This is a genomic window from uncultured Acinetobacter sp., assembly GCF_947626835.1.
Classification (GTDB): Bacteria; Pseudomonadota; Gammaproteobacteria; order Pseudomonadales; family Moraxellaceae; genus Acinetobacter.
The window spans coordinates 1-49,739 of sequence record NZ_CANQTS010000016.1; the positions used below are offsets into that span (position 1 = coordinate 1).

Consider the following 49,739-nt stretch of genomic DNA (forward strand, 5'->3'; position numbering starts at 1 on the left):
AGGACAATAGAAATCTCCCACAAGCCTTAGACATTGCATTTAACTTAATGTAGCTTATGTTTTTTATTTAGCTATAACGGTAATAGTTCACATTATTGACATGACCCAAGGCATCCATATCGCCCCAATCGACACCTTGTTCAAATATCATTGGATAATCACTCAGCGAGAGCATTTTTATTTTTCCTTATAACTTAATTACAATATGGTTAGTGTTTTTCTCAAAAATAATATTTAAATGCGTAAGGAGTTCTGGCTGTTCTTTTAATGCATGTTGAACTCTTAAATAGCTCATTAAAACATGTTCAGGATACATGTGTAGTAATTGTTCAGCCTCAGTTTTACGGTTGGTAATTTTATAAACATAATATTTGGCAAAAGTTAATACAGGTACACTTGGATATTGCTCCTCCCAAGAGGCAATATGTTGCTCTACATCCTGATAATCGGGTTGAGTTTGTAACATTTGTTGTTCAAACCATAAATAAAATACATCTTCATGAAATTGTTTTAGCAATAAGTGTTCAGCTAGATTCTTTGCATGTGCTTGCATATCGTCTAAACGTACTAAGAGCTTCAGCCATAATAATTTTACCTCAGAGGTTTTTTGCTCAATTTCGGGCAATAAGTCCATATAACGTTGTTTAAGATGGTTTAAGTCATCTGTATTAGCTTTCTCAAATTGTTGTAATAATTGTTCAAGCCAAACAATTTTACTCGGTGTTGGTAAATGTCCATATTGAGTAGCGCGTAAATAGTCCCAAGGAAATTGCAAGGCAAACTTAGCCCATAAGGCATTCAGACGTTGTTGATAGGCTTGTGCTACATCTTCTAACCATGGCGAGAGCGCATGTTGATGTAAAAATTCTAAATGGGTCAGTGCCTGTTGGGCATCTTTTTCAGCCAAATAGATTTCAATGCGTTGTAATTCAGCCAATTCAAAGGCCATGCTATGGGTTTGATTAAGTGCTAACAGTGCTTTTTTAGGCTGACCTTGCATATTGGCCAGACGTGCATCCATCACCCCTTGTAATAAGGTAGAGTGTTGAAATACCCGCTGAATAAAATCTTGTTGATCGCGTCCTGCATCTAATAACCAAATCACAGCCAATTGTTCATAAGGATGCAGATTTTTAAAATTAAATACATTGTCACGCTGACGCTGTACGCGGCTTAAATAGCGCTTTAATAGATACCAATAAGTTTGTGCCACTAAACTTAACAACGCTAAAGCAATAAATAATAGCCACACATTGGTTTGAAGTTGCCAATCACGCCAATACAGATATACATAGCCCACACCATGCCCATAACTGAGCAGCGTCAACAGTGCAAATATGATCAAGCTCATCAAAGTATAAGCAATTAAAATGTGGCGCATAACTTATCTCAATAAAGCTCGTGTAGTCAGTGCAGGCATTGCTAAATGACGAATAGCCTTGGCCTGTTCAATATGCATGATCAACTGCCTGGCTTTTTGATCAGGTAAAGCTGTTAAAATAGTAACAACAGCATTCATTTCTTGTTGATAGGCAAGATACTGACCTTGTAGCAATAATTGACGTGCCAAAAGTAAATGTAATTGTGCTTCTTTAAGCACAAATTGGCGTTGCATCAAGACTTTAGATGGTTGTTCTACTTGTTCTAGTTTGAACCATTTTTGCCAAAATGCAGCCTGTTTTTCATGCGGTACCGCTAAATTTTGCTGACCAATCTCTGCATTGAGCATCACATCAACCTGCTGCAATACTTGATTAAATTGTTGCTGCTGCGCTTGTTTGGCAGTTACAAAATTTTGAATATCTTGACGATCTTGAATAATCGCAGCAGCTAAAGCAGCTTGTAAGCTCTCAGCAAGGCTCGATTGCTTTAGATCAGCATCTAAATGACTGAGCTTTTCTAAAGCATAAGCATACTGCTGTTGTTTTAAAGCAAATTCAATTAAATCTAAATGTTGCTGTATCAACACCACAGGATGAATCTCTTGCACGTCATTATGAGGCTCAGTTACAGGTGTTTGTTGCACGTTGTCACGTTTGAGTGCCACTAAACGATCATTGAGATTGGCATTTTGCTGCTCGGCTTGATGAAGTTTTTGCTGTAATTGGGCTTGCGCTTGATTAAGTTGAATCAAATCATAACTGAGCTTGGCAAGCCATGCGAAAAGCAAAATTGCAGCTAAGATCAAGATTTTTTTCATGCTTTTCCTTTCTCAAGCCTAAGATGTGCCAAAATCGTGGTGGGATGTAAGGTATCTAATCGTGTAATCTGAAAATCAGCCTGTTGCTGTTGGCGAGCCTGCTGTAGCAACTTTGCAACACGTGTGCCAAGCACCATGTAGTGCGCCTTTTTTATGATCTCAGGTTGATTTTGCCACAATGCTTGCCAATTTAACCAACTTGCTTCACTACTGATTAATACAGTATAAGCCAAATTTTCCTGTATTTTTTTGGCAAGTAAAGGCATTAACGTCTGACACATGGGCGGACATTGGCGTTGATACAAGACAAAATTTAAAATATGCATGCCTTGCGCTTGCAATTGTTGCATCATAAATTGCCGCCCGCCCTCACCGCGCCAAAAAGTAATCCGACTGCCTTGTGGTAGCTTTTGTAAACATGGCAGTTGTAACATCCCTTCTGAAGTTTCTACCTCAGGAATCAACGCTTGAATGCCGTATTTTTCCAAGACTTGTGCAGTTTTAATACCCACAGCAATCCACTGAATATGGCTCAATTCTTCAAGTTGAATGCCTGTTTGTTGCAAATACTGCATACCAACTTCAACTGCAGTTGGACTAACCACCACAATCACTTGCGCACTGGGTAACTGCCGATAGAGCTCGTAGAGTTCTGGACTCAACTTAAGTGCTTGTAACTCAAGTAACGGCAGCTCAAATACAGTGATGTCCTGTTGAGACAATGCCGCAGTTAATGCTGCGGCACGATCTTGAGGGCGAGTATTGACAAATAACATATTATTTTTGATACAACGCTTGGAGTAACTCACCTGCGCCTTGCGCCAAAAGCTGGTTGGCAAGCTCAATACCTAACTCTTCGGCTTGTTGTGGCAGACCTTGCACTTGGGCTTTAAGTAAGGTTCTACCATCTACGCTGCCCACACGACCTTCAAGCCGAATATGTCCATCTGTTAGTGTGGCATAGCCTGCAATTGGGACTTGGCATCCACCTTCTAAATAGGCATTAAAGGCACGCTCTGCACGTACACAAACATTAGTTTCAGCATGCATAAGCGGTAAAATTAAATCTAACACAGCTTGATCGTTGCTGCGGCATTCTAAGCCTAAGGCACCTTGCCCAACAGCCGGTAAGCTGACAATGGCATCTAAACTATGACGAATACGCTCAGGCATCTCTAAACGCTTTAAACCAGCGCTGGCTAAGATAATCGCGTCATAAAGACCTGCATCAAGCTTAGATAAGCGCGTACCTACGTTGCCACGTAAATCTAAAATTTCTAAATCAGGACGGGCTTGTAGAATCTGACATTTACGACGCAAACTTGAGGTGCCCACTTTGGCGCCTTGCGGTAAATCGGCAAAATTGGCATAAGTATTGGATACAAAGGCATCGAGCGGATCTTCACGCTCACAAATTACAGCAAGTTCTAAACCTTCAGGCAATGCCATCGGTACATCTTTCATTGAGTGTACCGCCAAATCGGCACGACCATCTAACAAAGCTGCTTCTAATTCTTTAACAAATAAACCCTTACCGCCAATTTTAGCCAATGGGGTATCTAAAATTTTGTCGCCCTGAGTGACAAAGGTCACCAATTCCACTTTTAAATCTGCATGTAAGATTTCTAAACGTGCACGAATGTGTTCCGCCTGCCAAAGTGCAAGCGGGCTTTGTCGAGTGGCAATTTTCAGGGTTTTCATAGGCTATAACATCATCTTTGCAATATGCTTAAACTTAACCTGATCCCTTAAAAATGCAAGTGCTTTTAAAGTTTTTGAATCCGCTCACGTAAGCTGGGCAAATGCCGACGGCTCACTGCAAGGCGCTCATCTAACTCACGACAGCGTACTTGATACTGTCCCGCGCCCAAAACTTCTAAGCCATCTAAATACGCCACAGCCACCAAAGCATTGCGATGAATACGAATAAACTGCTCAGGAAATTCTTGTTCTAAATCTTTTAAAGTTTCATCAATTAAAACACTGCCATTTTTATGGCGCACCGTGACATATTTTTGATCGGCTAAAAAATAATAAATATTTTCGATGGGAATTAATTCCACACCACGATAGGTTTTCGCAGCAATTTGCTGACGTGTTACTTTAATTTCGTCCATATCTTCTTGTTGTTTTAAAGCGCTCAATTGAGCTTGGTTAATTTTAGTTAGCCGCCCTAAAACCTGTTGCAATTCCTGTTGCATAATCGGTTTTAATAAGTAGCCATCTGCCATACGAAATGCTTCAAGCGCATGTTCGTCATACGCTGTACAAAACACAATTGCAGGCATGGGGTCAAGCTGCTGTAAATATTCTGCACAGGTTAAGCCATCCATTTCAGGCATTTGAATATCAAGTAATACGACATCCGGTTGATGGAATTCAGTCAGTTCAATTGCTTGCTGACCATGACTTGCCACTGCCACCACGTGGTGTCCAAGCTGCTCCACCAATCGTGACAAACGTTGAGCTGCTAAAGCTTCATCGTCACAAATTAGGATGTCCATGCTTCCTCCTTTTATCCAAAAAAATCAAAGTTTTGTGTGGCTATTGTTGTTATTTATAAAGATATTGTACCACTGTAGTAAATATTCCATCGCCTGCATAGCTTTGAAATGTTACCTTTTCCCCAAAATAGGCTTGCAGACGCTGTTTGACATTATCTAGCGCAATTCCATTGCCACGTTTTGTACTTAAATCATCAGCCAAATAAGGATTACTAATAATAATATTGACTTGGTTGTCTAAAATTTCAATCAAAATGGTAATTTGACTCGGTTGAATAATTTTTTCTACCCCATGCGCAATACTATTTTCAAGTAAAGGCTGTAAGGTCAGTAATGGAATTTTAACCTCACGCGCGCGTTCTAAATGTACAAATTTCCATTCTATATTTAAGCGCTCCCCCAAGCGTACTTTTTCAATAGCCAAATAACGTCGACATAATTCAATTTCATCATTTAAGCTGACCAATTTTAATTCTTGTAAACTGGCGCGAAACAAACGCGATAAATCCATCAGCATTTGTTCAGCTTTATCTGGGTCAATACTAATTAAACTTAAAACATTATTTAAACTATTAAATAAAAAATGCGGTTGAATACGGGCTTGTAGGGCTTGAATACGAGCTTTGAGTTCGCTTTGTTGTTGTCTTGACCATTGCTCGCGTAAAAAAACATAACGAAAACAAAATAAACCCAATAATACCCCATAACTTAAATGCAGGCTTAAGCCCTCAAACAATATCTCAATAGAAAAATGTTCTAACTGCCAATAACTGCCCCAATACATTAAAAAATTAATGCTAATAGTGGTGAGTACCACCAAAGCTTGTAATAAAAAAAAGCCTGAAATTAAATTTTGGCTTAAAGAAAAATGCTTAAGCTTAGGCTGTATTTTTTCAAAACACGCCACAAAGCTTAGTAATACCCAATTGATATATAAGGCGTATTCTAATAAACGTAAACCGCTTAAATTGCCCCACCCACGTGCTTCGGCCAAACTTAACAGCATCGCTAAAATATTACTGGCAATAAATAATTCAATTAGATGTTGCCAACGGGTATTTTTAGTAAAAAAATAAGTAAATTGCGTTTTATCCGACGCAGACACGACAGTTTCAGCCGCTTGTGTATGAGCAAGCCTTTTTGAATTTGTTATACTCGTTGTTAAATCACTGCTTTTTTTGTTGAGCCGACATGACCACATCTTCTAATTCCTCAAATTCACAAGCCCAAACTTCAGGCATGTGGGGCGGCCGCTTCGCTGAAGCGACTGACGCATTCGTTGCAGAATTTACCGCATCTGTACAGTTTGACCAACGTTTTTATCAACAAGATATTGCAGGCTCAATCGCACATGCGACCATGCTTGCTAAAGTGGGTGTGCTCACTGAACAAGAACGTCACGACATCGTCAATGGTTTAACCCAAATTAAAGCTGAAATTGAAGCGGGTCAGTTTGAATGGCGCATTGATCTTGAAGATGTGCACATGAATATTGAATCACGTTTAACCCAGCGTATTGGTATTGCAGGTAAAAAATTACATACAGGTCGTAGCCGTAACGACCAAGTAGCAACTGACATTCGTTTATATGTACGTGATGAAATTGACGCGATTTTAGTTTTATTGCAAAAACTACAAAAAGGCATTTTAGGCTTAGCAGCTAAAAATACCACCACCATTATGCCCGGTTTTACTCATTTACAAACTGCTCAACCAGTAACGTTTGGTCACCACCTACTGGCATGGTTTGAAATGCTAGTACGTGACTCAGAGCGTTTAATTGACTGCCGTAAACGTGTCAATCGTATGCCGCTTGGTTCTGCTGCCCTTGCAGGTACGACTTACCCAATTGATCGTGCTTATACCGCTGAACTTTTAGGTTTTGAAGCAGTATGCGAAAACTCTCTTGACGCGGTGTCTGATCGTGACTTTGCTATTGAATTTAATGCCGCAGCGTCGTTAATTATGATGCACTTATCACGTATGTCAGAAGAGTTAATTCTTTGGACATCAGCGCAATTTAAGTTTGTAAACATTCCTGACCGCTTCTGTACCGGTTCTTCAATCATGCCACAGAAGAAAAACCCAGATGTACCTGAATTAGTACGTGGTAAGACGGGTCGTGTCTATGGCGATTTAATGAGCCTATTAACACTCATGAAAGGTCAACCGCTTGCTTACAACAAAGACAACCAAGAAGACAAAGAACCATTGTTTGATGCCATTGATACCGTACGTGGTTCACTGATGGCATTTGCAGACATGATTCCTGCGCTTGTACCAAACATTGCAGAGATGCGTGAAGCCGCACTGCGTGGTTTCTCAACGGCAACCGACCTTGCCGATTACCTAGTGAAAAATGGCGTAGCATTCCGTGATGCGCATGAAATTGTTGGTAAAGCAGTTGCACTTGGTGTTCAAGAATCTAAAGACTTATCTGAATTAAGCCTTGAGCAATTACAACAATTCTCAGACTTAATCCAAGCCGATGTGTTTGAAAAAGCCTTAACCTTAGAAGCTTCTGTGAATGCACGTAACCATATTGGTGGTACAGCGCCTGCACAAGTAGAAGCCGCTATTGCGCGTGCACATGAGCGTTTAGCGCAGTTATACGCTTAAAATTTTCATATTTACTGGAGCTGTACGATGTCTCGCCAAGTATTTTGCCGTAAGTACCAACAAGAAATGGAAGGCTTAGCCTTTGCCCCATTCCCAGGCCCAAAAGGTCAAGAATTGTTTGACACTGTATCTAAACAAGCATGGGGCGAATGGTTAAAGCATCAAACTACACTGATTAACGAAAAACGTTTAAATGTGTTTGAAGCAGATGCCAAAAAATTTCTAGAAGAACAACGTGAAAAGTTCTTTAACAATGATGAAAGTTTGGAAAAAGCGGAAGGTCTAAAGCCTGAGTAAGGATGAGTACAGCAATGCGCTAAGCAAACATAAGGCAAAAACTCTGCTTTAAGTCTGATCTAAGGCTCTTATCTAAGCTCGCTTTAAAAAGAATCTCCATATTTGGGGATTCTTTTTTTATTCAGCTTCAAAACTAGACAAGATAAAAAGCGCTTCAAAGCAATTGCCTTTTTAATCGATCTAGTTGTTTAGCCACATCTACAAACTTAGCCCTTACATAAATTTGCGCTAAGCTTGACTGCTTAACCATCTATTCAATCATCAATATTAGTATAACAATAAACCACAATAGATAGATTTTTTAGACGAACTATACAGTTGAATTAATGCTGATGTTTAGTGAATCGATTGTTTTTAAATTTTAAAGCATTTAAATAAACTGCTTGAAAAGCTCGGCTTCGCTTTTAATTTTCACCCAAATAATTAAATTTTGAATGTGCTAAGCATCACAGATATTCTTTAAAAAGCGTGGTTTATAGATTATTTTTCCAACAAAAGTGCTTGTTTTTTACAAAGTAGATACATATAAGCATAAAACACAACAATCCTATACAATAAGCCACAATACAAGCCCACGGCTTATCTATACACTGATCATCATTAAGGAAATGTTATAGATTTTCTAAATAGTTTTAAATTTGTTCCCAAATCTTCCCCCAAAGATTTGGGATTTTTTTTGTCAAAAAACAGCCCATATGGACTGTTTTTTCACTTAAACAGATTTAGTTTTTTTGTACTTTTTGTTCAATTTCTTCCAAACTGGCATGGCGCACATCTAAGCCTTTCACCATATAAATCACTTGCTCAGAAATATTGCGTGCATGATCACCAATACGCTCTAGCGAACGTAGCACCCACAGTACGTTAATCACACGCGAAATATGACGTGGATCTTCAATCATATAGGTCATTAAAGTACGTGTTGCCGATTGATATTCACGGTCAATATCGGCATCTGCCAATAACACATGCAATGCTTGATCAATGTCTAAACGGGCAAATGCATCTAAAGCTTCATGAATCATGACACGGACTTGGTTACCAATATGTCGGGTTTCCATATAACCGCGTGGCGAGCCACCTTCTTCACACAGATTTTGTGCAATACGGGCAATTTTGGCCGCTTCATCACCAATACGTTCTAAATCGGTATTGGCTTTGCTCATGGCAATCACCATACGCAAATCACTTGCCGCAGGATGACGACGCGCCAAAATCAAAGTCAATGCTTCATCAATTTCGCTTTCTAATTTATTGACTGCATTGTCTTTAAACTGCACTTCAAGCGCCATGTTGACATCGGTATCTAACAAAGCATGAATGGCGTTAGTGACTTGCTGCTCTACCAAACCGCCCATGGTCATAAACTTGGTGTTTACAGCCTGCAAGTCTTCGTTAAATTGCGAAGAAATATGATGGTTTAGGACAGGATTGGTTGGGCTCAAAGTTATCACTCCACGGCACGTTGAAGACAGAAGGTTAGCAGCGTGTTATTAAAGCGTGCTTATGTGACCATTATATGACAAGTTTATTTTTGGATAAGCCATGTATTGAGCTCCATTAAGTCTTGCTCATTGAGCTGTCCGACTGCAGCTTTAAGATTTAACACATTGATTAAATAGTCATATTGGCTATTTAGATAGTCCTGTTTGGCTGCAAATGCGTTGCGCTGCGCCAATAATACGTCCACCATATTTTTCAAGCCTTCACGATATTGGGCCTGTGAAGCGAGCGATACATGTTGTGCAGATTGCATAGCAGCTAGACGTGCTTTTAATTTGGCTTGGTCAGTTTCAACCTGCATATAGGCTTTACGCACCTCAGTATTGGCCTGACGACTAGCTGCATCTACCTCTGCCATGGCTTTTTCAATGCTTAGTTGCGCTTTTTCAATGTTAATTTTGGTGCGCCCACCATTAAATGCATTCCAATTGACCTCTACCCCCACTTGGTCAAATTGACCATCATTGGCAATGGCACTGCTTGGACGTTGTTGGTTATAGCCATAACTTGCCACTGCTTCAACTTGTGGTAAGCGTGCAGCTTGCTCAACCCGTTTGGCGTCTTGTGCATATTGTTGTTGTAAGCGTGCTTGTTGCAAAGATAAATTGTGGCTTTGTGCCAAATCTTGCCATGCTTGAATATTGTCTGGATACGGCTTTTGATAGTCAAAATCAGCGCGCAGTACCGCTAAATTTTCACGGTAGGGACCAATCATCTGTTCAAGTTGTTCTTGTGCCAATAACACTTGTACTTGCCCTGCAATACGATTAGCACGTGCATTTTGATATTGTGCGTCGGCTTCACTCACATCACTGCGTGCCACTAAACCTTGACGCAATTTGGCTTGCATCATATTGAGCTGTTCAAGTAAGGCTTTTTCTTCTTCCACATAGGCTTGAGTTAATGACTGCTGTCTTAACACATTAAAATAGGCTTGAGCGGTATTTAAGATCTGTTGTTGCTGTTGCAAACGTAAATTGATCTCACTCAAAGACAGTGAGGTTTTGACTTGTTTTAAAGCCTGCCATGCATCCCAACGAAATAAAGGTTGTCGTGCTGTCACGGAGGCTTGACGCTGAGTTGAGCTGCTTGGGACTAAATTGCTATTTTCTAAACCGGGAATGTTAATGGCTTGATTTTTGTTGGTGGCTTGATTTTTACGGATGATATTGGCATTCACACTCACCGTAGGCAATAAATTACCTTGCGCCAAACCTAAATTAAGTTGATCGACTTGATATTGTAATTGATTGGCTTGCCATGTCGGATCATTCTTTTGTGCCAACTGATATGCGGTGACTAAATCTAACCCATAACTGCACGGCGCAGCAATCATTAAACCTGCCACAAATAAGAGTTGTTTTTTCATAAAAGTAAGCCTTAAGCGAGTGCCAAAACAGCGATTTCATCAGAAATAATAGGGGAATAACTTTTGTAGTTTCACTATACTTGTAACGTATTTTTTACATAAATTGCCTTTTAAAAACGTATCATTTGCTTAAACTATCTTGAGCTTTAGAGTAAAGCTTCAGCATTAACTAAACGCTATCAGAATACTACATATTGATAGCATTTCTATATGCATAAATCATGCAAAATATCCTTTCTCCCAAGATCGCAGTTGTGTTCTTATGCTTCCAACATTGTCCTTAACTGATATTAAAAAGTTATTTTTGCCAGTGTTGTGCTGCGTCTTTTTTGTTGCCTGTCAGCCCTCAGAACGCCCGATTATTCCAGAAACCACCACAGTCAATGATGATAATAAAGTTGAAGTTGATTTAAATGCGCTGTGTGAGCAATTAAGCCATGAAATGCAACAAGTCGACCATCAACGTACCTTATTTGTCTTACAGCAAATCAATCAAAATTTAAAAGTGTGTCTGCCCTTAATGACTACAGCAGAGCAATTAAAACTGCTAGATCATTCTACACACATGTATGAAAAATTCTTATTTGTAGAGCGTACACCCACTCAACAAGCGGCTTTTGAGCAATATGTCAACGCAGTTGCTGCTCATCCAACTCTACAGCAACAGCATTTTGAACAAATGAACTTACGTGATCAATACTTAGTGAAACACCAAGGTCAAGGCTATGTAGAAGTGGTGACTTTAAATGATGGTGGTGTGGGGTATCGGCGTAGTCCACAATATTTAGCACGTGTCTTTGCACCTTACTTACCCGAAGCCGAGCAAGCTTTTATTCAGGCTTTGGCTGATCAAAACACTCAACCTATATTTGATCATCATACGATTCAGGTCGAGCCTTTGATACTTGCTGAACGTGCCTTGTTTTGGGAAAACTATTTAAAACACTACCCAGATAGTCGTTATGCAAGTGATGCGCGTTATCTGTATCACAGTTATAGCCAATTGCTGTTTATTGGCAATCATAATGATAAAGTTTCAGAAAATTATCATGGTTTACAGAGCATTGATCCTCAACATTTAGCTGCGATTGAACATTTAGCACAACAGACAAAATCTACACTTGGGCAAAAAGCTATACAATTTTTAAAATTAATTCAAAAACATAGCGATTTATCCAGTATAAGTTTAGAGCAAGAATATCAAAACACGGTGCGGTCTATTCAACAGGAATTGAATTTAGTACAGGTCAATTTTAATGATAAAAATTGTTTTGCCGATGCCGTATGCAGTTAGACATTTAGGCTATTAGTGTTGTTTTTTTAGTCCTGTTACACTGAAGCCCGCTTGACGGAGCGCGAGTAATTGACTCGCTGAGATTTGATCAATGTAGTTTTACATTTAATCCAAAGTACCGTTGAACCTGATCAGGTTAGTACCTGCGTAGGAATCAAGCCACTAAAAACTCATGTATTCTTTATGCTTAAATTTAATTTTTAGGCATAATCCTGCCACGTTTTTGGTCGTGCTTGATTCGTTGATATTGCAAAGGATCATGGACATGAACCCATTAACGAATCTTCAAGACAGTCTCATTCAACAACACGAGCAAGATGCTCAAGACCTCACGCGTGTTTTACCCGCGTCTAAAAAAGTGTATGTACAAGGCTCACGCCCTGATCTTCAAGTGCCTATGCGTGAGATTGAACTTACTGCAACGCCAACCGGCTTAGGCGGCGAAGACAATCCCCCGCTTTTGGTCTATGACACTTCAGGCGTCTACACCGACCCTAATGTTGCTATTAATCTTCAACAAGGCTTACCAAAAGTACGCGATGCTTGGATTGCTGAGCGACAAGATACCGACGTTTTAGATGCGTTAAGTTCGCAATTTGGACAAGCACGTTTACGTGATATTGCCACAGCGGATATTCGTTTTCAGCATTTAACAAAGCCACGACGTGCCAAATGTGGTCACAATGTCACGCAAATGTATTATGCCAAACAAGGGATCATTACCCCTGAAATGGAATACATTGCGATTCGTGAAAATCAGCGTCAACATGCCGGTACAGATCTGCGTCAACATGCCGGACAAAACTTCGGTGCGAAAAATATTAAGGAAATTACCCCAGAATTTGTCCGCCAAGAAGTGGCCGCAGGACGTGCCATCATTCCGGCCAACATTAATCATCCTGAATGTGAACCGATGATTATTGGACGTAATTTTCTCGTTAAAATTAACGCAAATATTGGCAACTCAGCTTTAGGCTCTAGTATTGAAGAAGAAGTGGCCAAAATGACGTGGGCCACTCGTTGGGGTGCCGACACCATTATGGATTTATCTACTGGTAAGCATATTCATGAAACCCGTGAATGGATTATTCGCAACTCTCCTGTTCCAATTGGCACAGTCCCAATTTACCAAGCCTTAGAAAAGGTCAATGGTGTTATAGAAGATTTAACTTGGGACATTTTTAAAGACACCCTGATTGAACAAGCCGAGCAAGGTGTGGATTACTTTACCATTCATGCAGGTGTGCTACTGCACTATGTACCTTTAACTGCACATCGTTTAACAGGTATTGTTTCGCGTGGTGGTTCAATCATGGCGCAATGGTGCTTGGCACATCACCAAGAAAACTTTTTATATACCCATTTTGATGACATCTGCGAAATCATGAAAGCCTATGATGTATCCTTTAGTTTAGGTGATGGCTTGCGTCCCGGCTCTATTCAAGATGCCAATGATGCAGCGCAATTTGCTGAACTGCGTACTTTGGGTGAACTAACGCATCGTGCATGGCAACATGATGTTCAAGTGATGATTGAAGGCCCCGGCCATGTACCGATGCATATGATTAAAGAAAATATGGATTTACAACTTGAGGTCTGTGGCGAGGCACCCTTTTATACACTCGGGCCTTTAACCACCGACATTGCACCGGGATATGATCATATTACCTCAGCCATTGGCGCAGCCATGATTGGTTGGTATGGCACCGCCATGCTGTGTTATGTCACCCCCAAAGAACATCTTGGTTTACCCAATAAAAAAGACGTCAAAGATGGCATTATCACCTATAAAATTGCAGCCCATGCAGCCGACCTTGCCAAAGGTCATCCCGGTGCACAAGCCCGTGATAATGCCCTATCTAAAGCTCGTTTTGAGTTCCGTTGGGAGGATCAATTTAATTTAAGTTTAGATCCCGATACAGCACGAAGTATGCATGATGAAACCTTACCTAAAGACGCGCATAAGTCAGCACATTTTTGTTCGATGTGTGGGCCTAAGTTTTGCTCGATGAAAATTAGTCAAAATGTGCGCGATTACGCAGAAAATCAACAAATTGCCGATGGGTTAAAGCAGATGAAAAACAGTTTTATTGAACATGGTCAAAAAATATACCACAAGCAATAAAAAGCCTTTTCTCTGCCGTTTATTCTCAGTTAGGATGAAGTGAAATACTTCAGCCTAACTGTACTTATGACGATTATTAAACAGGCCACTTATTTAAAAGATGCGGTTATTATCGAAAAACGTGAACATGCTTTTCGTGGTTTCATTCAGGTTGAAAAAGTAAGTTTGCGACATCGTTTATTTGGGCAAGATCACTATAGCAAAACTTTGCAACGTGAATTGGTGCATCGCCCTGAAGCCGCAGGGGTACTGATTTATAACGACCAACAACAACAATTCGCTTTAATTGAACAATTTCGTATTGGCGCGCTCGATGACGCAGCTTCACCATGGCAGCTTGAAATTATTGCCGGTGTGTTAGATGCCGATGAAACGCCTGAAACGTGTTTGTATCGTGAAGCACAAGAAGAAGCTGGTTGCAGTTTATTTGATGTACAGCCCTTATTTAGTTTCTACCCTTCGGCTGGCGCATGCTCAGAACTTTTTCATTTATATGTAGCACAAGCTGAGCTACCAGCCAGTGGTTCAATTTTTAGCATGCCCGATGAAGGAGAAAATATTCAACTGCATGTGTTTGATTACAAAGATCTAAATCAATTAATGACCACTGGTCGTCTAAAAAATGCACCTGTCATTATGGCATTGCAATGGTTACAACAACATATTAAAACCCTGAGTGATGTCAAGTAAGAGGCAGATGTGATGAAGCATGCTTTATCCGATGATTTTGTTTTAATTCAAATTTCAGATACACATTTAATGGCTCAGGCTACGAGCGACTTTGTCAATGTGAATCCTGAACAGAGCTTTTTAGCGGTTCTTGAGGATATTCAAGCACGTTATCCGCATGCACATGCCTTATTACATACTGGTGATTTAGCACAAGAAGCGGTCACCTCTACTTATGCGCGTTATTTAAACCAGATTGAGCAACTGGCAATGCCGTCATTTCAAGTGCCCGGCAATCACGATGACATTCGTTTTTTTCCTTTTTACCAACAGCAAAATACCGCGCATGTCATTGACTTTAATTCATGGAGCTTAGTGTTGCTCAATAGTGCCGTACCACATCAAGTCGATGGTTGGGTCAATGAAGATCAACTAGAGCAACTCGATGCCTTGTTAAGCGCACGTCCTGAGCAACACATTGTATTGGGTTGTCATCACCATCCATTTGCCATGCAATCGAATTGGATCGATCAACACAAACTTAAAAATAGCCAAGCCTTAACGGATGTATTGGCACGACACAGCAATGTAAAAGTGGTTTTATTTGGTCATGTGCATCAAGAATCATGGCATCAATGGCAAGGGATTGAGTTTTTTTCTAGCCCTTCAACTTGTGTGCAATTTAAACCAAAAAGTGAGGACTTTGCTTTAGGGAAAGAGGCCCCCGGTTACAGAGTCTTACACTTAAAACATGATGGTAGCTTTAGCACCGAGGTACATCGCCTTACACATCTACAACAGAATATTAATGTTGAAATTTCAGGTTATTAACTTTCCATTTTGATTTTTTTGTTTTAAGTTATGCCTTCCCATGGACCCGTGATAATTCGAATCCAAGCATCAAAGACTATTAAAAAGCATAAAAAGTCTATATGATGACGACCCCCGAACAGCACAACGCGATTTGGGGTGGATAACAACATCGCATATCACCATATTTTTTTGTGGGTACATACGCTACACACATATGATGAGGAATGCCCTATATGGCGAATGACAACCAAAATCAAGTCTTAAACGAACAAACCGACGTTGTAAAACGTGTGCGTAAGACCAAGCCAAAGACAACTGAAGGTGGGTCTACTGCGAGCCTATTTGGTATCGAGCCGTATCAGCCTAAGAAAAACGAAGAATATATGTCCGAAGGACAGCTTGAGCATTTCAGTCAAATTTTATTGGCATGGAAAGAAGAGCTGATGTCTGAAGTCGATCGTACCTTAAACACCATGCAAGACGAAAATACCGCTTTGCCTGATGTGAATGACCGCGCGACACAAGAAGAAGAGTTTGCCATTGAATTACGTACACGTGACCGTGAACGTAAATTAATCCGTAAAATTGAGCAATCAATTCAAGCGATTAAAAATGACGACTACGGTTTTTGTGAAACTTGTGGTATCGAAATTGGTTTACGTCGTTTAGAAGCGCGCCCAACTGCGACTTTATGTATCGACTGCAAAACCTTGGCTGAGATTAAAGAAAAGCAAAATAACGGTTAAGTATGACTGTTATTGGTGAAGCAACCAAAGCAAGCTTAATGCTTGAACAGCAGCGCAACCCAGTTTCGCCTCAGCACTACTCAGGTCGGTTCGCGCCTTCGCCAACCGGCCCTTTGCATTTTGGCTCGCTACTGACTGCGGTGGCGAGTTACTGCGATGCGCGTAGCCAACAGGGTCATTGGTTGGTGCGCATTGAAGATACCGATATCCCACGTATTTATCCCGGTAGCCAAAGCCATATCTTAGCGTGTATTGAAGCTTTTGGTTTTGAGCCTGACGGCGAGATTATCTTTCAAAAAGACCGTTTAGACATTTACGAACAAGTCTTAGAGCAATTAAAAGCCAAAGATTTGGTCTATGCTTGCCAATGCACGCGTAAGATGCTCGGTTCTAATCATATTTATCAAGACACCTGCCGCAATTTACATCTGCCCTTTGCCCATCAAGCCATTCGCTTAAAAGTGGATGAGTTGGAGATTCGTTTTGAAGACCGTTTACAGGGTCGTCATTGTTCGCAATTAAAAACAGAATTGGGTGATTTTGTACTCAAGCGCCGTGATGGCATTATTAACTATCAAGTGGCAGTGGTGGTGGATGATTATTTGCAAGGCATCACTCATGTGGTACGCGGTGCAGACTTACTTGATAATACCGAACGACAAATCTATTTGGGTGCGTTACTTGGCTATCCTGAGCTTGTGTATATGCATTTACCCCTTGCCATGAATGATCAAGGACAAAAGCTCTCAAAACAAAATTTAGCGCAAGCTTTAGACCTGCAACAAGCACCCACATTATTACAACAGGCCATTCATGCACTAGAGCAACCCGCTGTGGATTTGGATGAACCAAAACGTATGTTAGCGCAAGCGATTGCCCAATGGGATGTCAGTTTAATTCCACGACAAATTGAGTTACAAGGTCATTATCTATAAAGCTAATTTTTTAGGTTAAGATCAGCTTAAAAGACAAAGGATCATGAGATGTTTTTTATTTTTGGGATTGGACCGAAAACCAAGGTGGTTGAAAAAAAGCAGTTTGCCTGTCCAGTATGTCGCACCTATAGCAGTTATGAACTCAAACAACAGCGCAATTATTTTTCTTTATTTTTTATTCCGTTAATTCCACTGTCTAAGCCTAAAACAGCCTTTGTGAAGTGTTTAAACTGTGGCACCCAAATGCCGAGCAATGTCTTGCAACATGCTCAGCAAAAAGGGCCATTTGATTAAAAACTGGATTCTTCACGACTTGGGTTAATGGTTTGGGTTTGCCGCTCAACTTTAAGTACCAAGGCAATCATCACCGCACACATAATTAAGGATGAACCACCATAACTAATAAACGGTAAGGTTAAACCTTTGGTTGGCAATAAGCCCATGTTCATACCGGCGTTTACCAAAATTTGCAGCAAGAAAATAATCGCAATGCCATATACCAAGTAACCTGCACGTAAATACTGATTACGTAAGGCACGATGCGCGATTTTGATGGAACAGGCTAACATTAAAAAGCTTAGGATCATTAAAATGGCAAAACCAAAAAAGCCAAATTCTTCGGCATAAATGGCCAACATAAAGTCGGTATGTGCTTCGGGTAAGTACGACATTTTTTGCATACTGTGCCCAAGCCCCACCCCAAAGAACTCTCCTCGTCCAAAGGCCATTAAGGCATTAGACAACTGATAACCCACGCCCAATTGGTCATCCCAAGGATTAGTAAACGACATTAAGCGTTCAAAGCGATAAGGCTCAAAGATAATCAATGCGCTAAAGGCAAGTAAGATGGCCACAAAGGCAATAATAAACTGAATCACTGGTGCACCTGCTAAGAAAAACACACCCAACATCATCAGCGCAATCACCACCGTTGCACCCAAATCTGGCTCTTTAATAATTAAACCAACCGTGAGTAGCATCACCACACCTAAGCGGAATAAGGCTGAAAACTTATTCCTCACCTCTTGCGAGCGTCGCACCACATAGTCGGCGGTAAAGATCGCCATGGCAACCTTCGCTACCTCTGTAGCTTGTAAGGTAAAACCTGCAATACGAATCCAACGGGTTGAACCATTGACCTCTGTACCCACAACCAATACCGCTGCAAGCAACAATATCGTCGCAATCCAAATTGGAAAGGCATTTTTAAACCACATCTCGATGGGCACACGATAGGCCACCAAAGCTGCCACTGCTGCCACAGCAATTGAAATGCCATGCCGAATCACATAATGAAATGGATTTTCATGTAAGCGATCGGCATACGGCATCGAAGCCGAAGCCACCATAATTGAGCCAATACACAGCAATGCCAAGACACAAAAAATCAAGGTATTGCGTACTGTAATTTGCTCAGGCATTTTCGGTGCAATGTACTGATACCATTGCTGTAATTTCAGGATGGTTGTCTGCGCAAAGCCCACCATACATCGTTCCTTTTATTTTTTAGTGCAGTGCATTAACACAAGCTACAAACTGTTGCCCACGTTGGCTATAGCCTTTAAACATATCAAAGCTGGCACATGCAGGCGACAATAACACCACATCATTGGCTTGCGTATGTTGCTGACACAAATGTACTGCCTGTTCTAAGCTCTGAGCATGTAGCAAGGCTATTGTACCTTGAATCGCGTTTTCAATCATGGTGCGGTCTTCGCCAATCAACACCGCAACTTTAGCGTACTGGGTTAAGGCTTCACGCAATGCGGTAAAGTCTTGGCCTTTGCCTTGCCCACCTAAGATAATTGCCACTTTGCCGCCTTTGGCTTGAATTGCAGCACCTAAACCATCAAGCGCAGCTAAAGTTGCGCCAATATTGGTGCCTTTAGAATCATTGTAGTAACGTACAGCATGCAGTTCTTTAACAAATTCACAGCGGTGCTCTAAACCTTTAAAGGTTTTTAATGTCGCTAACATCGATTCACGTGCTAAACCAATCGCTTCACCTAATGCTAAGCAGGCCAAAGCATTGGCAATGTTATGCATGCCTTGAATATATAACTCAGAACTTTGAATTAAACGCTCACGACCACGCGCCAACCACATCGTACCATCGTCTTCACGCAATACGCCGTATTGATTTAAATCTGGTGCATTTAGACCAAAACTTTGCATCGGGGTACTATCTGGCACCAATGGACGAGTGAGTGAATCATCACGGTTATGCACTACTTTTTTCACGCCTTGGAAAATACGGTGCTTGGCCGTGTGATAGCCCATCATATCGCCATGACGGTCAAGATGATCTTCGCTCATATTCAGCACCACAGCTACTTCAGCATTTAAATTTGAGGTGGTTTCTAACTGAAAGCTGGATAATTCTAAAACGTAAAGTTCAGGATCATCTTTGATTAAATCCAATGCCGGACGGCCTAAGTTACCACCGACTGCCACTTTTTTACCGGCATCGGCGGCCATTAAACCAAATAACGTGGTCACGGTACTTTTGGCATTCGAGCCTGTAATGGCCACAATAGGCTTGTCGGTGGCACGGCGTAAAATCTGAATTTCACTCACCACAGGAATGCCTTTAGCGATTGCCGCTTGAATTTCAGGCAATTTTGGATCAAGCCCCGGACTAATAATAATTTCTTCTGCCGCGAGCAATAACTCTTGGTCTAACGCACCAAAACTGCTTTGTACTTCAGTTGAAATCTGGTCATGCCCCGGTGGATTGGCACGAGAATCGGTCACAGCAACGCGGTAGCCCTGTTCATGTAAGAAATTCACCGCCGCAACACCGGAAATCCCAAGCCCTGCAACAACTTTTAATCCACCACGTTGTATTAACATGTGTTCCATCTCTTTTGTTGATATTTAAACTGGCAAAATGTTAGCACTTTGGCTTTTTGTGTTTTAGCTTTTTTTGTGTCTAGGCGTAAAAAAGCCGCTCAGTTGAGCGGCTGCAAGGTCTTTTAGCTTATTTCCATTTTACAGCTTGAGCTTGTGGCTTTTGCTGTTGTGGCTGATCACTTTGGCTACAATCACAACTACCACCGCACCCGGCTGCCATAGCAGGCTTTAACCATTTGGCCAAACGTGGCAAACCGCGTTGCTCAGCTGTTTGGGCTAAGTTTAAAAATAACTTAAAAGATGTCTTTGGAAACACCTTTTTAAATACCACCAACGTACTCCACAGTACCAATACAGCAATAATTAAACCTTCCAACATCTTTTAAGCTCCTACAGTTTAAGCAAAGATTTTTGAAGCAATTTGATAGGTTAAAAACGCCATCAAATACGCCAAACCAAATAGGTAAAAGGTCATAATACCTACAGTTTTCCATGAACCTGTTTCACGTTTAACAGTGGCAAGGGTGGGTAAACAATGCGGTGCATAGATAAACCATACCAATACAGCCAAACCTGTTGCCACAGACCAACCCAACTCGCCACCACTACTAATTAAAGCGGCTAAGCCTTCTGACATAGCGTCGTCATCCACAGCAGATAAGGCGTAAATCGTACCCAATGCAGCAACCACCACTTCACGTGCAGCCATGGCTGGAATTAAGGCAATACAAATTTGCCAATTAAAGCCAAGTGGTGCAAAGATCGGTTGTAACAGATGCCCAAGCATACCGGCTAAGGTATAGTCAATTGCAGGTAAAGTTGCCCCTTCTGGTGGTTGTGGAAAGGTACATAAGAACCATAACAACACCGACAAGGCAAAGATAATGCCACCTACACGTTTTAAGAAAATTTTGGCACGGTCGAGTAAACCAATCCAAATGTTCTTTAAGTCTGGGATGCGATAGCTTGGTAATTCCATCAACAACATGTGTTGAGATTTGTCCTTATGGAAGAACTTAATCACAAATGACACACACAGCGCGCTGACAATCCCTGCCATATATAAACCAAACAGTACTAAACCTTGCAGGTTAAAAATACCAGCCACGGTTTGTTCAGGAATAAACGCTGCAATCAGTAAGGCATACACAGGTAAACGTGCCGAACACGTCATCAAAGGTGCTACAAAAATTGTAGTTAAACGGTCACGCGGATCACTAATGGTACGCGATGCCATAATGCCGGGAATAGCACAGGCAAAACTTGATAATAGCGGAATAAAGGCACGTCCCGACAAACCCGATTTAAACATCAGTTTATCGAGCAAAAAGGCTGCACGCGGTAAATAACCCGATTCTTCTAACACCAAGATAAAGAAGAACAAAATTAAAATTTGCGGTAAGAAAATCACCACGCCACCAGCACCGGCAATAATTCCATCGACCACTAAGCTATTTAAAAGTGGATGTGAGATATTGCTACCCACCACTTCACCCAGCCAACCAAACAGCGCATCAATGCCATCCATAAATGGCGCAGCCCATGCAAACACCGCTTGGAAAATGACAAACATCATCACTGCAAGGGTGACTAAACCAAGCACAGGATGTAGGAAAATTTTATCTAAAAATGCTGAGCGTTGGTCATCTTGTTCAGCAAACACCACCACATCTTTGACGAGTTGCTCAACTTTTTGATGCTGATCACCTTTTAAACCACTGAGTTCGGTGCTTGGTGCATGGTACTTGCCTTGATCAAGGGCATGTTTTAGATTTTCAATCCCCGCTTCACGCACTGCCACGCTTTCTACCACAGGCACACCTAAACGCTCCGAGAGCTTTTGGGTGTTAATTTGCATACCACGGCGACGTGCCTCGTCCATCATATTCAGCACAATCAGCATAGGACGACCCAGCTCAAGCATCTCAAGCACAAGACCTAAATGCAGTTTTAAGTTGGTGGCATCCACCACACACAAAAAGGCATCTTGCTCACGTTCTTCTGCTAAATGACCAAGCACCACATTACGGGTGACTTCTTCATCAGGACTGGTGGCATCTAAGCTATAAGTACCGGGTAAATCCAAGACACGAACCGCTTGACCAGAAGGTAGGGTAAAATGACCCACCTTACGCTCCACAGTTACACCAGCGTAGTTACCTACTTTTTGACGTGTACCGGTTAAATGGTTAAACAGTGAGGTTTTACCGCAGTTTGGGTTACCAACAAGGGCAATACGTAGTGCATCACTCATGCAGCAACTCCTTCAATTTCAATTTTTTGGGCTTCAACTTTACGTAGCGCAAAGCGGGTAAAACCAATTTGAATTAAGATAGGGTCACCACCGAAAATACCTTTGGTAATCACTTGCACTTGAGTGCCTGGCGTAAAGCCCAAGGTTTCTAAACGACTTGCGACAATATCGCTTTGGCTGGTGCCATCCAAAGTACGATGCACTTTGCGAATGACGGCAGTTTGTTTCACTTTCAACTCTGACAAACGCACGATTGAATCCTAAATACTTTTGCTCATTATACAAACAAATGAGAATAATTAACAAATAAGGGCGAGTTACATTTCGACTTGTTCTTATATCACATCGACATGCAGGCAAAATTACTCTAGATTAGATAATATCAATCATTCTCATCGCTTTAAGAGATTAAAAAAACCTATGCTGAATAAGAAACCGCGCATTCCTGCACCTGTACAGATTCCTGAAGATTTAAGCTTTTTACAGGGGTTTGCCAACAATTTAGTCGCGCAAACGGTGAGTCCTCATACACGTAATGCCTATTTATCCGATTTAATTCAAGCAGCTGAGCTGTCACAAACTTACCTGCCTGACTGGAGCAGTGATGACATTAGTGTAGTCTTACTGAGCCTTACGCAAATGGGCAAAAGCCCACGCTCTATTGCCAGAACGTTGTCGGCATTGCGCTCTTTTTTTAAATTCTTGCGTGAACAAAATTTACGCACCGACAATCCGGTTGCCGCCCATAAAACCCCAAAAATTGGGCGCAACTTACCCAAAGACTTGTCCGAACATGATGTGGATGCCTTAATTCAAGCACCTGATGACAAAACCGCCTTAGGTTTACGCGATCGTGCCATGCTTGAAGTGCTGTATGCCTCAGGTTTACGTGTGTCCGAGTTGCTTAATTTACGCCTTGATTTAATTAATCTAAATCAAGGCTATTTGCGTGTATTGGGTAAGGGGAATAAAGAACGTCTGGTACCACTCGGACAACATGCCTGTGCATGGGTAGAGCGCTATTTAAATGAGGCACGTCCTAAACTGTATCGTAGTGCTACAGACTTTGTGTTTTTAACCCAACAAGGCGGCATTATGAGCCGGCAAAATTTTTGGTACGCCATTAAGCGCTATGCATTGCAAGCTGGTGTGCAAGCTGAACTATCACCGCATACCTTACGGCATGCTTTTGCCACACATTTACTCAATCATGGTGCAGACTTACGTGTGGTGCAAATGCTACTTGGACACAGTGATTTATCTACTACACAAATTTATACCCATGTGGCGCAAGTACGCATGCAGCAGTTACACGCGACCCACCATCCACGCGCTTAAATGTAAAATTTTTTAGTTTCAAGATGGTTTTTTGCTATGCTGTGCGCTCTTTATTTGTCATCTATGAAGGGTTACTGATGTCTTTTACCCGCGCCAAATTAGTTTTAGCATGTAGTTTAAGCTTAAGTTTTGCTTTAAGTGCTTGCTCAAATTCAAATAATGAAGATAAGCAAACCACCTTTACAGCAAGTACACCTGCCACTGGTGAAGCATCAAATATTATTGAACGCAATGCCGAACAGCGTTTAGTCAAAACCCTAGAGCAACATTTTAAAACAGCCAATATTCAAGCCAAAGTGAATGAAATTAAGGCCACTGAAGTACCAAACTTGGTGTGGGTATCTTTAGAAGGCATGGGTTCAGTCTATGCCACCCATGACGGGAAATACATTATTCAAGGGGATGTGATTCGTTTAGGCGATAAAACCTTGCATAACTTGAGTGAATCCTTACAAGCTGAAAACAACAAAAAAATCCTAAGCAACTTAAAGCTGCAAGATTTAATTGTCTATCCTGCTCAAGGCAAAACCAAACATATCGTGTATGTGTTTACTGACATTAGCTGCCCATATTGTCATAAATTGCATGAGCAAATGCCTGCCATCAATGCCAAAGGTATTGAAGTGCGTTATATCGCATGGCCACGTGGTGATCAGTTTATGCCTGCCATGCAAAGCGTATGGTGTAGCGACGACCGCAAAGCTGCCTTTAACCGTGCCATCAGTGGTGAGCAATTGGCCGCTGCTAGCTGTAGCAATCCTGTACAGCAACAATATGAAATGGGCTTGGCCATGGGGGTCAATGGTACCCCTGCGATCTATAACAGTGAAGGCATGTACTTAGGCGGTTACTTGAGTGCTGATGAATTAGCTGCGCGTTTAGATAAATAATTCTTATGCTATAAATTACTGTTTTTTATACATGTAGATAAAGTTAACAGGATGCTAGAGTATCCTGTTTTTTTTAGCTATGATCTAGGCTCACTTAAAATTGGTAAATATGGAGTGTGACGTGAAACCAGTTCGTCTGGCAATCCTCGGTCTAGGTACTGTGGGTGGTGGTGCCCTTAAACTATTACAAGAAAATGCTGCTGAGATTAGACGTCGCACCGGTCGTGAAATTCAAATTACCCATGTGGGTACACGTCGTCCACGTCCTGATCTAAATCTACCAGACAGCGTGAAGCAAAGTGCAGATTTACTCGAAATCGTGCGTCAACCTGACGTGGATGTTGTGGTTGAAGTGATGGGTGGTATTCATCCGGCTTACGAAATTATTAAAGAAGCTATTTTACATGGCAAGCAAGTGGTCACTGCCAACAAGGCATTACTTGCTGAACATGGTAATGAATTATTTAAACTTGCCGACGACAACGCCGTGCAAATTGCCTATGAAGCGGCTGTTGCCGGTGGTATTCCAATTATTAAAGTGATGCGCGAAGGCTTAGCGGCCAACCGTATTGATTGGTTAGCCGGTATTATTAATGGTACAGGTAACTTTATTTTAACCGAAATGCGTGAAAAAGGCCGTGCCTTTGAAGACGTATTGGCTGAAGCGCAAGCTTTAGGTTATGCCGAAGCTGACCCAACCTTTGACGTTGAGGGCATTGATGCAGCACATAAATTAACACTGCTTGCCTCAATTGCATTTGGTATTCCATTGCAATTTGATAAAGTGTTTACCGAAGGTATTAGCAAAATTACCGCACAAGATGTGAAATACGCAGAAGACTTAGGTTTCCGTATTAAGCACTTAGGTATTGCTCGCCGTGCCGAAACTGGCATTGAATTACGTGTACACCCAACCTTAATTCCTGAAGAAGAATTAATTGCCAACGTCAATGGCGTTAAAAATGCGGTACTTGTACAAGCCAATGCGGTAGGCCCAACACTGTACTATGGCGCAGGTGCAGGTGCAGGTCCAACAGCATCAGCAGTCGTGGCTGACGTGGTTGATATTGTACGTGATATCTCGTATACCGAAGATGGTGCAGGTACCATTCCTCAATTGGCCTTTGAAAACCTAACCGATCTACATATTCTTCCGCGTGAAGAAATGACCACAGGTTACTACATCCGTATTAATGCTGAAGATCAAATGGGTGTATTGGCCAATGTTACTTCTATTTTAAGCAATGCCGGTATCAGTATTGATGCCATTATGCAACAGCCACGCCTCAAAGACCTCATTCCAATCGTGATCTTAACAGACCCTGTTAAAGAAGCGAAAATGGATGAAGCGTTAAAACAAATTCAAGCTCTTCCTGTCATTCATGGCGAAATTGTACGAATTCGTTTAGAATCGTTGGATAATTAATCGGGTTCAGAGGATACTCTCCTCTGACCAAGCTCTACACACAATTGGAACATCATCATGTCGAATGCCAATCGTTATACTGGTTTAGTTGACCGCTATCGCGACCGTTTACCAGTGTCTGCAACTACCCCTGCTGTATCACTCGGCGAAGGTAATACCCCACTGATTAAGCTTGCGAATATTCCGCGCATTATTGGCAAAAATGTTGAAATTTATGTGAAGTATGAGGGCTTAAACCCGACTGGTTCATTTAAAGACCGTGGTATGACCATGGCGGTAACAAAAGCTGCTGAAGAAGGTTCTAAAGCGATTATCTGTGCATCTACAGGTAATACGTCAGCTGCGGCAGCAGCTTATGCGGCGCGTGCCGGTATGAAAGCCTTCGTTTTAATCCCTGAAGGCAAAATTGCCATGGGTAAAATGGCGCAAGCGATGATGTATGGTGCAATCACGATGCAAATTCGCGGTAACTTTGACGACGGTATGCGTCTTGTGAAAGAAATTGCCGACAAAGCACCAGTGACGATTGTAAACTCAATCAATCCGTACCGTTTACAAGGTCAAAAAACCATTGCTTATGAAATCGTTGATGAGCTTGGTCGTGCACCAGATTACCACTGCTTACCAGTCGGTAACGCAGGTAACATTACAGCACATTGGATGGGTTACACAGAAGCTGTAGCCAACCAACCTGTAGGTGAATTTGAGCAAGTGGTTTACGACCCTGCAACAGATGCCTTCACAGGTCCAAAACCTGCAGGCTTGCCAATTATGGCAGGTTACCAAGCATCTGGCGCTGCGCCATTCTTACGTGGTGCGCCAGTTGAAAACCCTGAAACTGTTGCAACAGCAATTCGTATTGGTAATCCACAAAGCTGGAACCATGCAAAAGCAGTAGTACGTGATTCAAATGGTTGGTTTGATGAATTAACTGATGCTGAAATCTTAGAAGCACAACGTCTGCTTTCTATGTATGAAGGTGTCTTTGTAGAACCTGCTTCTGCGGCATCTGTGGGCGGTGCAATCCGTGACATTAAAGCTGGCAAAATTGCTGAGGGTTCTGTGATCGTATGTACCGTTACCGGTAATGGTCTTAAAGATCCAGATACAGCAATCAAACAATGTTCTGATGCAGTGATGCTGTCTATTGACGCAACTTTAGATCAAGTTCGTGATTCAATTTTAAATAACATGTAATTCATGTTGTAAAAAAAGCCCTGCACATGCAGGGCTTTTTTATGATTAAAACTTAAATTGCTTTAGGTAAATTGCTGGTCCAATTCATTAAGCGAATCGCATCATTATTACGCGCTTCAGTATTACTTGCGCCTAAAATCACCAAAGCCACTGGACGGTTATTTAAAGTGGTGTGCATCACGACACAACGCCCTGCTTCATTAATAAAGCCTGTTTTAGACAAATTAATGTTATAACCACCATTACGTACTAAACCATTGGTGTTATTAGATTTAAGTACACGGTAACCCAAATTAAAGTCATAGGTTGGCGTGGTTGAAAACTGACGAATCAAACCATATTGCGATGCCGTACTCACCAACACACCTAAATCACGTGCCGATGCAACGTTAGCAGGATGTAAACCCGTGGCTTCCATAAAGCGGCTACTGTGCATGCCCAACTCTTTAGCTTTGGCATTCATTGCAGCAACAAAAGCACTCTTACCCCCCGGATAAGTACGTCCTAACGCAGCTGCAGCAGGATTTTCAGATTTCATTAAAGCGAATAACAATGCTTCAGCACGATTCATCTTATCGCCCACACGTAAAGTGGAGCTTGAGTTTTTACCGCCTGCCCCTGCAAAGTCAACAGATTGCAAGGTAATGGTTTCATTCATATCTAAACGTGCGTCAGTAATCACCACAGCAGTCATCAGCTTGGTCACAGATGCAATCGGCAATGCAGCATTGGTATTTTTGCTATATAACACTTCGCCAGTATTGGCATCCATCACCAAAGCGGCACGTGCATTGACCGAAGGTTGATTGCTATAACGGTTGGTATCTAAAATTTGAATGGTTTTTTTTGCTTCACCTTGCGTTACTACACCATCTACGCTACGCACACTGGTGGTAATCTTGGTGGTACTTTCACTTGGCGCAGTTAAAGTCGTGCTGGCTTGAGTGGGCGCACGTAAAGTGGTGGTTGCAGTCACAGAGCCTTGAGGTGAAGCTTCTTCGTTATTTAAAAATTGACTGGCTTGTTCTGATGACCACGCGATGTTGGCCTGTGCTGTGCTCCCTGAAGAAGAATTGACAATGAGTTCTGCAAAACCAGTCGAACTCATACCAAGCAGCACTGATAGGCTCAACACATGCTTTAACGATTTGTTAAATTTTTTCACAATCACTTACTCATCTCAAGGAGGTAAGATACATTTGCGTATTACCTCAAATATGCCTTACATTTACATACAGTGAGCCACAAAATGTACAAATCTCGCAACTGTCACATTCTGCCTATCACTTGGGTTTGGAATACAGATAGGATTGCTAATTTTGTCGTTTCATTGCAAGCTAATTTTGCGTTATGTAACAAAAAAGATGAAAAATCATTCAGAGGGAGAAGCCAGTGATCACAGTTCTTGTAGTAGATGATCATGAGTTAGTTCGCACCGGCATTTGCCGTATGCTCGAAGACCATCTTGATGTACAAGTGATTGGGCAAGCAGAATCTGGTGAAGAGGCGATTAATTTAGTTCGTCAACATCATCCCAACGTGGTGTTATTGGATGTCAATATGCCGGGGATTGGTGGAGTTGAAACCACACGCCGTTTATTACAAAGTGCACCTGATACCAAGGTATTGGCCGTCAGTGGCTTGGCTGAAGAGCCCTATCCGTCTTTATTACTTAAAGCCGGTGCCAAAGGCTATATTACCAAAGGTGCACCTGTGACTGAGATGGTACGTGCCATTAAAAAAGTCATGCAAGGCGGTAAATACTTTAGTGCTGATATTGCAGAACAATTGGCCAGTTCTTATTTATCTGACACACAGCAATCACCTTTTGATGCTTTATCAGAACGTGAGATGCAAGTGGCAATGATGGTAGTCAACTGTATTAGCGCACAAGAAATTGCCGATAAACTATTTGTGAGTGTAAAAACTGTGAATACTTATCGCTATCGTATTTTTGAAAAACTCAATATCGATAGTGATGTCAAACTGACTCACTTAGCCATTCGTTACGGTCTGATTAAACCTTAATATGGCAAATGGCAATCTTCAACTAAATCGCTATTATTTAGGACGCTGGTATGCGTCCTATCGTTTTTTAATTTCTTTTAGCTTATTGCTGATCGCATCGGTTGGGCATTATAGCGATACTTTAGCTGTTTCTTACGCACAATCGCAGCTGTTTATTCTGTTTTTGTACTTTATCTGCAGTACCGTACAGTGGTTAATGCTGCGCTATTCCCATGTTGCGGCAAGTTATCAACTGCTTGCCTTATTTATTGTGGATATTGCCATTTTAACCAGCTTAATTTTTATTGGTGATGGTACTAATTTACAAATTAGCCTGATGTTTGTGATGACCATTTTCACAGCTTCATTGCTGCTAGAAAAACATAAAGCGCTCTCTGTGACCTTGGTTGCAGTGATTTGTGTGGTTTATCAACACTTTATTGGCTCATTTTTTGCCACCTCACACTCTTTAAATAATATTAGTAACAGTGCTTTACTGGCTGTACTGTTTTTTTGTGTGTATGCCTTAGGTCAATTTGCAATTCGGCGTTTTGAAGTACTCGAAAATGTCAATTTAACCCAAGCGCAGCAGCTACGCCGTTTACAAGATATTAGTAGCTATATTTTGGATCAAATTGAAAGTGGCTATTTGGTTTTGGACGAGAATTATCACGTGATTCTGACCACACCGGCAGCTTGTGATTTTTTAGGTATTGCACCGATTCATGCTTACGAAAAACAACCGTTATATAGCGTACAACCAGAGTTATTTGATGTTTTACATTTAGAGCGTTTAATTGAAGGCGAAAAATTTCAATTTGAAGCCAAACAAAGCTTGTATCAATTGCATGTACGGATTCAAAAGCTTCGTATTCCCAATCAAACTTTAACACTATTAGTGTTAGAGGATGCACGCACTATTAATCAACGTGTACAACAACTCAAACTTGCAGCGCTTGGGCAACTCTCCGCCAGTATTGCGCATGAAATTCGTAACCCTTTGGCTGCCATTGTTCAAGCCAATGAGTTAATGCGTGACAGTGATCCTGATCAGCAAATCATGCTGAACGATTTAATTGCCAAACAAGCCAGTCGCATTGATCGTATCGTTAAAGATACCTTAAATATGGTGCGCAACCGCGAAACCAAAAGCAGTGTGATTCGGTTAGAAGAATTTATTCCGCTATGTTTAGAAGAAGATTTTTCTTATGCACGCGATCAGATCAATAGCGTGATTGAAAAAGATGTGGCAATTTATTTTGATGAAGATCAACTGCGTCAGGTATTGGTGAATTTATTGCGTAATGGCTTACACCATAATCAATCTAGTCCGCACAAGATTGAATTACATGTTTATACTCAGCATAATCATGTGCGTATTGAAGTACGTGACTTTGGTGCAGGCGTCGCAAGCGCAGATATTGCCTCGTTATTTCAACCATTTTTTAGTACCGAAATTAACGGTACGGGTTTAGGTTTGTATCTGTCACATAGCTTTTGTGAAGCCAATCAGGCCAAACTGTATTATGTAGAACAACAACAAGGCGCATGCTTTCGTATTGAATGCCTCCGCGTCAATTTTGCTTAAATTAATTGGGGTGTCACAGTGGACGTCAAACCACTCGTATTGTTCGTCGATGACGAAGAAGATTTATGTATGCTGATGCAAATGAGCTTAAGTCGAATGGGAATCGACAGCCATATTGCCAATGGGGTGAAACAAGCCAAGCAATTATTAAAAGAACATCAATATGATGCTTGTTTAACTGATTTAAATATGCCAGATGGCTCAGGGCTACAGTTGGTCAGTTATATTAGCCAATACCATCCGCAATTGCCAGTTGCGGTACTCAGTGCCTATGGCAATATGGATATTGCGATTGCTGCCTTAAAAGCAGGGGCTTTTGATTTTGTCAGTAAACCAGTCAATCAAATTGAGTTACAACATTTACTCAATCAAGCCCTTAATCGTCCGATTCACGCAGCTGATGCCCCCAAACAACAACTGATAGAAGAACAAATGTTGCTTGGACAATCACCAGCCATTCAACATTTACGTCAAACCATTCAAAAAATTGCACGCTCGCAAGCACCAGTATTTATTCACGGTGAATCCGGTACGGGTAAGGAAGTGGTTGCCAATTTGGTACATTCTTTAAGTAACCGCAGTCATGGCCCTTTTATTGCGATTAACTGTGGTGCTATTCCTTCTGAGCTGATGGAAAGTGAGCTGTTTGGGCATAAAAAAGGCAGTTTTACTGGTGCAAACCAAGATAAACAGGGCTTGATTCAAGCGGCGCACGGCGGCAGTTTATTTTTAGATGAATTGGCCGAATTACCGCTGACTATGCAAGTTAAGCTACTACGTGCAGTACAAGAAAAGCGCATCCGTCCTATTGGTAGTGACAGCGAAATTGAGGTAGATTTTCGTATTATTAGTGCCACGCACCAAAATTTAGAGCAATTGGTCCAGCAAGGTAAATTTAGACAAGATTTATTTTTCCGTATTCATGTCATGGACATTCAGTTACCGCCATTACGTGAGCGTGGCGATGATATTTTATTATTGGCACGGCATTTTATTGAAAAAATTAGCCAAGAATGGCAGATCCCACGTAAACATTTAAGTGCCGCGGCAGCCAATTTTTTACTGCAACAGCATTTTCCAGGCAACGTGCGTGAATTGCGTAATTTGATGGAACGTGCGCTGACCTTATGTGACAGCACAGAAATTGAAGTTGAACACTTACAAGCCTCTACTCTACGCAGTACGTCTACTCCTGTAATCGAAGCCAACATAGCCAGCCCAAGCATTGCACAGCAACCTGTACTACAGGCTAAACAGAAACTACCACAAGAAGGTTTGGAACAGCATTTAGAAAATATCGAAAAACAGATTTTACTTGATGCTTTAAATATGACCCATTGGAACCGCACATTGGCGGCTAAAAAGCTCGGTATGTCGTTTCGGTCGCTGCGTTATCGCTTAAAGAAATTTGGTTTAGACACCGAAGATGAATGACTTAGTGCGCCAATAATAACTCAGCCACACGCTCAAGATAATGTTGCTCATTCATACCCAATTGCATCGCATAGCTTTGGTTGGGCTGAATACCCACACCTTCAATCATTTGCCCATTGGGGGTGTAATAATGTGCCACCGTCATTTGTAACGCAGCGCCATTAGATAAAGGAAATAGTTTTTGTACCATACCTTTACCATAGCTTTTCTCCCCCATGACCCAAGCACGTTTATGTGCTTTCATGGCTGCGGTAAACACTTCTGCGGCTGAGGCTGAGCGCTGATTAATGAGCACACCAAGTTTAAGGTTGCTAAATTCATGACTTGGTAAGGCCTGAAATTGCTGCTCGCCTTCTACGCGACTTTTGGTCACGACAATTAAACCTTGATCCAAAAATAAATCCGCAGTTTCTACCGCAGCCGAGAGTAAACCACCGGGATTATTGCGTAAATCAATCAATACCGCTTTAGGGGCATCTGCTGCATATTGCTCGATAATATTTTTAATTTCATTGGCGGTATCTTGTTGAAACACTTGTACTTTAAGTACCAAAACCTGATTGGGCAGCATTTGGCTTTGAATAGCGGTATCAATTTTTTTACTACGTACAATTTTAAGTTGTTGACTATTGCTTGCCAATTGCAGGTTTAAATTTGAGGCAATCGGTCCTGTGAGTAGAGCATTGACTTGATCTTGGTTTAAATTTTTGAGTTCTTGATCATCAATTTTAAAGACTGTTACACCATTACGTAGGCCTTGTTTGGTAGAATCAGCATTGCGATCCAAACCAGCAATCACCCATTGTTGATGTTGTTGGTGATATTCAAGTTCAAAATCAACCGTAGCGATTTCGCCTTCGGTATATTGAATTAGTTGGGTGTAGTCTTGGGCAGATAAATAACGAGAATAATTGTCTAAGCCTGCCACCATACCTTGAATGGCAAGTTGAAATAAGTGTTGATCATTTTGTTCATCGACATAGTTTTCTTTGACTAGGCCATAGATTTGTACAAATTCTTGAATGGATTCAACCGGCACTTCGGTATAAGCCGGTTCAAATTCGGGAGCAAAACCTCCCGAATCGACCGCGGTATGACCCAAACTGCTACACATCGCACAAGCCAATGCTATAGATTTCCATTGGGTCATGACCTTTTCCTTATTTTAATGTAATTAAGTTACGACCTTGCATTTCAGCAGGAACAGGTAACTGCATCAGGCTCAGCAATGTTGGTGCAACATCTGCCAAAACACCGCCTTGTGCGATTTCTGCTTGGGTTGGACCCACGTAAATAAATGGCACAAGCTCTGTGGTGTGTTGCGTATGCACTTGACCGCTTTGGTAATCTTGCATTTGCTCTACATTACCATGATCGGCAGTAATGAGCATATGACCGCCTTTGGCCATCACTGCATCATAAACACGACCTAAGCACGTATCGACTGCTTCAACTGCTTTGACTGCTGCATCAAATACACCCGTATGTCCAACCATATCACCATTGGCATAGTTCACCACAAGAAGGTCAAACTCACCTGAGTGAATCGCAGCGACTAATTCATCGGTCACTTCAATGGCGCTCATTTCAGGTTTTAAATCATAAGTGGCTACGTCTGGCGATGGAATCAAAATACGTTTTTCACCCGGATATTCATCTTCACGGCCACCACTAAAGAAGAAGGTTACATGCGCATATTTTTCTGTTTCGGCAATACGTAATTGGGTTTTACCTAAATTAGATAAATATTCACCAATGGAGTTGACCAAATCTTCAGGCATATATGCCACAGGTGCATTAATGCTGGCTTGGTAACGTGTAAGCATCACAAATTTAGCCAACTGAGGGACTACTTTACGTTCAAAACCAGCAAAGTCAGTTTCTACAAAAGCACGGGTTAACTCACGTGCACGGTCGGCACGGAAGTTCATAAATACAATGCTGTCACCATCTTGAATTGTTGCAGCATCACCAATAAGAGTGGCTTTAACAAATTCATCTGATTCATCGGCTGCATAAGCTTGTGCTAAACCTTCCACAGCAGTGGCTGCTGTACGGGTCGCCTCACCTTCTGTTAATAAGCGATACGCTTGTTCAACACGATCCCAACGATTGTCACGATCCATGGCAAAGTAACGACCAATCATAGTCGCAATACGACCTTGATTTGGGTACTTGGCAAATAACGCATCTAGTTTTTGTAATGATGGTTCAGCACTACGTGGTGGTGTGTCACGACCATCTAAGAAGGCATGTAAATACACTTTAGCACCGCGTTTAAGCGCAAGTTCCGCCATTGCGACAATGTGGTCTTCGTGAGAATGCACACCGCCTTCGGACAACAGACCCAATAAATGTACCGCACCACCTGAGGCTTTGGCTTTTTCTACAGCATCGACAAGTACCTCGTGATTAAAGAAATCACCAGTACGGATGTCTTTGGTAATTCGGGTAAAATCTTGATACAAAACACGACCTGCGCCAAGGTTCATATGGCCCACTTCTGAGTTACCCATTTGACCATCAGGTAAGCCTACATCTTCGCCTGAACCTGAGATTAGACCATGCGGATGTTTTTGCTGCATTGCCGTTAAATTTGGGCGTGCAGCCGCTAAAAACGCATTATCTTCAATTGCTTCGCGGTGACCCACACCATCCATAATTACCAATACGTGTGGGATTTTGCCAGCAGTTGCATCCGTCATAACCAATACTCTTGTGTCTACAAATTAAACTCTATCTTACCCAATTTTAGGATCAGACTCTATGTTTGGCTTTAGGCTTAAAACCGTAAAGCACCATGCTTGGATGTGGGGTTTAGCGTGCACGATGCAGCAAATAACCGCCCACCACAAACATTAAAATAATCGGAATAAATACAAACCATGCCGGTGATGGTGCATACACCAAACTTGCATAGCCCAAGAAATCTTGTAAATAAAAAAAAGTTAAACCTACAAATAAAGCAATCACCAAACGAAAGCCCATGGATTGTTGACGCAAGGGTCCAAAAATAAATGAACAAGCAATCACCACCAAAGCGATCAGCGCAAATGGTGCACCGACTTTTTGCCAAAACGCCAATTGATAGGTTTTTGGTACTTGGCTATATTCATGCATATAACCCATAAAGCTCACCAATTGACTCGGTGATAAATCCTCAGGGTCAATCGTGACCATATATACGTATTTAGGTTGTAAGGCTAAAGATAAATCGCTATTGGCCTGTTTGGTCAAACTTGCATTACCTTGGGCTAAAATATTCATCTCTTGCGTGGTCTGTAAACGCCATTGACCATCTTGCACAAATTGCCCTTGTTCTGCATTCAGCGTGCCACGTAGACGATAGTCATTGTCAAAGTCAGTTACTTGCACATGACGTAACTCACCTTGGGCATTGGCATAATCAATGTAGATAAAGCGTTGCCCTTCACGCGTCCAATAACCTTTGACCTCACCTAGTTCTGCGGCTGCACGGTGGCTTTTGACGCTTTTGGCTTGCTCAGAGCTATACGGAATGACCCATTCACTTAAGGCAAAAGATAAAACCACCAGTAATAAAGCCGAACGCATGACCCAACCGACAATACGCCACAAACTCACCCCTGCGGCACGCATGACAATCAGTTCACTATTGGAAGCCAGTGTGCCTAAACCCAAAACGGCACCAATTAAGGCTGAAATCGGTAAAATTTCATATAAGGCACTCGGTGCACCCCAAAGCACATACAGCAACGCCTGCCATGCGCCATAGCCATCTTTAAGCTCACCTAATTCACCTAAATAGGTAAATAAAATTTGTAAGCCCGATAAAATTGCAGTTGCCCCTAACATCGCTAAAGCTGTAGTTCGGGTCACATGTTTGGCAACAATACGACGTGCAAGCATTTTTATGACCTCACTTAGCTAACTTTTTACGAAGTTTAGGCGCCAAACTTTGTTTGCGCGAAAACAACATACCTGCTGCGGCATAGACAAACAGCACCAATGGATAGGCCCAAATGCCCATTTCTTGTTTACTAATTCGGGTTTTCACCGCCATTAATGCCACAATCAAACTGGCAAAAATCAGTAACGCAGGAAACAGTTTTAAATAACGTCCCTGACGTGGACTTACCTCAGATAAAGCTGTGGCTAAAATTAAAGCAATCACAATCGCAAAAGGTACAAATACACGCCAACCTAACTCGCTTGCCACCACGGGGTCTTGGCGGTTTTTCCAAAGTTCTGTGGTTTTTAACGCTTCAACTTCGGTGCTTTCAAATTTGGCTTCTTTATCCGTTTCTAAACGTAAACGATAATTTTCAAATTCAGCTTGGCTATATTTGGCCGTACCCGGGTAAATTTCATAACGACGCCCTGCGGTTAAATCCACCACACTGGCATTGTCATTGGCAAATTCGACTCGGGTGGCCTCTTGCGCCAAAATCATCACATCAGGTTTACCTTCTTGGCTGGCTCGCTGATAGAAGAAGATATCTTTTAAATTTTTACGATCATCCGATAACGAGCCTGCATAAATGGTGTATTGACCTGATGAAATAAACTCTTTCGGACGCACCAAATCAAAGCCAGTACGTACCGCTTGGGTACTGGTGAGCTGTTCAAATTGACGAATACCCCACGGCGCCATCCACAACATTAACGCCGCTTGTACCGCCAAGAACACCACCGTCATGGGCACCAACAAGCGTGCTAATCGGTTACGACTGATGCCGCTGCCATTGAGCACCGCCATTTCATGGTCAACATATAAACGCCCAAATACCAACATCAAGCCAATAAAAAAGCCCAATGGAAGAATTAAGGTTAAAAATTCAGGTAAACGATAGCCGATAATACTAAATAAAATACTGGCATCTAAACGACCTTGCGCCGCCACACCAAAGTATTTGATCAGTCGACCGCCCATCATAATTAAGGTCAGTAAAGCAATCACCACCAAGGAGGTCGACACGACTTGCTTGACCAGATAACGCCGAATAATCAAATGAATTCTTCCAAAAATGCCCGAATAAACTGCTATTAGTTTACCCGAATGTTGAAAATATAAAACCTGCTTATTGAAACTCTACCCTTTGGCAAGTTTCAGTGGTTTAATGAATCATAAAATTTTAAAAAGGCCTGAATACCGTATATGAAACTTAATATGAATACGTCATTCACTCAGAATACGTTTAGCCAATCTTTGTGGATTTTAGTTGATTCTGAACAAGTACAACAGGCAGCAGCAACTTATTCGATCACTGACTTGGCAAAACTCATTGAAGCAACCCAGTTTAAAGCAAGCTTGAATGAAACTCTGCCTTTAATTGCCCAGATTGATGCAGCGCCAAATAGTGCCTTAGTGGGTGTAGCTAAAGCGAGCGAATTAAATCCAAATAAATTGGCAAAGATTGCGCAAAGCATTATTAAAGCAACACAAAAAAAATTCGCTCACATCAGTATTGATATTTCGGCATTACCAAGCGAGCTGCATTATTTATTTGCATTAAGCCTCACGCAAGCGGCCTATGGCTTTGATGAATTTAAATCGAAAAAAAATGACTTCCTGTTAAATGAAATCAGTTTAATTGCCAAAGACAGCCCGTTAACAACAGAACAACTTAATTTAGTTGAAGCGATTGAATTGGGACAAAACTATGCGCGTGATTTAGGCAACCGTCCGGGTAACATTTGTTTCCCTGAATATTTAGCCGATCAAGCTCAAGCTTTAGCTGCTGAATTCCCTGATTTAATTAAAGTCACTGTGCTTGATGAGCAGCAAATGGCTGATTTGGGTATGGGCGCATTCTTGGCGGTCAGCAAAGGTTCAGATCGTCCGGGACGTATCATTAATATTGAATATCAAGCCGAGCGTTCAGAAGCACCTATCGTCTTGGTGGGTAAAGGCATTACCTTTGATACCGGTGGTATTTCATTAAAACCGGGCGCTGGCATGGACGAGATGAAATACGACATGTGTGGGGCAGCTTCAGTGTTAGGCACGATGCGTGCGCTTTGCCAAGCTAAACTCCCAATTCATGTGGTCGGTACGATTGCTGCGGCTGAAAATATGCCATCAGGCGGTGCAACACGTCCGGGTGATATTGTGACCACCATGAGCGGTCAAACGGTTGAAATTTTAAATACCGATGCCGAAGGGCGTTTGGTGTTATGCGATACTTTAACTTATGTAAAACGCTTTAACCCAGCCATTGTCGTGGATATTGCCACTTTAACCGGTGCATGTGTGGTGGCATTGGGTTCAGTACTCACTGGTATGTTTACCCCAGATGATGAATTGGCACAAGAGCTTGAAAGTGCGGGTAAAACTGCCTTTGACCGTGTATGGCGTATGCCGGTGATTGATGATTATCAAGAACAATTAGACTCACCATTTGCCGATATTGCCAATATTGGTGGGCCAAAAGCAGGGTCAGTCACAGCAGCATGTTTCTTACAACGCTTTACCCGTGATTATCGTTGGGCGCATTTAGACGTTGCAGGCAGTGCGTGGAATTCAGGCGCCAATAAAGGTGCTACAGGCCGTCCTGTACCTTTATTAATGCAACTGATCGCTAATCGTGCCAACAATGGCTAAAGTTAGCTTTTATCTGTTTGAAAACAGCAATGAACGACAGGTGGAAATCACCTGTCGTTTATGCCGAAAAATTCTGAAGCAACCTGCAAAAATTTGGCTGTATGTGCAAGATTTACAGTTGCAACAGCAGCTCGATGAGGCGCTATGGAGTTTTGATGCGGTGAGTTTCTTGCCGCATGGCATTGATCAACCCAACGCCACGATTTGCATTTCGGCACAATTGCCCGATGCACAAGATTGGATTGTGTTTAATTTTAACCCTACTGCACTTGAACAATGTCAGGCCTTTAGCCACATTATTGAAATTGTTGAAAATCATTCGGATGCCAAAACTTTAGGCCGAGAAAAATTTAAACATTATCGTCGTCTTGGAATTGAACCACGTACGTTCAAATTATAAAGCTTAAAGGAGATCCTCGGTGCGCTTAAACGTCAGTCAAGATTTTAAACAGCGTTGGTTGGCTACACCAACGTCGGTACGTCAGGTCTATTTAGACGACCTCGCCCGAATTTGTGATCTCTTACAACCTGAAGTTGATAGCCAGACTTGGCTTGAGCAAGATCAACATCATGCAGTTGAATCCAAACAACGCATTCAACAAGCTTATGTGGACTATCAAGCCGAACTGATTGCAGCCAAACGCTTAAAACAGCGTTTACTACTTGAACAACAACTTGCCACAAAACGTGCTGTACAGGCCAAGCAAGCCGCTGAGCTTGAGCAACAGCAACACACTGCCCAACAACAACAACTGCAAGTTTTACAGGTACTACGCCAACAACAAACTCAAGCGCTTAACACCTATGTGGCACGCTACCAAAAAAATCCTGAGCATATTTACACAGCTTTTAATAAAGCTGTGCATCTGCCAGACACCAGCATGTTGTCTGAACTTGAAAGTGTACGCTTACGTTTAGAACTTGAAGCTGAAGCTGCCATTGAAGCTAAAGTCAATGAGTTACGTCGTTTATTACAAGCGGCTGCCAAAGAAGAAATTAATTTGGTGCTACAAAATAGTGCATTTTCAAGTGAAATTTCGCACCAAGAATCACCATAAACCAAAAACATGCCCTATTATACTTCAGGCCAATACTCAGCAAATTTGTGTGATTTGTCATCAAATTGACATATTTCTGTCACAAAATAGCCAAATGAGTGCAAGGATTCTCGTAATCTGAGCATAGAGGGTACTCAATAACGATAGTATGATAGGGTCACTATGAATATTTTAAATCAAGTTTCAACTAAAATTGCTGCACTAAAAAGTGGCGATCAATGGGTTGTAACTGCTAAAGATCTATGGATTAGCCGTGCTGATTTCCAATCTTTAGCGGTGTACTTGGCACGTCAAGCAAGTGAAGGCGATTTTTCTATTAATGACATGCAGCAACGCTCAGCGTGGTTAGATCAAGCATCTTTAACGGTGCTGAAACACTAAAATATTCAAGCAAAAAGCCCATATCCGATGGGCTTTTTTTATATCAGTAAATCTTTAAAAAAACCGACAATATTGCCTAAACCATAACCAATCGACAGTAATACCCCAATCCATAAGGCACTGCCTAATACGTTGTATAACATAAACTGTGCAGGATTCATGCGTGCTGAACCCGCAGCGAAAGGTGCAAAAGAGCGTACAAAAGGCACAAAGCGCGCAATTAAAATGGTTAAGGCACCATGTTTAACAAAGTAATGATTGGTCTTTTGTATGTATTGCGGCTTAAAAAAGCGTGAATGCTGATTAAAATACTTTAGCCCCAATACTTGACCGGTATAATAATTGATGGTGTAACCCAACGTAGCGGCAATAAACAGTAACATGCCCATATATTGTAAATGTACATCGCTACTGGTTGAACACAATGCACCCACAGCAATCAGTAGGCTATCACCGGGTAAAAAAAACATAAACACTGAGCCGGTTTCTGCCAAAATCACCAAAAACAAAATGGCGTAAATCCATACTCCATATTGCTCAAGTAACATGGGCAACCATTGCTCTAAATGCAGTAAAATCTCCATCATGGCATAATTTCCATAGCGTGCCCTCTCCTGCTATTTTGGTTAAAATCTAATTTTTCACATAAAAAAACAGTCTAATTTTTCAACTAGACTGTCTCTATGTTGCGTTAGTTTTACTTCAAGAAGCCATTTTCTGCAAGAAAATCCATACTGATTTTTGAAGCTTGCGGTTGTTCAGCAGCTTTATCTCCAAGCAACAAGCGCTCGATATAACGGGCTAACACATCCACTTCGAGGTTCACTTTGCTGCCCATTTTCCATGTAGAAATGTTGGTGCGCTGTGCGGTATGGGGGATTAAATTTAGACTTAAAATATTGCCACGTAAGTAATTAATGGTCAGGCTAATGCCATCTACAGTCACCGAGCCTTTTTCGGCTAGGTATTTGGCAATCTCACGCGGTGCTTCAACTTCAAAATATAAAGAGCGTGCATCTTGGCGTGCCACAGTAATTTGGCCCACAGCGTCCACATGCCCTGACACAATATGCCCACCAAAGCGTGTGGTCGGTAGCATGGCTTTTTCAACATTGACCACTTGACCGACTTGCCAGTTGCCTAATGTGCTACGGGTTAAACTCTCACGCGATACATCGGCTTCATACCAATGCTCACCCCATGCAATCACGGTTAAACAGATACCATTGGTGGCGATTGAATCGCCTAAATGCACATCCGACATATCTAAATCGGTTTGAATACGTACCCGTACATCCCCTCCTACGCTTTGTAGGCTTTCTACTTTTCCTAAACTTTCTACAATGCCTGTAAACATAAGCGCTTCTCTATTAGCTAAATGAGGGCTTTACCACAGTGCCAATTGGGTCGCAACGCTTGCGGTATCCACACCACCTAACTCTGCATAATGATGCAATTGCGTCAACAATTGACGTAAAGGTGGACCAGATTTAGCATGTGTGTCGGTAATCACAATAAATTCTAAGACACGTGCCCGTTCTGATTGACGTTGCTTACTGACCCGATAGCGCGGTACATCTTGCGTCAGTAAAGTCACACGACCACGTTTTAAATTGGCTTGCAGTAAATCTACTGCATCAATATTACCATCAGTTGAGTAACTGGTCAGGATGTAACGTGCGTTAATGGTTGCGACTAATTTTTCATAGGCTTCTTTGGCATATCTTGAAGAATTGTACGGACTTGGACGTTCTTTCCGCCATGCACGATCAATACCACTTTTAAAGCCTTTGGTGTCTGGGGTAGGTAAATCCACCTGATCCCAAAGCGTTAACGCATTCAGCACATGATAATTACTGCTATAGGCATGCTGATTATAAGGTGGATCTAAATAGGCGACATCTACTTCAAAGCTGCTCATTTGATTGGCAAGATGCTGCGCATCCACACACCACACTTCTGCCGCAGGTTGCTGAGTGGCACCAACTTCACAAAAACGACTTGGAGTGAGCCACAATAAAGATTCAATACGCTCTAATGCAGTTTGGGTTTTTCCACCCCAACCATGATGGAAACTTTTAAATACACCTGAGGTATTACTGACAAAACTTGCCGAATATAACAAGGGTGCCAGTAAAGCACTCATTTCTACATCATCAATCGCGCCTTGCGCTTGCCATGCTGCAATTTGCTGACGAATGGCATCAATACGCATCCCATTACGACGTTTAAAGAATAAACGGTCACGGCTTGGGTCATAAATTTCATCATTGCGCGGACACAAATTATGTGTGACCCAACCTTTAACTTCAGGCAAACGGTTTAAATGATCAATGGCTTTTTGATAACCACCCAATTCTTTAAATGCAGGTGCTTCAGTACAGGATAAAATTGCACTATTTAACGCATGACTATAAGGTTCCCAGTCATTAGCAATCACGCGATAACCATTTTGGCGCGCCAAACGTGATACCACACCCGAACCTGCAAAAAAGTCAGCAAAAATTGGCGAACGCCCATCATCACGCTTTAAGGTGCCGGTACTTTCTAAGGCTTCTAAAATCAGATGCAATAAACGGCGCTTATTGCCTAAATAAGGTACCAATTGATGGAAAAGGTATTCATCGGTGGTGCGCGCCGCATGGCGACGTTTATGGTAAACCGTAGATGACTCTGAACTCATAGTGTCTCTTGCATTGGAATCAGTCTTAAACGTACATCACTGCCGACTTGGGCAACATCAATGAGTTTAAAACGTTGTTGCTCTGCCATACGGCTAAATTCGGCGTTAAACATCGCGCGTGCAGACTGACCTAGAAAGGTCGGTGCAACATAGCTAATGAGTTCATCGACTAAATTGGCATGTAAAAATGCGGTTGATAAGGTAGATCCTGCTTCAACCAATACATCATAAATTTGCTTATCTTTTAAGGTTTTGAGTAAATCTTGCAGACTTTGCACTTCAAGTTGCTCAATCCCTAAATCAGCCAATTCTTGGCGATAAGGTGTCATCACCATAACCTCATCAGGCTTGGCTAAGATTTTGGCATTGAGTGGTAAACGCCCTTGACGATCTAATACCACACGTTTGGGTTGTACCACATGCGCTACATCTATTTCGCCTAAATCACGCACGTTTAGTTCACAATCATCAGCCAAAACCGTTTCAATTCCAGTAATCACCGCACCTGAAATAGCGCGCCAATGTTGCACATCAAGACGTGCCTCAACACCGGTAATCCACTTAGATTCACCCGATGCCATCGCGGTTCGACCATCTAAACTTGAGGCAATTTTTAAGCGTACATAAGGTTGACCTGTCGCCATGGCTTTTAAAAAGCCTAAATTGAGTTGATGTGCCTGTTGTTGTAACACGCCCACTTCAACTTCAATACCAGCATCTTTTAAAATTTGCACGCCCTTGCCTGCTACTAAAGGATTTGGGTCAGGACACGCCACTACCACTTTGGCCACACCTGCTGCAACTAAACCTTTGGCACATGGCGGTGTACGTCCAAAATGCGCGCATGGTTCTAAAGTCACATAAGCAGTTGCACCTTTGGCTTGCTCACCTGCATCACGTAATGCAAAGACTTCGGCATGGGGTTGACCCGCTTGAGGATGAAAACCCTCACCGACCAATTGACCGTCTTTGACAATCACGCAACCGACATTGGGATTGGGCTTAGTGGAATATTGTCCTTGCTTGGCTAAGGCAATGGCTTGTTGCATCCATTTTTGATCTTGGCTTAATTCACTCATTCACGCTTACTCAACATCTTGGTCACGTTGTTGCATTTGTTCAATCTGACGACGAAATGCTTCAACATCTTGGAAATCTTGATAAACCGATGCAAAACGCACATAGGCCACATGATCCATGGCAAACAAAGCTTGCATCACAATTTCCCCAATGGTGCGTGATTTGACATCACGTTCACCTAAACGACGAATTTTAAGTTGAATGTCGCTGAGTACCGCTTCGATTTGTTCTTGTGTGACAGGACGTTTTTGCAGCGCATGCATAAGTGAGCGACGTAATTTGGCTTCGTCAAAAGGTTCATTTTTACCATCGGATTTGATTACCCGTGGCATCACCACTTCGTAGCTTTCAAAAGTGGTAAAACGCTCACCGCAACTGATACATTCACGGCGACGACGGATTTGACAACCCTCTGCTGCCAAACGTGAATCAATGACTTTACTGTCTGCAGCGTTGCAAAATGGACAATGCATAGCGGTAAAATTGAACCCAAAAACTGAACGCTGAGTGTAGCAAAAAATCTGATCTTTGTAGAGCTTTGCGCTAGATATAGAAAAAAAACAGCCCTTTTGGGCTGTTTAATACTATATATAGTTTTTTAATTAGTCGACGCGTTCGCCATGCTGACTTAAATCAAGACCCATGCGCTCATCATCCGATGCCACACGAATACCAATCGTCATATCTAATACTTTTAAGATAATAAAGGTCAGTACTGCTGAGTAAGCCACTGTGGCCAAGACACCCTCAACCTGCACCCAAAGTTGATGCATTAAGTTGGTCGGTACAGCATCACCCATAATAAATTCACTGGCAAAGAAAGCAGTTAAGATTGCACCAACAATACCGCCTACACCATGCAAACCAAAGGCATCAAGTGAATCATCGGCTTTGAGCATACGTTTTAATGCAGTAATGCCCCAAAAGCACACCACACCACCAATTAAGCCCATAGATAATGCACCACCAACTGTGACAAAACCTGCCGCAGGGGTAATCACCACTAAACCTGCCACTGCACCTGATGCACCACCCAATACCGATGCTTTACCACGTACGATTTTTTCGGTCACCAGCCAAGATAAGGTTGCTGCTGCCGCTGCCACTTGGGTCACCACCAAAGCATAGCCTGCTGAACCATTGGCACCTAAAGCTGAACCACCGTTAAAGCCAAACCAACCCACCCACAGCAAACTTGCACCCAATACAGTTAAGGTTAAGTTATGCGGGGCCATAGATTCGCGCCCTAAGCCCATACGTTTACCTAGCATATAGGCTGCAACCAAGCCTGCTACCCCTGAGTTGATGTGTACGACCGTACCACCTGCAAAATCAAGTGCGCCATCGTTACCTAACCAACCACCACCCCATACCCAATGGGTAATCGGTGCATAGACCACCACTGACCAAATCGCAATAAAGGCCACAAAGGCACCAAACTTCATACGCTCGGCAATTGAACCACTAATAATGGCAACCGTGATAATGGCAAAGGTCATTTGGAAAATGACAAATAAGATTTCTGGAATTGAACCGCTTAAAGTTTCTGTTGTAATGCCTGCGAGCATGACTTTGTCGAGGTTACCAATAAAGGCATTGCCATCACCAAAGGCAAGACTATAGCCGACTGCAATCCAAGTAATACTGACCACTGCTGCAGCAACAAAGCTATGCGCCATGGTGCTTAACACGTTTTTCTTACGCACCATACCAGCGTAAAAAAGTGCAAGACCGGGAATGGTCATAAGTAAAACTAATGCAGTTGAAATTAAGATCCAAGCCGTGTCCCCAGTATCAAGCACAGCTTCTGGTTCAGCTGCTTCTACGCTGCTCATGCTCTCTGTGACAACAGGAATCGGATCTGATGGTGTTGTTTGTGTGGTCACTACAGTGACTGGTGAATTGGGTGCATCTACTGCTGTTGCTTCTTGAGCCCAGGCAGCAGACCCACCTAATAATGCGCTGGATAAACCAAACGCAAGCAGCGCCTTTTTCATTCGTTTCCCCCAACCGTGTTTTTTTAAGTTATGCCCAAAGGAGCAAACTTCATGCCAACCTATTAAACTGCGTCAGCACCTGTTTCACCGGTACGGATACGAATGACTTGCTCTAAATTTGTGACAAAAATTTTGCCATCACCAATTTTACCAGTGCTTGCAACACGGGTAATTGACTCAATTACAGGCTCAACCATTTCATCACTAATTGCGATTTCAATTTTTACTTTTGGTAGAAAATCAACAACATACTCAGCACCACGATATAGCTCAGTATGGCCTTTTTGACGACCAAAGCCTTTCACTTCAGTCACAGTAATACCTTGTACGCCAATTTCAGATAGCGCTTCACGCACGTCATCAAGTTTAAACGGTTTAACAATTGCAGTTACGAGTTTCATCTTTATAGTCCTTCGGTTTCTTGCACCAGTAAGGTTTTATGTTCAAATTCCGTGCCAAAGCCCTAAGGTTGGGGGATGTTAAGGCTTTTCACGTTGCTTATTTATACATTATTTTAAGGGTCGGCATGTAGTCACAATGCTAAAAAAAATACATATTTACTCAGAAAATAACGATTAAAATCATCGAAAGAAAGCGTATTTTTCTATCATGACTAGGGCAAGTGCCTGAGCGGTGCTACACTAAAATGACTTTATTATTCACTGGGCTTACGCATGCTTGAAACTTTGATCCAAGCCATTTTGCAACAGATTGATCAACCTAAAAAAGATCTAGAACATAACCTACGTGCCTTGCTACAAGAGGCGGTGAGTAAAATGGATTTGGTCTCGCAAGATGAAATGGAACGTCAACGCCAAGCGTTGCAACAGGCAAATTTACGCCTTGAGCAACTGATGCAACATATTGACGCACTAGAGCAGCAGCTAAAACAGAAATAAGCACTCATTTTGTGCATTTTTTCAGCAAAATCATCCAGTGAATATGCACTAATAAGGAGCATGTGTGATGTCTTTTGCGAAAATTTATACGCGTGGTGTGTTGGGCCTAGATGCCCCTTTAATTGAAGTTGAAGTGCACATTAGCCAAGGCTTACCTTCTTTAACCATGGTTGGCTTAGCCGAAGCTGCGGTGCGTGAAAGTAAAGATCGTGTACGCTCTGCTATTATTAATAGCGGTTTTAACTTTCCTACTAAACGTCTGACCATTAATTTAGCCCCTGCAGATTTACCTAAAGATGGCGCACGCCTAGATTTAGCCATTGCACTTGGAATTTTAATCGCTTCAGATCAATTGCCCGAACACAGCACAGCAGGTTTAGAATTTATTGGTGAGTTAGCCTTAGATGGACAATTGCGTCCCACCACAGGCACTTTGAGTATTGCTATTGCCTGCCAACAAGCAGGTCATCAATTGATGTTACCTGCTGAAAATGCAGCAGAGGCTGCCAAACTTAGTGACTTTGCTGTGTTTGCGGCGCACAATTTAAAGCAGGTTTGTCAGCATTTAAATCAGAGCGAGCTATTAGCACCTTATATGGTCACTACTGAGCATACTGTTGAAGCAAGTAGCTTAGATTTAGCCGATGTCAAAGGTCAACTAAGACCGCGGCGCGCCTTAGAAATTGCCGCAGCAGGTGGACATTCTTTATTGTTTAAAGGGCCACCAGGGACGGGTAAAACTTTACTTGCCTCGCGCTTAGCTGGCATTTTGCCACCATTAGACTTAAACGAAAATTTAGAAGTGGCGCGCATTTATTCTGTTGCAAATATGCCTCATGCCTTTGGCACACGCCCTTTTCGCGCACCGCATCATACGGCCTCAGCCATCGCTTTAGTGGGGGGCGGTGTAAGTAGTCAGAATAAGTAAAATTATATCTATTTTTTTCACTTTATTTGCAATTATTCATAGAAAATGAAATTATAAAAGTAAGAATTATTAATAATTTCGAATTATGAATATTGCTATTGAAAGTTTCCCAAATGATGACAAGTACTGGAGAATTGATTGGTTTGGCGGAGTCTCTTATGATCCAAACGAACCAAAAATCAGAGTCTTTCTATCTCAAATTAATTCTGACACACCCCAGAACAAAATTTTAAATAAAAATGCCATCAATATAAATGGTTCCTCAAATAGTATTTTTAGAGATATAAAAATTGGCTATATACAAATTCTAAAAATTGGTAGTGTGTGGAAAAATTGTATTAAAGTTTGGGAATATGATTCACCTTTTACAAAACTTTCTTTTGATGCAAACCACCCAAGAGAACTTGTATATTTAACAGCAAAAGGCTATACAACACTACAACCAGAAGGATGGGTACCCATTTTAACTGACAATGAATATTCTCTCACTAACTCTACTGCAAAAAAAGGAAGCCCTGTATTAATATATTTTAATATTGGAATATATGAATATGTAGTTATTCCATGTCCAGTTATCTTTCAATCATGTTATGTCAGTTCACCGAAAGCTGCCAGACATATTATTTTTGGGCAAATGGATCAACTTCTAGATCTTAACTCATCAGGATATATCGAAAATGAGGATAGTATTTTTAGAATACACCTTCATAAAAATTATGCGGATAGTGAAGCCCCTTGTATCTCAAATTTAGTCACAGACCAAGAAGCAAAAAAAAATATCAAATATTTACAACGCACTCTGTCACTTTCAGCAAATAATTTAAATCCTGAAAAACTTAACGCTCTTGCCGTTGGCTTTCCATTTAGTAACGATTTAAAAATTAATGTTAAAGGTAGAGTTCTATTTAAAGAAAATAATAAAAAGGCTTTTTTTGTGACAGAAATATGCTCGGCATATTCAGCACTATCTTTTAAAAAATTACTTATATTAAGAAAAAATAACAATAGAAAGTCAGGAAATAAAGCAGAAGAGGTCAAACCAGGGTGGAATACTCATATACCACAACCAAACAACTCACATGATGATACTGCTCAAAATATAGTTTTATTAAATGATGGAAATCCATCTTCACAATATGAGCCTATTAGAGAATATACTGGGTTAGTTCTTTACCCAGATGATTTAGAGATAATCAAAGAAACACCAGATTTACAACATTATGAAAATCTTGAATACACAAATATAATAGGTTCAATAGTTAATAACTCCAATCTAGCAAGTAGTGGGCCAAAAACCACCACACTGAATGGTATTTCAGAATATGATGTAGAAACTCTTCCACCAGCAAACTTAGATTTTATATTTTCAGTTTTCTCTCATTTGCGCAAGAGTGGAATTGATTTCAAGTTACTACCAATTATGAACGAGCATACTCAAACTGAAGGTTTGGTTAATCGTTTTGATCGACATATACGCCATTTAAGATCATGGCATTTACAAATGGATGGTCTCACCCCTAGAGCTTTTGTGATTGGCGAAGTTTTATTTTATGGTCAGTACTATTATTTAATTGATATTGAACCTAAAAACAAAGAATCTCTTTCAATTATTTTTATTAATCCAAAAAGCAGTTTAAAAATTGAAAATTCTGAATTTAAATTAATGTTTTATAAGCTTGCTAGAACTCGTAGTTGGAGTTTTTTAAATACAGTCCCCTTCGAACAAAAATGGAATATTATTAAATTTAGACATGACCGCAATAATAATTTCGCTGATCTATCTCAAAAAATTGAAGCTTTAATAAAAGGTTAAAAATTATTAACTATCGTTATTTAGGATAACCATAGATGCCATAATGAAATAGAACCTGGTTGATTATTAGGAGCATCTTGATGAATGTATGTAAATGTTCTTCCATGCTGAGATGTTGCAAGATTTCCCATCGACCTTACAATTGGTAATTCTATAGTTTGATAATCACTTGGATTTGTACGGCTTTGTTGCACAAACCTATCTGTAAAGGCTTTTTCAGCGATATAATTTCCAAATGAAGAAGCCTACACACAAA

47 protein-coding genes, 2 pseudogenes and 1 riboswitch are annotated in these 49,739 nt (G+C 41.5%); of the genes and pseudogenes, 23 read left to right on the plus strand and 26 right to left on the minus strand.

What is annotated here, in order from left to right; all coding sequences use genetic code 11:
- Positions 1 to 70: 70 nt before the first annotated feature.
- The 7 genes and pseudogenes from Q0Z55_RS07735 to Q0Z55_RS07765 form a co-directional block, all read right to left on the minus strand.
- Positions 71 to 175: pseudogene (locus Q0Z55_RS07735) on the minus strand (acyl-CoA thioesterase); the annotation flags it as partial.
- A 12-nt stretch (positions 176 to 187) separates the two neighbouring features.
- Positions 188 to 1,381: a heme biosynthesis protein HemY gene (locus Q0Z55_RS07740; RefSeq protein WP_297426626.1), complete on the minus strand. Its 1,194-nt coding sequence runs from the start codon at positions 1,379 to 1,381 to the stop codon at positions 188 to 190.
- A gap of 3 nt (positions 1,382 to 1,384) precedes the next feature.
- Positions 1,385 to 2,200, minus strand: coding sequence for a hypothetical protein (locus Q0Z55_RS07745; RefSeq protein ID WP_297426629.1), 816 nt, complete (start codon positions 2,198 to 2,200; stop codon positions 1,385 to 1,387).
- Entirely contained in the window at positions 2,197 to 2,976 is a 780-nt protein-coding gene (locus Q0Z55_RS07750; protein ID WP_297426738.1) for a uroporphyrinogen-III synthase, read from the minus strand. The genes Q0Z55_RS07745 and Q0Z55_RS07750 overlap by 4 nt, the downstream gene beginning before the upstream one ends.
- Before the next feature lies 1 nt (position 2,977).
- Positions 2,978 to 3,901, minus strand: a complete 924-nt coding sequence (hemC, locus tag Q0Z55_RS07755) for a hydroxymethylbilane synthase (protein WP_297426632.1) — start codon at positions 3,899 to 3,901, stop codon at positions 2,978 to 2,980.
- Positions 3,902 to 3,966: 65 nt separating this feature from the next.
- On the minus strand, positions 3,967 to 4,704 hold the full coding sequence (locus Q0Z55_RS07760) for a LytTR family DNA-binding domain-containing protein (protein ID WP_297426635.1): 738 nt from the start codon (positions 4,702 to 4,704) through the stop codon (positions 3,967 to 3,969).
- Positions 4,705 to 4,753: 49 nt separating this feature from the next.
- Positions 4,754 to 5,905, minus strand: a complete 1,152-nt coding sequence (locus Q0Z55_RS07765) for a histidine kinase (protein WP_297426638.1) — start codon at positions 5,903 to 5,905, stop codon at positions 4,754 to 4,756.
- Between Q0Z55_RS07765 and argH the strand changes: the two genes are divergently transcribed.
- The gene (argH, locus tag Q0Z55_RS07770) at positions 5,896 to 7,323 is read left to right on the plus strand and encodes an argininosuccinate lyase (RefSeq protein WP_297426641.1); all 1,428 of its coding nucleotides are present in this window, start codon (positions 5,896 to 5,898) and stop codon (positions 7,321 to 7,323) included. The genes Q0Z55_RS07765 and argH overlap by 10 nt on opposite strands.
- A gap of 27 nt (positions 7,324 to 7,350) precedes the next feature.
- A complete protein-coding gene (locus Q0Z55_RS07775) occupies positions 7,351 to 7,620 on the plus strand; it encodes an oxidative damage protection protein (RefSeq protein ID WP_297426644.1) in 270 nt (89 codons plus the stop codon).
- A 722-nt stretch (positions 7,621 to 8,342) separates the two neighbouring features.
- Here the strand turns inward: Q0Z55_RS07775 and phoU are convergent.
- Both phoU and Q0Z55_RS07785 read right to left on the minus strand, forming a co-directional pair.
- Positions 8,343 to 9,065: a phosphate signaling complex protein PhoU gene (phoU, locus tag Q0Z55_RS07780; RefSeq protein WP_297426647.1), complete on the minus strand. Its 723-nt coding sequence runs from the start codon at positions 9,063 to 9,065 to the stop codon at positions 8,343 to 8,345.
- Between the two features lie 83 nt (positions 9,066 to 9,148).
- Positions 9,149 to 10,492 (minus strand): TolC family outer membrane protein, encoded by a 1,344-nt coding sequence (locus Q0Z55_RS07785; protein ID WP_297426650.1) that lies wholly within the window; start codon positions 10,490 to 10,492, stop codon positions 9,149 to 9,151.
- Positions 10,493 to 10,754: 262 nt separating this feature from the next.
- On the opposite strand from Q0Z55_RS07785, the gene Q0Z55_RS07790 reads away from it, so the two are divergent.
- The 7 genes from Q0Z55_RS07790 to Q0Z55_RS07820 all read left to right on the plus strand — a co-directional run bounded on the left by Q0Z55_RS07790 (position 10,755) and on the right by Q0Z55_RS07820 (position 17,368).
- Positions 10,755 to 11,786: a hypothetical protein gene (locus tag Q0Z55_RS07790; protein ID WP_297426654.1), complete on the plus strand. Its 1,032-nt coding sequence runs from the start codon at positions 10,755 to 10,757 to the stop codon at positions 11,784 to 11,786.
- A gap of 45 nt (positions 11,787 to 11,831) precedes the next feature.
- A riboswitch (TPP riboswitch) is annotated at positions 11,832 to 11,957 on the plus strand.
- A 94-nt stretch (positions 11,958 to 12,051) separates the two neighbouring features.
- Complete coding sequence (gene thiC, locus Q0Z55_RS07795) at positions 12,052 to 13,911, plus strand: phosphomethylpyrimidine synthase ThiC (RefSeq protein WP_297426657.1); 1,860 nt, start codon at positions 12,052 to 12,054, stop codon at positions 13,909 to 13,911.
- A gap of 66 nt (positions 13,912 to 13,977) precedes the next feature.
- Complete coding sequence (locus tag Q0Z55_RS07800) at positions 13,978 to 14,601, plus strand: NUDIX domain-containing protein (protein ID WP_297426661.1); 624 nt, start codon at positions 13,978 to 13,980, stop codon at positions 14,599 to 14,601.
- Positions 14,602 to 14,613: 12 nt separating this feature from the next.
- The gene (cpdA, locus tag Q0Z55_RS07805) at positions 14,614 to 15,411 is read left to right on the plus strand and encodes a 3',5'-cyclic-AMP phosphodiesterase (RefSeq protein ID WP_297426664.1); all 798 of its coding nucleotides are present in this window, start codon (positions 14,614 to 14,616) and stop codon (positions 15,409 to 15,411) included.
- Between the two features lie 215 nt (positions 15,412 to 15,626).
- Entirely contained in the window at positions 15,627 to 16,139 is a 513-nt protein-coding gene (gene dksA, locus Q0Z55_RS07810) for an RNA polymerase-binding protein DksA (RefSeq protein WP_297426667.1), read from the plus strand.
- Positions 16,140 to 16,177: 38 nt separating this feature from the next.
- Complete coding sequence (gene gluQRS, locus Q0Z55_RS07815) at positions 16,178 to 17,074, plus strand: tRNA glutamyl-Q(34) synthetase GluQRS (protein ID WP_297426740.1); 897 nt, start codon at positions 16,178 to 16,180, stop codon at positions 17,072 to 17,074.
- Between the two features lie 48 nt (positions 17,075 to 17,122).
- Complete coding sequence (locus Q0Z55_RS07820; protein WP_297426670.1) at positions 17,123 to 17,368, plus strand: zinc ribbon domain-containing protein; 246 nt, start codon at positions 17,123 to 17,125, stop codon at positions 17,366 to 17,368.
- Here Q0Z55_RS07820 and ftsW read toward each other — a convergent pair.
- The 5 genes from ftsW to Q0Z55_RS07845 all read right to left on the minus strand — a co-directional run bounded on the left by ftsW (position 17,365) and on the right by Q0Z55_RS07845 (position 22,432).
- The gene (gene ftsW, locus Q0Z55_RS07825; RefSeq protein WP_297426673.1) at positions 17,365 to 18,561 is read right to left on the minus strand and encodes a putative lipid II flippase FtsW; all 1,197 of its coding nucleotides are present in this window, start codon (positions 18,559 to 18,561) and stop codon (positions 17,365 to 17,367) included. The genes Q0Z55_RS07820 and ftsW overlap by 4 nt on opposite strands.
- A gap of 19 nt (positions 18,562 to 18,580) precedes the next feature.
- Positions 18,581 to 19,927, minus strand: coding sequence for a UDP-N-acetylmuramoyl-L-alanine--D-glutamate ligase (gene murD, locus Q0Z55_RS07830; protein ID WP_297426676.1), 1,347 nt, complete (start codon positions 19,925 to 19,927; stop codon positions 18,581 to 18,583).
- 127 nt (positions 19,928 to 20,054) lie between these two features.
- Positions 20,055 to 20,306, minus strand: a complete 252-nt coding sequence (locus Q0Z55_RS07835) for a DUF6587 family protein (protein ID WP_297426679.1) — start codon at positions 20,304 to 20,306, stop codon at positions 20,055 to 20,057.
- An 18-nt stretch (positions 20,307 to 20,324) separates the two neighbouring features.
- Positions 20,325 to 22,181, minus strand: coding sequence for a ferrous iron transporter B (locus Q0Z55_RS07840; RefSeq protein ID WP_297426682.1), 1,857 nt, complete (start codon positions 22,179 to 22,181; stop codon positions 20,325 to 20,327).
- Entirely contained in the window at positions 22,178 to 22,432 is a 255-nt protein-coding gene (locus tag Q0Z55_RS07845) for a FeoA family protein (protein WP_297426685.1), read from the minus strand. The genes Q0Z55_RS07840 and Q0Z55_RS07845 overlap by 4 nt, the downstream gene beginning before the upstream one ends.
- Before the next feature lie 169 nt (positions 22,433 to 22,601).
- Between Q0Z55_RS07845 and xerD the strand changes: the two genes are divergently transcribed.
- The 4 genes from xerD (at position 22,602) to thrC (ending at position 27,032) form a co-directional block, all read left to right on the plus strand.
- Entirely contained in the window at positions 22,602 to 23,519 is a 918-nt protein-coding gene (gene xerD, locus Q0Z55_RS07850) for a site-specific tyrosine recombinase XerD (protein ID WP_297426688.1), read from the plus strand.
- Positions 23,520 to 23,596: 77 nt separating this feature from the next.
- Complete coding sequence (locus Q0Z55_RS07855; RefSeq protein ID WP_297426690.1) at positions 23,597 to 24,409, plus strand: DsbC family protein; 813 nt, start codon at positions 23,597 to 23,599, stop codon at positions 24,407 to 24,409.
- Between the two features lie 121 nt (positions 24,410 to 24,530).
- Positions 24,531 to 25,835, plus strand: a complete 1,305-nt coding sequence (locus Q0Z55_RS07860; protein ID WP_297426692.1) for a homoserine dehydrogenase — start codon at positions 24,531 to 24,533, stop codon at positions 25,833 to 25,835.
- Between the two features lie 57 nt (positions 25,836 to 25,892).
- Complete coding sequence (gene thrC / locus Q0Z55_RS07865; protein WP_297426694.1) at positions 25,893 to 27,032, plus strand: threonine synthase; 1,140 nt, start codon at positions 25,893 to 25,895, stop codon at positions 27,030 to 27,032.
- Between the two features lie 52 nt (positions 27,033 to 27,084).
- On the opposite strand, the gene Q0Z55_RS07870 is transcribed toward thrC, so the two are convergent.
- On the minus strand, positions 27,085 to 28,197 hold the full coding sequence (locus Q0Z55_RS07870) for a D-alanyl-D-alanine endopeptidase (protein ID WP_297426696.1): 1,113 nt from the start codon (positions 28,195 to 28,197) through the stop codon (positions 27,085 to 27,087).
- A 227-nt stretch (positions 28,198 to 28,424) separates the two neighbouring features.
- Here Q0Z55_RS07870 and Q0Z55_RS07875 point away from each other — a divergent pair, with 227 nt between their 5' ends.
- From Q0Z55_RS07875 to Q0Z55_RS07885, 3 genes are read left to right on the plus strand one after another with little or no spacing between them, the layout of a single operon-like run.
- Positions 28,425 to 29,060 (plus strand): response regulator, encoded by a 636-nt coding sequence (locus tag Q0Z55_RS07875; RefSeq protein WP_297426698.1) that lies wholly within the window; start codon positions 28,425 to 28,427, stop codon positions 29,058 to 29,060.
- Between the two features lies 1 nt (position 29,061).
- On the plus strand, positions 29,062 to 30,627 hold the full coding sequence (locus tag Q0Z55_RS07880; RefSeq protein ID WP_297426700.1) for an ATP-binding protein: 1,566 nt from the start codon (positions 29,062 to 29,064) through the stop codon (positions 30,625 to 30,627).
- An 18-nt stretch (positions 30,628 to 30,645) separates the two neighbouring features.
- Entirely contained in the window at positions 30,646 to 32,061 is a 1,416-nt protein-coding gene (locus Q0Z55_RS07885; RefSeq protein ID WP_297426702.1) for a sigma-54 dependent transcriptional regulator, read from the plus strand.
- Between the two features lies 1 nt (position 32,062).
- Here Q0Z55_RS07885 and Q0Z55_RS07890 read toward each other — a convergent pair whose 3' ends face one another.
- The 4 genes from Q0Z55_RS07890 to lptF form a co-directional block, all read right to left on the minus strand.
- A complete protein-coding gene (locus Q0Z55_RS07890) occupies positions 32,063 to 33,211 on the minus strand; it encodes a S41 family peptidase (protein ID WP_297426704.1) in 1,149 nt (382 codons plus the stop codon).
- A gap of 10 nt (positions 33,212 to 33,221) precedes the next feature.
- On the minus strand, positions 33,222 to 34,766 hold the full coding sequence (gpmI, locus tag Q0Z55_RS07895) for a 2,3-bisphosphoglycerate-independent phosphoglycerate mutase (protein WP_297426706.1): 1,545 nt from the start codon (positions 34,764 to 34,766) through the stop codon (positions 33,222 to 33,224).
- Between the two features lie 112 nt (positions 34,767 to 34,878).
- Complete coding sequence (lptG, locus tag Q0Z55_RS07900) at positions 34,879 to 35,949, minus strand: LPS export ABC transporter permease LptG (RefSeq protein ID WP_297426708.1); 1,071 nt, start codon at positions 35,947 to 35,949, stop codon at positions 34,879 to 34,881.
- 10 nt (positions 35,950 to 35,959) lie between these two features.
- Positions 35,960 to 37,051: an LPS export ABC transporter permease LptF gene (gene lptF / locus Q0Z55_RS07905; RefSeq protein ID WP_297426710.1), complete on the minus strand. Its 1,092-nt coding sequence runs from the start codon at positions 37,049 to 37,051 to the stop codon at positions 35,960 to 35,962.
- A gap of 147 nt (positions 37,052 to 37,198) precedes the next feature.
- Here lptF and Q0Z55_RS07910 point away from each other — a divergent pair, with 147 nt between their 5' ends.
- From Q0Z55_RS07910 to Q0Z55_RS07925, 4 genes are all read left to right on the plus strand, one after another.
- Positions 37,199 to 38,644 (plus strand): leucyl aminopeptidase, encoded by a 1,446-nt coding sequence (locus Q0Z55_RS07910; protein ID WP_297426712.1) that lies wholly within the window; start codon positions 37,199 to 37,201, stop codon positions 38,642 to 38,644.
- A complete protein-coding gene (locus tag Q0Z55_RS07915; protein ID WP_297426714.1) occupies positions 38,637 to 39,044 on the plus strand; it encodes a DNA polymerase III subunit chi in 408 nt (135 codons plus the stop codon). Before Q0Z55_RS07910 ends, Q0Z55_RS07915 begins: the two co-directional genes overlap by 8 nt.
- Before the next feature lie 19 nt (positions 39,045 to 39,063).
- Entirely contained in the window at positions 39,064 to 39,702 is a 639-nt protein-coding gene (locus tag Q0Z55_RS07920; protein ID WP_297426716.1) for a hypothetical protein, read from the plus strand.
- Positions 39,703 to 39,864: 162 nt separating this feature from the next.
- Positions 39,865 to 40,083, plus strand: a complete 219-nt coding sequence (locus Q0Z55_RS07925; RefSeq protein ID WP_297426718.1) for a hypothetical protein — start codon at positions 39,865 to 39,867, stop codon at positions 40,081 to 40,083.
- Positions 40,084 to 40,121: 38 nt separating this feature from the next.
- Here the strand turns inward: Q0Z55_RS07925 and Q0Z55_RS07930 are convergent, their stop codons facing one another.
- The 7 genes from Q0Z55_RS07930 to glnK all read right to left on the minus strand — a co-directional run bounded on the left by Q0Z55_RS07930 (position 40,122) and on the right by glnK (position 46,244).
- Entirely contained in the window at positions 40,122 to 40,670 is a 549-nt protein-coding gene (locus tag Q0Z55_RS07930) for a VTT domain-containing protein (RefSeq protein ID WP_297426720.1), read from the minus strand.
- Between the two features lie 110 nt (positions 40,671 to 40,780).
- The gene (locus Q0Z55_RS07935; protein ID WP_297426722.1) at positions 40,781 to 41,440 is read right to left on the minus strand and encodes a riboflavin synthase; all 660 of its coding nucleotides are present in this window, start codon (positions 41,438 to 41,440) and stop codon (positions 40,781 to 40,783) included.
- 30 nt (positions 41,441 to 41,470) lie between these two features.
- Entirely contained in the window at positions 41,471 to 42,766 is a 1,296-nt protein-coding gene (locus Q0Z55_RS07940; protein ID WP_297426724.1) for a DNA adenine methylase, read from the minus strand.
- Positions 42,763 to 43,845 (minus strand): bifunctional diaminohydroxyphosphoribosylaminopyrimidine deaminase/5-amino-6-(5-phosphoribosylamino)uracil reductase RibD, encoded by a 1,083-nt coding sequence (gene ribD / locus Q0Z55_RS07945; protein ID WP_297426726.1) that lies wholly within the window; start codon positions 43,843 to 43,845, stop codon positions 42,763 to 42,765. Before ribD ends, Q0Z55_RS07940 begins: the two co-directional genes overlap by 4 nt.
- A gap of 6 nt (positions 43,846 to 43,851) precedes the next feature.
- Positions 43,852 to 44,319, minus strand: coding sequence for a transcriptional regulator NrdR (gene nrdR / locus Q0Z55_RS07950; RefSeq protein ID WP_297426728.1), 468 nt, complete (start codon positions 44,317 to 44,319; stop codon positions 43,852 to 43,854).
- A 129-nt stretch (positions 44,320 to 44,448) separates the two neighbouring features.
- Positions 44,449 to 45,843, minus strand: a complete 1,395-nt coding sequence (locus tag Q0Z55_RS07955) for an ammonium transporter (RefSeq protein ID WP_297426730.1) — start codon at positions 45,841 to 45,843, stop codon at positions 44,449 to 44,451.
- Positions 45,844 to 45,905: 62 nt separating this feature from the next.
- The gene (gene glnK / locus Q0Z55_RS07960; RefSeq protein ID WP_297426732.1) at positions 45,906 to 46,244 is read right to left on the minus strand and encodes a P-II family nitrogen regulator; all 339 of its coding nucleotides are present in this window, start codon (positions 46,242 to 46,244) and stop codon (positions 45,906 to 45,908) included.
- 273 nt (positions 46,245 to 46,517) lie between these two features.
- On the opposite strand from glnK, the gene Q0Z55_RS07965 reads away from it, so the two are divergent.
- The 3 genes and pseudogenes from Q0Z55_RS07965 to Q0Z55_RS07975 all read left to right on the plus strand — a co-directional run bounded on the left by Q0Z55_RS07965 (position 46,518) and on the right by Q0Z55_RS07975 (position 49,483).
- The gene (locus Q0Z55_RS07965; RefSeq protein ID WP_297426734.1) at positions 46,518 to 46,742 is read left to right on the plus strand and encodes an accessory factor UbiK family protein; all 225 of its coding nucleotides are present in this window, start codon (positions 46,518 to 46,520) and stop codon (positions 46,740 to 46,742) included.
- A gap of 67 nt (positions 46,743 to 46,809) precedes the next feature.
- Positions 46,810 to 47,649: pseudogene (locus Q0Z55_RS07970) on the plus strand (magnesium chelatase domain-containing protein); the annotation flags it as partial.
- Positions 47,650 to 47,755: 106 nt separating this feature from the next.
- Positions 47,756 to 49,483 carry a hypothetical protein gene (locus Q0Z55_RS07975; protein WP_297426736.1) on the plus strand — a complete coding sequence of 576 codons (1,728 nt, stop codon included), beginning with the start codon at positions 47,756 to 47,758 and terminating at the stop codon, positions 49,481 to 49,483.
- The last annotated feature ends 256 nt before the right edge of the window (positions 49,484 to 49,739 follow it).

Bases quoted from the DNA above. Each gene is read 5' to 3' on its own strand.
- Q0Z55_RS07740 (WP_297426626.1), bottom strand. From the start codon at position 1,381: ATGCGCCACATTTTAATTGCTTATACTTTGATGAGCTTGATCATATTT.
- Q0Z55_RS07745 (WP_297426629.1), bottom strand. From the start codon at position 2,200: ATGAAAAAAATCTTGATCTTAGCTGCAATTTTGCTTTTCGCATGGCTT.
- Q0Z55_RS07750 (WP_297426738.1), bottom strand. From the start codon at position 2,976: ATGTTATTTGTCAATACTCGCCCTCAAGATCGTGCCGCAGCATTAACT.
- hemC (WP_297426632.1), bottom strand. From the start codon at position 3,901: ATGAAAACCCTGAAAATTGCCACTCGACAAAGCCCGCTTGCACTTTGG.
- Q0Z55_RS07760 (WP_297426635.1), bottom strand. From the start codon at position 4,704: ATGGACATCCTAATTTGTGACGATGAAGCTTTAGCAGCTCAACGTTTG.
- argH (WP_297426641.1), top strand. From the start codon at position 5,896: ATGACCACATCTTCTAATTCCTCAAATTCACAAGCCCAAACTTCAGGC.
- Q0Z55_RS07765 (WP_297426638.1), bottom strand. From the start codon at position 5,905: ATGTGGTCATGTCGGCTCAACAAAAAAAGCAGTGATTTAACAACGAGT.
- Q0Z55_RS07775 (WP_297426644.1), top strand. From the start codon at position 7,351: ATGTCTCGCCAAGTATTTTGCCGTAAGTACCAACAAGAAATGGAAGGC.
- Q0Z55_RS07785 (WP_297426650.1), bottom strand. From the start codon at position 10,492: ATGAAAAAACAACTCTTATTTGTGGCAGGTTTAATGATTGCTGCGCCG.
- Q0Z55_RS07790 (WP_297426654.1), top strand. From the start codon at position 10,755: ATGCTTCCAACATTGTCCTTAACTGATATTAAAAAGTTATTTTTGCCA.
- thiC (WP_297426657.1), top strand. From the start codon at position 12,052: ATGAACCCATTAACGAATCTTCAAGACAGTCTCATTCAACAACACGAG.
- Q0Z55_RS07800 (WP_297426661.1), top strand. From the start codon at position 13,978: ATGACGATTATTAAACAGGCCACTTATTTAAAAGATGCGGTTATTATC.
- cpdA (WP_297426664.1), top strand. From the start codon at position 14,614: ATGAAGCATGCTTTATCCGATGATTTTGTTTTAATTCAAATTTCAGAT.
- dksA (WP_297426667.1), top strand. From the start codon at position 15,627: ATGGCGAATGACAACCAAAATCAAGTCTTAAACGAACAAACCGACGTT.
- gluQRS (WP_297426740.1), top strand. From the start codon at position 16,178: ATGCTTGAACAGCAGCGCAACCCAGTTTCGCCTCAGCACTACTCAGGT.
- Q0Z55_RS07820 (WP_297426670.1), top strand. From the start codon at position 17,123: ATGTTTTTTATTTTTGGGATTGGACCGAAAACCAAGGTGGTTGAAAAA.
- ftsW (WP_297426673.1), bottom strand. From the start codon at position 18,561: ATGGTGGGCTTTGCGCAGACAACCATCCTGAAATTACAGCAATGGTAT.
- murD (WP_297426676.1), bottom strand. From the start codon at position 19,927: ATGTTAATACAACGTGGTGGATTAAAAGTTGTTGCAGGGCTTGGGATT.
- Q0Z55_RS07835 (WP_297426679.1), bottom strand. From the start codon at position 20,306: ATGTTGGAAGGTTTAATTATTGCTGTATTGGTACTGTGGAGTACGTTG.
- Q0Z55_RS07840 (WP_297426682.1), bottom strand. From the start codon at position 22,181: ATGAGTGATGCACTACGTATTGCCCTTGTTGGTAACCCAAACTGCGGT.
- xerD (WP_297426688.1), top strand. From the start codon at position 22,602: ATGCTGAATAAGAAACCGCGCATTCCTGCACCTGTACAGATTCCTGAA.
- Q0Z55_RS07855 (WP_297426690.1), top strand. From the start codon at position 23,597: ATGTCTTTTACCCGCGCCAAATTAGTTTTAGCATGTAGTTTAAGCTTA.
- thrC (WP_297426694.1), top strand. From the start codon at position 25,893: ATGTCGAATGCCAATCGTTATACTGGTTTAGTTGACCGCTATCGCGAC.
- Q0Z55_RS07880 (WP_297426700.1), top strand. From the start codon at position 29,062: ATGGCAAATGGCAATCTTCAACTAAATCGCTATTATTTAGGACGCTGG.
- Q0Z55_RS07890 (WP_297426704.1), bottom strand. From the start codon at position 33,211: ATGACCCAATGGAAATCTATAGCATTGGCTTGTGCGATGTGTAGCAGT.
- gpmI (WP_297426706.1), bottom strand. From the start codon at position 34,766: ATGACGGATGCAACTGCTGGCAAAATCCCACACGTATTGGTAATTATG.
- lptG (WP_297426708.1), bottom strand. From the start codon at position 35,949: ATGCTTGCACGTCGTATTGTTGCCAAACATGTGACCCGAACTACAGCT.
- Q0Z55_RS07910 (WP_297426712.1), top strand. From the start codon at position 37,199: ATGAAACTTAATATGAATACGTCATTCACTCAGAATACGTTTAGCCAA.
- Q0Z55_RS07915 (WP_297426714.1), top strand. From the start codon at position 38,637: ATGGCTAAAGTTAGCTTTTATCTGTTTGAAAACAGCAATGAACGACAG.
- Q0Z55_RS07925 (WP_297426718.1), top strand. From the start codon at position 39,865: ATGAATATTTTAAATCAAGTTTCAACTAAAATTGCTGCACTAAAAAGT.
- Q0Z55_RS07930 (WP_297426720.1), bottom strand. From the start codon at position 40,670: ATGATGGAGATTTTACTGCATTTAGAGCAATGGTTGCCCATGTTACTT.
- Q0Z55_RS07935 (WP_297426722.1), bottom strand. From the start codon at position 41,440: ATGTTTACAGGCATTGTAGAAAGTTTAGGAAAAGTAGAAAGCCTACAA.
- Q0Z55_RS07940 (WP_297426724.1), bottom strand. From the start codon at position 42,766: ATGAGTTCAGAGTCATCTACGGTTTACCATAAACGTCGCCATGCGGCG.
- ribD (WP_297426726.1), bottom strand. From the start codon at position 43,845: ATGAGTGAATTAAGCCAAGATCAAAAATGGATGCAACAAGCCATTGCC.
- nrdR (WP_297426728.1), bottom strand. From the start codon at position 44,319: ATGCATTGTCCATTTTGCAACGCTGCAGACAGTAAAGTCATTGATTCA.
- Q0Z55_RS07955 (WP_297426730.1), bottom strand. From the start codon at position 45,843: ATGAAAAAGGCGCTGCTTGCGTTTGGTTTATCCAGCGCATTATTAGGT.
- glnK (WP_297426732.1), bottom strand. From the start codon at position 46,244: ATGAAACTCGTAACTGCAATTGTTAAACCGTTTAAACTTGATGACGTG.
- Q0Z55_RS07965 (WP_297426734.1), top strand. From the start codon at position 46,518: ATGCTTGAAACTTTGATCCAAGCCATTTTGCAACAGATTGATCAACCT.
- Q0Z55_RS07975 (WP_297426736.1), top strand. From the start codon at position 47,756: ATGAATATTGCTATTGAAAGTTTCCCAAATGATGACAAGTACTGGAGA.